We start from the raw sequence: 57671 nt of genomic DNA on the forward strand, positions 1-57671 counted from the left end.
GTTCAAGACGCGTGATACCGTTCCTACCCCAACTCCTGCTGCCTGTGCGATATCTTTAATGGTGGTCATCGGTTAGCCTGCGTTCATCTCCATGTGGAAACGTTTCCCTATGAAGAAAGTATACCGACAAACCAGGGCGAAAGTCAAGGGCGCAATTAGTTGTCATCGAATGGCGGGGCTTCGTAGCCTGCGCCATAGGGAGCATCCGGCCTGCTGAACTCGCCCATCAGAGCGCGACGCAGGGGTGTTGTGCGTTGTAAAAACTCCTGGGAATTTTGCAGTCGATCGGAGGGTTCCAACCAGGGCGGACTATAGATCAGGTGCATAGTGTACCGGTCGTAGTCACCATCATGGGCATAGGTGCGATGCCAGACCGCATTATGGAAGACCAGCACGGAGCCAGCAGGCGCGCAGATCACGTGCCCGATAGACACATCGCCCTTCTCTTTGCGAATATCGGCGGGTAATGGAACTGGCGTGCGGTGGCTGCCAGGGATCATCTCCATATTGCCCATGCGTGGCTGACTCTGATCGGTCAGTAAGTAGGAGGCGCGCAGTTGTAGCAACGGGATGGGATAGCCCAGCTTTTTGAAGTCGAACGCGCCCGACCCGTCCTGATGCCATCCGCCCATGCCGCCATGTGCGGGCTGCATCGTATTCCAGCCAGACTGCAAAATAAAACGATCTCCATAGAGTCCGCGAATTTTGGGTAAGACAGCGGGATGATCAATCAGCCTTTCCAGATCTGGCTCGCTTTCATACGAACGACCAACCTGTCCCCACCCTTTTGTGCCTGCCGCCTCGTGAATGCGCTGTGACGCCGCGAGACAGGCCGCTACTTCGTCTTGCGAGAGCACATTGGGGATCACGAAGTACCCCCACGATTCAAAAATGAAGCAATCGAGATCTGTCAGGGGTCCGGGCGCTACAACGGGATTGAGCATTGGTGGTGGCTCCTTTTCCAACACGGCCTGCGTGTCTGAACGCTCCTCGTTCTGTTAAGGAAAAACGGGGATATATTGTAGAGAAAGCCTATATACAGAAATATCACTATTCGTGTATATAAGTTTTATAGTAGTCGGTGATTGCAGCCCTGTCAATGCGAAATTGCGGCTTTATCTGTACAAGATCGCGACATATCCGAGTGCTAGAGTGAGTGTTATCTAAGGAACTAGTTGTGGACAGAAATTAAATTCAGGCCAGATTTGACCGCTTTCCGTGAGATACTCTCAATAGAACATTTGTCGTTGAGAAATCAGGAAAAGGAGACTTCCATGACTGCACAGCCTTTTAAAACCATCGTCCTCGACCTCTTGCAGCAGGGTCATCGCGATGAAGCCGTTTTTTGGCAAGGGCTAGATGAGACCGAGCGTACAGCGATTGGAACGCCGGAACTCTGGTCGGCCAAAGATCACATCGCGCATCGGACATTCTGGTATCAGAAGCTTATCTTGAAACTGACCGCCGCTTTACACCATAAGGAAGTATCATCGGACGAAGAAAGCGATGAGCAGCTCAACTCTAAGAATTTCGAGCAGCACAAACTTCGTTCCTGGCCGGCTATTCACTCTGAATATGAACAGATCTATGCCGAACTTGTCAAGCTGGCTGAACAATTTAGTGAAGAAGATCTGACGGTTCCTGGCCGCTTCGCCTGGATTTCCGGGGAGTGGCCACTGTATGCTGCCTTCCTGGGTAACTGCTACGAACATGATCAGGAGCATCTCGCACAGTACTATTCCGACCGGAACGACCTCACGCGGGCGATTGAGATTCGCGAACGGTGCGTCAACAGGATTATGCAGGCCGAAGTGCCAGGATGGGCGAAAGGGAGTTTCCTCTATAATCTGGCCTGCTTTTACGCGCAACAAAACCAGCCAGGGAAAGCTGTCCAACTCTTGCAGGAAGCAGTGACACTCTCGCCTCATTTCGAAGAACAGCTAAAGCGTGATCCAGATCTGGCTGCCTTGCGCGATCAATCAATTTGAACAAACGTGCAAAATTCAGCCCTCAGATACTTGACAGATCCCCCCACCATCCGTTATAGTTAAGCATATGCTTAACTATAACATCTCGCTTGATCTCATCTTCCATGCGCTGGCAGACCCGGCCCGGCGGACCATCGTAGAGCGGTTGAGCCAGGGGCCAGCATCGGTCAGCGAACTCGCCCGGCCACTTGCAATGTCGCTGCCAGCCGTCGTGCAGCACCTTCAAGTGTTGGAGGCGAGCGGCCTCGTCCAGTCTGAGAAGGTCGGGCGGGTGCGCACCTGCCGGATTGAGCCAGTTGTGTTGAAAACGGCTGAGCAATGGATCACCGAGCGACGCGCGAGTTGGGAACACCACTTCGACCTGCTTGGCGACTATCTCGCCGAACATCCAGAGGAACCAGACGAAAGGAGTTCATAGTGAACGAACGATCCATACAGCACTCTACTTTTGTTATCGAACGCACCTATAGCGCCTCGCCTGCACGGGTCTTCACCGCCTGGGCGAACCCTGAAGCCAAAGCCCGGTGGTTTCCGAAAGCCGACGAGTTTGACTTCCGGGTTGGAGGACGGGAGTTTAATAGCAGCGAGCATGCGGGGGCAATCTTCACGTACGATGCCCGTTATCAGGATATCGTGCCGGGCCAGCGCATCGCCTTCACCTACACGATGGACCGCAACGAGATGCGGATCTCGATCTCTGTAGCGACGGTTGAGTTTAGGAAAATCGACACAGGTACTCAACTGATCTACACGGAGCAGGGGGCCTATCTCGACGGGCTGGACAACCCGGAATTGCGTGAGCATGGAACCAGGCAACTGCTAGATGCCCTGGACGAAGCCCTCCAGAGTGGTGCTATCCCTGCCGAGACACACTCATAGCCGCCCCAGTAGATAATCAGTCTGTGCGATTATCCTATTCATTTACACTTTGACCTGACAGATTGACGAGATCATGTCTGGATGTATAGTTGTGCTCTTGATAGGGCGAATAGAGCTGCATACGTATTCTCATATCGTAATTGCACGATGATGAGATGTAAATAAACAAACCGTCCGTAGTCGAGCGATTTATCGCGGGGAATCTTGTTGTGTAATCCTCCCCGCGATAAATCGCTCGACTACGACATATAGGAATAATATTCTATATGAGAAGGAGAAAATTGTGATAGAACAGAACGAGGCTGGAGAGGCTAATCAGATCAAATCGCCGGAGAAAGCGACTGTGAAGGAGTGGCTCGGGCTTGTGGTCGTCGGGATCATTTCGCTGGTGGTGGCGATGGATGGATTTGTCCTGCTGCTGGCGCTTCCCAGAATAGGCCAGGACTTTCACGCGAGCGGGACGCAGATTCTCTGGGTCACTGATATGTATGGCTTTTTGCTGGCGGGCTTTCTGATCACGATGGGAACTCTGGGCGATCATATTGGTCGGCGGAAAGTATTGCTAATAGGGAGCGCGGCCTTTGGGGCGATATCACTGCTGGTCGCCTTTGCGCAAAGTATCGAGATGTTGATCTTCACGCGGGCACTGTTGGGCGTGGCCGGCGCCATGATTGCTCCCGCAGCGTTATCACTCATTCGGCATATGTTTGCTGACCCGAAGGAGAATGCACGCGCGATTAGCATCTGGCTGAGTTGTTTGATCAGCGGATCGATTGTGGGGCCGCTTGTTGGTGGCGTGCTATTGGAGCATTTCTGGTGGGGATCGGTCTTTCTCGTGGGCGTGCCGCCAATGGCGATTGGACTGCTGCTTGGCAGAAAGCTCTTGCCAGAATATAAGAACCCGGATGCTGCCCAACTGCATTTTCCCAGTGTGTTCCTGTCGCTGACGGCGATTCTGCCGTTGATTTATGGCATGAAGGAGATCGCGGCTCATGGCTGGCAACTGTTCCCGATCGTCGCGCTGCTTGTCGGTATTATGATGAGCATTGTGTTTGTGCGTCAACAGCGCGGGTTGACCGATCCACTATTGGATGTGACTCTTTTTAAGAAGCCAGCGTTCACGATAATGCTGGTGGCGATGCTGACGAATACCATGTTTCCTGGCGGTGTGATGGTTCTTTCGACGCAGTATTTGCAGCTAGTGACGGGCCTCTCGCCATTGCAAGCGGGTCTCTGGATGGTTCCGATAATGCTGGTCTCTGTTGTTGGCTTTCTGGGATCGCCCTCTCTTGCGCGCGTGATGCGACCGGCCTATCTCATCGCATTGGGCCTTGTCTGTTCCATCGCGGGCTTATTGATACTGTGCCTGACGAGCGTGAATGGGAGCCTCGCCTTGCTGATTATTGGTTTTGCGCTCTTCAATCTTGGAGCTGGACCTCTCACGACGCTTGGAACTGGTATCGTGATCGGGTCTGTTGCACCAGAAAAGGCGGGTGCGGCGGCTGCCATTTCACAAACGGGGAATGAGTTCGGTTTTGCACTTGGCGTGGCAGTGGTCGGCAGTATCGGCGCGCTGGTCTATCGCCTGCAAACCTCCATACTCCCTCACGAACTGTCTGTCGATGCTATGCGCTCTGTGCGAGAGTCGTTAGCAACTGCGGTGGCAACGGCTGAGCATCTTCCCGGCAAATCTGGCAGCGACCTCCTCTTGATTGCCAGAAACGCGTTTGTGCAGGAATATCATGCGGTCGCCCTGTTGAGCGCAGGTGTGCTTGCTATCGTTGCAGTGGTGATCGTGGTGATGCTCAAAAATATGCCTGCAATGGCCGAGGAACAGAGCGTTTGATCGTGACAAAAATTCGCTGGTTGTGCTTCAATAAAGTATACTTTTCGGAAGAGAGAAGATTAACTATCACCAATAGGGCACCGGCTCATTCGGTGTGTCAACCTATGTCATAGAACTCTTTGTAAAGAAAGAAAGGCGATGATTACTGTTCCTGCCGATTTTGCCTCCGCGACTGTGATGAGAGAAGGGGATGTTGGCCGCGAGTGGATTCAGGCACTTCCAGCCCTGGTTGAGAAGCTTTGCCAGCATTGGAATTTGACGATTGATGGCCCTGTCATGCATGGATATCTCGGCCTTGTCATCCCTGTTCGCCTCTTTGAGGAGCCTTGCGTCCTGAAAGTATCCTGGGCCGATGAATCCACCATTCACGAGGCGCTGGCTCTCTCTGCCTGGAATGGACAGGGTGCGGCGCGCTTGCTCGACCACCTGCCAGAGTGGGGAGCAATGTTGTTGGAGCGGCTGGATCATCGACGCTCGCTCTGCGATGTTGGGATTGCGGAGGCGGTCGAGGTCGCGGGCCGTTTGCTTCGCCGCCTTGCTATCCCGGCCCCCTCTGGCTTTCGTTCGCTCAGGAGCGTTGCGCAGAACATTTGCAGCACGCTATCCGAGCGTTGGGAGCAGGCTGGCCGCCCGATACCGAAGCGGTGGATGGAACAGGCATGCGAACTCGCCGCGCAGTTGGGAACAGAGGGCGCAAACCTGCTGGTCAACTACGACCTGCACTATGCAGATGTGCTCAAGGGGAGCGGGAGTCCTGGCTTGTTGTGGATCCAAAGGTGGTCACTGGCGATCTGGAATTTGGGATTGCGCAACTGCTGTGGACGCGTCTGGAAGACATTGAAGCGGAAGGTGGCCTGGACCGCTATTTCCCCCTGTTGGTCGAGGCCGCTGCATGTGATCCGACTCTGGCTCGCTCCTGGACACTTGTTCGCTGCGTGGACTACTGGTTATGGGCACTCTCGATTGGCCTGACCTATGATCCTGTCAGATGCGAAGCTATCGTGAACTGGCTGATGATATAGAGTAGCAAGGGTGAGGGTTCGTTGCTAAGTTCATGAAATTTAACAACTGGAGGGGATTACCGGGTTCTCTGGTTAAAATTCATAAGTGGTGGTGCATCCGGCAATTGAAAGGGGAATAGCTCTGGGCAGAGAGGCTGTGGGGGCCTTGCGCTTGTCGCCCTCGCCACATCGTTTGTCTGTTTCCCGGTTCCCGCGTGTGACCTCAACAGCAACAAGCGCAAGGCCCCCACAGCCTCTCCCCACCTCTCCTTGTCGCTACGGATGGGGAGAACCTTCTCTCTCCCCGGAACATTTACCGGATGCACCACTATACGCCCGCCCCAGTTCGCGCAAGAAAAAGAGCAGAAAGATCCAGAGCGTCATCGCCCTTTTTATGCGAAATGAAGTGAGCTGGCGCAGGAAGTCGAGGAAATGCAGCGAAATGGTCCCAGTCGCCATCGTCTGTCCTGGTTCTTCTGTTATGTTGCCCTCCTCTATGTTGCCCTCCTCGCTTTGGTGCAGGGAGACGAACAGCGTAGTGGTTGCCCGCCAGACGTTCAGCCCCATCTTGCCGGGCATCTCTTTGAAACCGATCAGAGAACGTTTGCTGCCAGAGGCGTCAGAAAAAAAGAGGTGATACCACATGCGGGTATTGCGAGAGCTTTCCTCGTCACGGAAATAATAGAGCATACCTTTGTCTATCTTGCGCCTTCCTCCAAGCGCCGGACACTCCAGATACCCCTCAATGTTCGCATGATGAGAGGGTGTGTGGCGGAAACGCTCAATGTCATGGATGTAGACGGTGAGATGGAGCAGAAGCGTAACGTTCAGCTCTCCATCCTGTTCGTTAAAGGTGACGACCCCTTTCATTGTCTCCGTAAATGAGAGCGAGGAAAGGGTTGTGATAGACTCATTTATCATGGGCGACCTTTCTGTTGCTCGACAATACCTTCCGCGATGCGTTCGGCCAGCGCGGTAATCGTCAAGCTGGGATTGGGGCCAACGGAGCCTGGGAGAATAGAGCCATCGGCAACGTAGAGACCCGGGTAGCCAAAGACTTCTCCCCGATCATTGACCACGCCTTCCCCGGCATAGCGTCCCATCGGACAGCCTCCTAATGGATGGACCGTAATTGTCCTGCCGAAATACCAGATGAGGTTTTCCATATACCTTGCTCCCAGCTCGTCGGAGATTGCTAGCATCTTCTCTCTCATCTTTTTGTAGAAGGGATTGGAGGGTTGTTTCTGCCAGTCTAATTCCAGGTTGCCATCGCGGAGCAGTAGGCGTCCATGAGCCTTTTCTCGCCCCATACCCAGCAGGGGTAATATGCTAGAGGAGAACTCGCTCTCTCCAAACAGATTGGCCAGATCATGGCTGAAGTTGACCCGTGTATGTCTGGGAAGGAAGCTGCTCAAGAAGTATTTCGTCAGATAGCCAGCTGAATGCAATTCAGCAGGAATATCAAGGAGTTGGATCAGCCAGTTGAGAAACTCGGGGTAGCCTGCATCTTCGATATAGAAGCCGCGCCCCTCGCCGCCGTCTAGCTCGTCCGCAATGCGGATCAGGCTGGTAATCACTGGTCCGCGACTGGCCTCGATGAGGCGTGGCTGGAGGTGCCCATCCCGTTCCTCTTTGCACTCAAGCGCGACGGCGATATGATCCCCATTGCCGCAAAAACGTGTGCCCAACTGGGGACTCAGACCCGGAAACGCCTGCTGGTTCTGTAACAACAGCGAGGTCGAGCCAAATGTCCCAGCCGACAGAATGAGCCTGGTTGCTGTTATCGTTTTCAGGCGCGGCTCCTCGCTATCTGGATGATATTGTCTATACTGGATCGTATAGCCATTCTCCCCAGGCGCGAACGCATACACCTCGCATAACGTCCGAATTTCAGCGGAAGAGCGCTGTGCCGCCGAGAGGTAGGTGTAATCCAGACTGTTTTTACTACCATAGTTACACCCGATATCGCATTCTCCGCAGAGACGACAGGTTGAGCGCGTGCGGTGGTGCAAATTAGGTGTGTCTTCACGGATCGGCTCGCCAGGAACAGGTGGCTCGCCCTCGTTGTGAAAGGTGACGGCGAGATTGGGCAGTTGCCATTCTAGATCCAACTGGTTCGCCACCATTTGCATCGTACGTGTTTTCGCCGTTTGATTGTAGGGAGGCTGCTCAAACGGATAGCGCTGCACCTTGAGCATTTGCTCTGCTCGATCATAGTATGGGTCAAGATCGGCACGCGTCACCGGCCAGTATTCATATCCCTCCTGCCCCTCGTTTTCTCGAACAAACCAGCGCTCGTCTTTACGCACCATAACGTTGGCATAGATGAGAGAACCACCTCCCAGCCCACTTGAAATGAGCGAGATGACGTTGGGAAAGGAAAATACCTGATAGAGGCCATATAAACGCTCTTCGGGGTCCCAGAAGTTCTTCTTCATGCGTGTGGGGCTGCGTGGAAACGTTCCTGGCGAGTACGCTTTCCCGCGTTCAAGCAGGCAGACCCGTAAACCAGCCTCCGCTAGCCGACACGCAACTACTGAGCCGCCAAAGCCCGATCCGACAATGACGGCATCGAAATGAGTTTCCTCCATAAATTAGTTCCACTCTTTCCTGTTATGGTCATATGCAGAAATAGTTTCTTTTCCTTTACGCATATCAGAGCGAGCGCTGAGACTTGTCCTGGTCAAAGAATAGCATCTTTGCTATACTATTTACGAGTCCTTCCTCGTAAATATAGAAATAGTATACGATGAAGCTCTTGTATTTTCAAGTGGAGAGATGGTTATGAGTATTAATCGTGAGCGACGACAGGCGCGCCGCCAGACGCGAGGGTTGCGTCGTGTCGAGGATATCCTGCATGCGGCGGGAGAGATATTTATGGAATATGGTTATGATCGTGCAACTGCCAATATGATCGCACAACGAGCCGACGTTTCAGCAGGCTCACTCTATCAATTTTTCCCCAACAAGGAGGCGATAGCTCAGGCTTTTGCTGCCCAGGCGGTTGAGCGGCTGCAACATCTGTACGAGTACACCATTCTTGCACCGGAAGTAGTGGCGTTACCGTTTCCGCGCTTTCTCGACACCTTCATTGACAACATCATCGACTTCAACTGCGCCAATCCAGGGTATTTCGCGCTGTTGCATGCGTCAACGCTCTCTCCTGAACTGAACCAGATCTTGCAAGAGCAGCGTCATGGCATAACGGCTGCGTTGGACCGCGTGATACAGATACTCGCTCCGGGAAGTACCCCGGAGCAGCGGGAGGTGCAGACCCTCGTTGCCTACCGCGTCTTTCTCGCCTTGCTGCCGCTCATTTTGCGCGCCGACGAGCTGCGGCGGACCGCCATCATCGGCGAGGCGAAGGCGCTCATGCTTCGCTATTTTGCGCCACAACACGAGCCGTAAATAAGATGCAAAATAGAAAAGAAGTGCTGCCAACTGCATGGAAATATTGTTTCGCGTGGCTTTGCAAATTTCATGGCAGAACAGCTTCTATCATCAATTCCATTGACAGGTGTATGAGGTTCCTGTTATGCTGCCGACAAGAATATTTCTGGCTGACGTGGCAACATATGGCTGAAGCAGAAAGGATATCTCCTCATGAGCAGTTCCTCGGCGAATTCTTCTCAAAGTGAGAATACCTATTTTATTGATCACGAAAGTGGGGCAGAAATGGCTCGTCTGCTCGATCAGGATCGGCTCTATACTGAGGCAATGGGCGGCTTTTTCTCCGAGCGCTCCGACCTCTCCACGATCCATCGCATGCTGGATATCGGCTGTGGTCCTGGCGGATGGGTCCAGGAAGTGGCATATGCCTATCCTGATAAAGAAGTGGTAGGTATCGACATCAGCACGGCTATGATCTCCTATGCGCAGGCACAGGCCGGTGTGCAGCACTTAGAGAATGCTCGCTTCCTGGTGATGGATGCGACTGAGCCGCTCACCTTTGAAGACCAGTCCTTCGATCTGGTCAACGCCCGCTTAATTGCCTTTCTCACTCCTCAACAATGGCCCAGCCTCATTCAGGAATGCTTGCGTATTTTGCGGCCCGGGGGAATCCTTCGCCTGACCGAGTGTCAGGGACCAGGGATTACCAATAGCGCGGCCTTTGAGCAGCAAGTCAGCTTTTTTGCTCAGGCTCTGTATCGAGCCGGGCAGAGCTATTCTCCTGATGGGCGACAGCTTGGCATTGTGCCGATGCTCAGCGGTTTTTTGCGGCGAGCAGGCTGTCAGCACATTGGACACCGGGCGCATATGATCGATTTTTCGGCTGGGGAAGCGGCCCAGGCGCTCTGGAGCCGGGATATGAAGACCTTCTTCAAGTTACTCCAGCCCTTTTTTCTCGCAACCGGAGTCACGACTCAGGAAGAAGCAGATAAGTTGTATACCCAGATGGAGATAGATATGCTAAGCGACGACTTCAGCGGCGTACATCTATTTACCACCGTCTGGGGCGAGAAATCATAAGCAATAAAAAGAATATTGCCATGCTATCAGGTCATCCCTGCTCAAGCGCTTCGATAATTTGCAGGTGAATCATGTGCATGGCATAGATGCGAAAAGAAATCTATTTCTTGAGACCAAATGTGGCGACTGCATGGGAGAGGCCGAAATTGCCTGCAATGATGATTGCTCGCTTGTCTCTCCCATCTGTGAAGTAGTTCCTTGCTGCCGTGAGGACGAGATGCTGGCTCAGCTTGACCAGTCGGAAATAGGCGCTCTGACCTTCCGAAACCAGGAGAGCATCGGGCTGTTCCTTGAGCATCTCTGCTCGCCTTTGTTCTGCTCTGCCACGCGCTACCAGATGCGCCTGTCGTCGCTCTTCCTCTTGTTCTCCCATAGCTTCTTGCTGCTCTCTCCTTATCGTAGCCTTTCACCAATAATAACACTCGTGCGTTACAGCCTCTTCATGCGATTATGTATGCTGTTGCCAACAGCGCAAGATCAGAGAAGTTTTTTTCGTGGGAGGCGGGTATGCTGCCGGTGAAGAAACAGTTCTTTATTGAAAGGCAGGTATAATGGGAAAGGTGATTATTGGCGCAACGATGTCGCTGGATGGGTTTATGAATGATCGTAATGGCGACATCAGCCGTCTGTATCCAGATTTTGAAGCGTTGCGCAGAAGTGAAATGTTGCAGGAAGAAATTCGGACGACCGGGGCAGTCGTGATGGGCCGGCGCTCCTATAATATGGGCGAAGGGGATCTGACAGGCTACGAGTATCAGGTGCCGATCTTTGTGCTAACCCATACAGCGCCCGAAAAGGAAGCTATCGGCGTGAACGATCAATTGACCCTTACCTTTGTGAATGCGGGGATCGAAAGCGCTATTGAGCAGGCAAAAGCTGCGGCCGGAGACAAGCACGTTACGGTGGTCGGTGGCGCGGATACCGCCCAACAATGCTTGCGAGCCGGGCTGGTTGACGAGATCCATATCGGAGTTGTCCCGATCCTTTTAGGTGCAGGTCTGCGCTTTTTCGAGCCGCTAGAGCAGTGGCCGTTGGAACTGGAGAGAATCAGAGTTTTTGAGTCGCCGGGGAGAACCGACCTGTGGTTCCGCGTCGTCAAGTAAAGCCCGGTCTCTTCCAAAAATCTCTCTATTGTTCGCTACTCTGGGTGGCATGCTCATTAGAGGCCGAATAGGGCAGGGGCGATGGCTTGCCCTGGTTCATGACACGCAAAATGGGCAAGAGGGGCGAGGACAAGCCATCGCCCCTGCCCTATTCGGGTGATTCTCACCGCTTTATTTGCCAGACACACCGATTGTATTGTGTGCCACAACCCGAAATGGCGATATTTTTGCTCACTCCTGGGTAATTGCCAGCGCTTGTGGATGCTGGTACACGAGTTGCTCATTCCAGGGGAGATCGAGCTGTTCCCAATGGAGACCAGCATCAGGAGAGCGATAACATCCTTTGTTGCTGAGCAGATAGAAGACTCCTGGTTCAGATGGAGTGGTGCCAAACGCTGCGACCATAGAGCCTGTCGCCTCTGGTAATCCATTTGTGACCATCTGCCAGGGCTGTCCTTTCGTTTTACGATAGACGAAAGATTCAGCGCCGCGTGGATTGTGAGCGGCCTGCGGGCTGCTTGCTGCCGATATCAGGACCGTATCAGGGTCGGCGGGATCGACCGTCGTACCATAGAGATAGTGATGTTGTAGCCCTTCATCGGGATATTGCCAGGTTTTCCCACCATCCAGGCTCTCCTGGTAGCCCTTGCCAGCGGTCATAAAGCCATCGCCTGCTGCCGAATAGAGGCGACCAGGGGCGGCTGGATGGATCAACAGCGTGTGCGTATCAAACGGACCATTGGGTACGCGATCAATCCAGGATTGCCCACCATCTGGCGTCTGCACCAGCGCGCCAGCTTCGACCGCAACATAGACGCGACCAGCAACATGCGGATCGGGCGTGATCCAGCGAGCATGGTGCGTTTCGGGTTTGGGAGGAAACCTCCAGGTCGAGGAGGAGGGCAATTCGCGAATGCCAGTAAGCTCTCGCCAGCTCTCTCCTCCATCGTCAGAGCGGTACATATGGCTCATCTCTGTGCCTGCGTACACCACACCATAGCCATTGGACCGCTCAATAGGACTGACGGCAATAGATGAGATATCCTCCTGTGCAATGCCACGATCCGCTAATGATGTGGACGGAGTATATGCATCACCAATGGGGAGCCAGGTCTGGCCTGCATCCTCGCTGCGCCATAATCCCCGCCTGTATGTGCCACAGTAGACGCGCTCGGGATGCGTAGGATCGACGGCCAGGCACGTCACCTGCAATCCGGCAAGCTGCGGTTCTACCTGCCATTTCTGGTTGTGTTGTCTGGCAACAAGCAGTTCACGATCCAGAGCAAGATAGAGGGTCATATTTCTTTCTCCTTTTCCTTTTTACTGGAACTTTCTTTATGCCATAGTGCTACTTTCCCTATTTATCTTACCACTCGAAACTTGCTCAGGAGCTAGCTAAAAGGACAGGAAACACCTGTGCGAAAGGACAGGAGCAAATGCTCATGGATGAGATTAGAAAAACAGCACAGTGTGCGATTGCTCTATCTACATGAAAACCTTGACCTTCCAAAGCCTCAAATCAGCCAGGAGCCAATAAGGCTCCCTATGAGACCCCCAAGAAAGGCCAGAATGATCAGAGGGGGCAGGGGAATCAGCGTCAGTAGGCAGGTGTGTGTGAACGCATCAAGGAAAACCAGAAGAGGAGAAAACAGTCGATCTCCTTTGAAGTAATTGGGAATATAGATGATTAAGGAGAAGTAGATGAATGTCAAGACAGAAGCGAGAGCGATCATCAAGGTACTCCACAACCCTATTGCGAAGGAAGCTGTCTGATGGGCAATCAAGAAGGCCCATCCCACATAGATGAGCAAAATGAGCATACAGGAGCCTCTCAGGATTACAGACCACTCAAGATCAGGCCAGAGGAGAGGAGCGATGCGTTCACGGTCCCGACCAGTTCTCAGAGCGACAAACCACCCTTTGAGGAACTGAGAGAGCCTGGAAAGAGTCACGCCAGGAAACGCTATAGCTGGCAGGAAGCTAGAAAACAGAAATGTCCCCCACCATTTCACCATGACACAAATGATAATGCCCAGAACAAGGCCAAATATGCCACCCAGATGCAGCGTCAACTGCACAGCAGGCTGGGGAGCTTGCAGAGAGTAGATCCCAATGACGACATATCCAAGGAGTGCGAGAATGCTCAGCCTGACAGGGATGAATTCTCTGGAGCGAAGATAGTCGTTTCCAGGTTCGGCCTTCTCTACCCAGATGTATGCTACGAGGAAAGGGACAGGAAGCGCTGCTGCAATGATGAGAAAAAAGCTAAAGAGGGGACTGTTTCCAGACAAAGTATGAAGCGCGCTTTGCATGTCATTCTCCTATGACAGAGAGGGAGGATCTTTCCTTCCCGACCTTGCTCACAATATAGAGTAAGAGCATGGGGGAATGTGAGTGTCATTTGACCTATTTCTCCATTTCTTTCCAAAGCTTCCCTCATTCAGACACGGGTGGCTAGCAAGCGCTCGATTTTCTCGGCGGTCCTGGAATTGCTGCGCGGCGTGAACATCATCAGTCGCAGATCGCTGGAATCGCCCGTTTGGAGTGCGAGAAGATCAAAGCTCAGGTCGCCAGCACTCGGATGATGCATCGATTTGTGTCCTTCCGACGAGTTGTATACATCGTGACATGCCCATAATTCGCGAAACTCAGGACTGATCCGGGAGAGATCAGCAATCTGTGTGGCCCACCAGGGATCGTTGATGAAACGACCATAGCTGGCGCGAAATTGCGCCAGAGCCATGCGTGCCAGCTCCTCCCACTCATGATGGTTGCCTTGACGGAACAAGGGGATGGTGAAGACTCTCCAGATCATGTTGCGCTCTCGCTCAGAGAGGGTGGCAAAGTCACCAAAAATGACGCAAAAGGCGGCATTCCACGCCACGATATTCAAACGAGGATCGACGAAACACGCCGGGATGGTTCCGAGTTGCTGGAGCGACTGGTGGAGGGTCGGGCTGATTGTCGGTGGGGAAAACGTCTCGATTGGAGGCGGCTGTTTGAGGGCGAGCAAAAATAAATGGGTGCGCTCGTTCGCATCCAGTTGTAAGGCGCTCGCCAGACGTTCCAACACGGGTACTGAGACATGAATATCGCGCCCCTGCTCAATCCTGGTATACCACTCCGGGCTGACCTCGGCCAGCAGCGCTACTTCTGTCCGTCGTAAGCCTGGAGTACGCCGCCGCTGGCCCCTCGATAATCCCACCTGTTCTGGCGAGACACGAGCGCGGCGACTCCGCAAGAACGCTGTTAATTCGCGATGACGATTCACCTCTAATTGTTTCATAGACACGCGACCCTCTCTGCTCAATGATGTGATCGGAAGCTGGCAGCGCCAGAATAAGCTGTTTTCTCGTTACAACCTGCTCTTCATTATACACCAGCACCGGATGAGGTAAAGTAAATCGCTCCACTACGACAGGTGGGGAGCATTTAAGGGTGCCACCAGTTCCAGCGTCCTAAGAGCCTCATCGTCACCGGGACCAGCATGCAGCGGATCAACGTTGCATCGATGAAGACCGAAGCCGTCACCCCCAGACCGATCTCTTTGGTAATCACGAGCGAGGTGCAAACAAAGGCCGACGAGACAATCGCGAGCAGCAATGCCGCACTGGTAATCACACCCCCGGTTTTTCCCAATCCATAGGCTACTGCCGCCCTGTTGTCTCTCGTGCGCAACCACTCTTCACGAATGCGCGAAAGCAGAAAGACCTCGTAATCCATTGATATGCCGAAGAGGAGGCAGAACAAGAAAATCGGCACAAAACGATCGATGCTTCCCAGTGCTGTAAAGCCGAGCAGATCGGCAAAATGGCCTTGCTGAAAGACAAAGACAAGGATGCCGAACGCAACGGTGAGAGAGAGCAGGTTCATCAATACTGCTTTAAGTGCAAGTACTGGCGAGCGAAACATGAGCATGAGTGCAATAAATGTGGTGGCCAGCAAGAAGAGAAACGGAGGCAGGGATTGCGCATAGAGAATTGCAGTGAAATCGGCGCTCTCCGCACGTGTTCCTCCGATGAGGATGTGCCAGCCTCCCCTGATCGTTGGCGGCATTGTCCTCAGCCGTTGGAGAAGCACCTGCTCACCATCACTGCCATCTGGCTCATCGGTATTGATTGCCAGCAAGGTGCTATCGCCAGAGGTGGTCTGCACAACCAGTTTCTTAATAGCAGGTAAGCGGAGAAAGCTGTCGAATGTGGCGAGGTGAGAGATGGGTGGAAGCGTGCGCAGCACTTCTTCGGGCGGACTGGTGAGACCCGTGACCCCGGTTACATGTGGTGTCTCAGCAATCCAATCAGTGATGCTCTGAAGCTGTTGGAGGCGAGCGCTGGTCAAGACATTTGAGCCATCAGGCGTTTGCGCCACGACCAGCAATGAATCGTCGGAGAAGGCGGGAAAATGAGCTTGCAGCACCTCGAGTCCCCGGCGCGCCTGCGAAGTGGTGGGCAGCATTGAGGTGCCGACACTACCCAGTTTGAGGGACAGCGCGGGCAAACCTAGCGACACGAGGATTGCCAGAACGAGCAGAAGAATTGGCAAAGGATGGGCCAGCGTCATCTGAAGCCAGCGTTGCCAGGCCAGAGACAACCGGCCTGTTCTGGCAGCGGTTTTTGCAAACGAGTGAGCGTGAACACGTCCGCCCAATATGCTTAAAAGAGTTGGCAACAGGGTTAACGAGGCGAGCAGCGCCAGAGCAGTTGCACAGATTCCTCCCAGGCCAAAGGAGCGCAACAACGGGAGATCGATGAAAAGGAGTGCCGTGAAGCCGAGCAGCACTATCAGACCACTGTGGAGTATCGCAGCGCCGGTGGTTGCCTGCGTGATCTCCAGGGCATGCTCAAGGCGAGAACCATTCGCCAGTTCTTCGCGAAAACGATAGATGAACAGCAGGCTATAATCTATGGAGAGGCCCAGGCAGACGAGCGAAAGCACATTGAGCGCGAAAACACAGACTTCTGTGTGCAGGGCAACGGCGTAAATGATCGCCTGAGCAACGATCATTGCGACCCCGGCCAGCAGGAGAGGGATCAGGCCCGCGATAACATTGCGAAAGACGATGAGGAGTACACACAACAACAGTGGTAGTGCAATAAGTTCTCCTTGCCTGTTAGATTCCTCGCTAAAATATTGCCAATCGTTGGTGAGCGCGGCGCTGCCGGTCAGCGACATTTGCGCAGGGCCGGCAGGCAGGAGCCTCAACTGGTCGCGCCAGGACGGAATGTAGCTCGCCAGTGCGTTATCCGTCTGATTAAAGCCTATATTGATCACAGCAGAGCGTGCGTTATTCCCCATGCTAGTTGCGACAGTACTGACCCGAGGCAGCGTTCTTGCCCAGACCTGCACCGCTTGAATCTGGCGCTGATAGTCTGGCGTGTTGACCGATTCATGAGCTGACTCCAGAACGACAAAAAGCCTGGAGGCAGGCTGATGAAAGCGCGCAACGAGCGCCTGTTCAACCTGGCTGGCCTCGCTCCCGCTTTTCACATATGTTCCGCTGGTCAGCGCTCCCGCGACCTGCCCAGCAAATGGCACGCAACATAGCACCGCAGCGACCCAGAAGGCAAGGATGAGCCAGCGCAGCCGATAGATGTTCTGTCCATAGCTTCTGTGTTTGAGTTGCTCGTCGCGTTTTTGCGATGTTGACGCCTCAACCCGAGCCAATTTTGTGAGATGGGAAGGAAATTTCATAGGAGTTTATTCTCCTCAAGGGAGGATGTAATTGCTTGTAAAAGCGGTTGCGCATTCAGATAAAAAAAGAAATGGTTACCAGCATACATCTCAAGCTTGAAGGCATTTCTGGTGTATGCGTGCCAGCCCGCTAGAAGTTGAGCGTCCACAAACGGATCATCCGCGCCTCCGTAGATGGTTAAGGGACAGGGAAAAGGCGAGGCCGGTTGATAGCGATACGTATTCCAGAGCTTGAGATCGTACTGCATCAGCGTGACGTAGCGTTGGTATTCGGCTCCTGGTTGCATCCCAAGTTCAGAACGCAAAAACGCAAGAAATTGCGCCAGTAGCTCTTCATTATGATTGTCGTTCTGCATCTGGTCAAAAAGATGAGGCGGTGGACAACTCGCCAGCAAAAGTTGGTGAGGACACAAATCCCGTTGGCAGAGAGTGCGAGCAACCTCAAAGGCAAGCAGGGCACCCATGCTATGACCAAAAAATGCCAGAGGTAGTTCCCGGTTTTGCGAGATTGTTTCTGCTAACGCCTCTATCACTGCTGTAGATCCGATTTCCGGTCCAAAATTGAGTTCGGCTGTTCTGCCAGGAAGTTGAATGGCTGCTACCTCAATCGTTTCAGGAAGCCACTGTGCCCAGGAGAAAAAGAACGAGGCGCTTGTACCGCTAGCCGGGAAACAACAGAGGCGTATTGCGGCATTTTTTCTGGGCCGGGGGAAATACATCCACCCATCAGATGAAATCAACATCGTATACGGACACTTTCTCTTCACCGGGTAGGATGACGGTTGACCTGTAGCAAAAGAGCATGGCACATGGTCGTGTTCTTTTGTTACAGGTCAAAGGGTCGTTACCCGGTCTTGTCATTAAATTCAGGCAGGCATCAGGGCGAGTTCGCTCTGCTTTATATGTTGTTCGACCTGTTGTGTTTCCACAATATGGCGGTTGATCCACTCCACCAGATCAGCCAGATTGCGCATCTTGAGCAACTGTATCGGTGGGATATCGATATCAAGATTCCGCCGCAAGCTATTACGGAACTCCATTGCCATCAGCGAATCGATGCCCAGTTCTTTGAGGGAACAGTGGGGGTCGAAAGAGACAGCCCCTCCTATGATCTGCTTCAAGAGCTGCTGGAGGGTGGTAAGAATGGCGCTTTGCCGCTCTTCCTCGCTCATCATCCTCAGAGATGTACGTGCATCGTGCTGTTCTCCCTGTACGTGAGTACCCGGCTCCTGACTCTGTGAACACAGGTGGCTCCAGCGCATACTGAATGCCGGATTAGGTGCGTAACTTGTGAGCGTATCCCAGTTTATGCGTGCCACCGTTGCTTGCGGGCGCTGCTCTTGCAGCACCTTTTCTAGCAAAGCCAGTGCCTCTTGAGGCTCTACATAGTGGAACCCCATATGCTGTAAATAGTTGGCAGTGACGTGCATGCGCGCCACGCAACCAACCTGTGCCAGAGACGTCCAGCTAATGGCGAGGGCAGGTAGACCATGCGCCCGACGATAACGAGTTAGCGCCTCAAGGAATGCATTGCCTGCGACATAATTTCCTTGTACACTGTTGCCGATTATGACGCTTGATGAGGAGTAGAGGACAAAGAAATCCAATGGCAGGTGCAGACTATGGTGATGCAGATACCAGGCTCCCAGCATTTTTGGCGTGAGTGCCCGTTCCCAGGATTGTTCATCCATATCTACGACGGGCTGATCTGAGAGGACCATCGCCGAATGGATAATACCGCGTAGAGGCGGCATGCTGTGTTCGATACGTGAGAGCAGTTCCTCAACCTCTTGCTCGTTCGTCACATCCAGGCGTTCAGTCTGTACGTGGACGCCTGCTTGCCGGAAGCTCTCAATAATTGGCGCATCCTCTGGATCGGTTTGGCCGCGTCGCGAGGCCAGGATCAGGTGACGAGCGCCACGCTGCACGAGAAAATCAGCCGTTGCCAGGCCAAAGCCGCCCAGACCGCCGGTGATCAAGTAACTTGCATCTTCGCGCAAACGCATTTCAGGAAACTGCGGATAGTGGATGACTGGCACCGCCTGCCCTTGCATCTGGATAACGATCTTGCCTATGTGACGCGATTGTTGCATGAAGCGGAACGCATCAACAATCTGATCGGGCTGGTAGAGCTGATAGGGCAGAGAGGTATAGTGTCCCAGGGCGAAGTGCTCCATAAGTTCGTGCATGAGCCTCGCCGTGAGATCTGGAGCCTCATGGAGCATACGGAGCAAATCAATACTGAAATAGGCAAGACAGCGCTCGAATGGGCGCAGTCCCAGCAGGGTATTTTCCTCGAAATCGCGTTTGCCGATTTCCAGAAAGCGCCCGAAGCTGCGTAAGATCTTCAAGCTCTGTGCCGCAGCCTCGCCCGCAACCGAGTTCAGCACAATGTCGACCCCTTCTCCCTGAGTTATCTGCATAATCTCATCAGCGAAGGAGAGCGAGCGAGAGTCAAAGACGTGTTGTACTCCCAGCGTACGCAGGTAGGCGCTCTTTTCTGGAGAGCCTGCCGTCGCGAACACTTCGCCGCCAGCCTGCTGGACGATCTGGATAGCCGCCAGACCAACGCCGCCAGCGGCCCCGTGCAGCAAGACTCGCTCTCCGGGGCGGATATGAGCCAGTTCGTGCAGGCCATAGTAGGCGGTAAGAAAGACGCAGAGAAGTCCGGCAGCCTCTTGCATCGAGAACTGAGCAGGCTTTCGCGCCACCCAGCGCGCATCGACCACCACCCAGGGGGAGTAACAACTGCCACCCAGTGCGATCACTTCCTCGCCAACCTGAAAATCCGTGACCCCGCTACCCAGCGCGGCAATTCGTCCGGCGCATTCAAGCCCCAGGGCTATCTCTCCCGAAGCTTCGGCATGTGTGCCGGGGTTGATCAGCCCCAGGGCGAGCGCCACATCCTTGAAATTTAAGCCGGTCGCCTCGACTGCAATTGCGACTTCACCAGGACCGGGTTGTCGTTTGGGCATGGTGCGCCAGGAGAGGTTGCTCAACAGGCCGGGAGCATCGAGCGTGAGGCGAAATGTGAGATCTGGCTGATCGGATAAACTCTCAGAAAGGAGGTGCTGCGTCAACGGCGCACGTGTAATACGATTGAGAAAGCGCCTGTTGCCGCGCAAACAAACTTCGCTCACATCCGCCTGAACGAGTAACTCATCAGCACACGCGTCCAGCTCTTCGGCTGGATAAGCCTGTGAGACCGGTGAACTGAGGTCGATGATCGTTGGGGACAGCTCAGGGTGTTCGTTGACGATGACACGAGCCAGCCCATAGAGTGGAGCCAGCGCGATTTGGCACGCGTTGTCTTGCGCCTCGCGCGGCTGGCCTTCGATGGGAACGCCATATTGCACCCCGCTCGTCATGATCCAGAGTCGGGCCTTCCACTCGCCTGCTGCCAGCGTTTGTACCAGCCTCAGTAAGCTCAAGCAACTGTGATTGACGCAGGCGTGCAGCGTCTCTGTGTCCAGTTGATCCAGTCCCCAGAGGTAGGCGATCTGTGTTGGTGTGCTTCCTTCCTGTCGTAGGGTCATGAGCACCGTTTGTATGTCGGCGGCATGCTGTGAACGCGCAATGAAATGTGTCGCATCTACGCGTTGATACGCTGTTCCGCATTTGAGCCAGATTAACTTCTGGTCGTGAAGGCGCTCGCCAAGTTGTTTCGCAACCCCTCCATCGTCGGCCAGCAGCAACCAGGTTTGTGGGTGCGTTGCTTCGCTTGCCATGTGGATGCTTTCAGGCTGCATCTGTAGATGCTCTGGATACCAGCGCTCCTCATAGAGTAGTCCATCAGCCTCCTCCCGCGCTGTATGTGCTGATTGCAAAGATGCCAGGAGACGCATGCCGCGAATTTCTGCGAGCAGCGTTCCAGCCTCATCACAAATACAATAATCGGCACCCATCTGTCGCAGATCACAGTTAGTCAGCCGCACATAGCAGTACACACTGGACGATGTGATTGGTTCTTCATAAAAGCGTAACTGCTCGAATCCGACAGGTACATAGGTGTTCTGTGCCATCATGCCACCCGTCTCCCGCAGGCTCAGCCCAATGATGGTCTGAAGGCAGCCATCGAGAAGTGCAGGGTGGAGAGCATATGCCTTACTCAACTCATCGGTAATCTCTGGAAGGCGCACCAGTCCCAGCGCCTCTTGTTCACCAATCCAGACCTGCTGAACCAGTTGGAAGGCCGGTCCATACTGAAAGCCTCTGCGCTGACAAGCATCATAGAAGTCTGCTGTCGTGACCGTCTGTGGGCAACGCTCACGCAGACCTGACATGCTAAGGGTATATGTAGGGCTTGTGGGTTGAGGCACGATATGTGCGGATGCGCATCGGGTCCATCCCTCCTGTGCGTCAGTAAGGGCCTGGATGATCACATCCCCATTCTGGATGCTTGTTTGGAGGCGTGGGGGCTGGTACTGGCGTATGAATAATGGAGCCTCTATCTGCATCTGCTCAATTGTGACGTTCCGCGTGCCGAAGAACTGTCCGGCTGCCGCCAGTGCTAGCTCGGTATATCCTGTTGCCGGGAAGAGTGCCGTCCCTTCCACCTGATGGTCGAAAAGGTAGGCGAGGTCGGGTGTATCAAGCTGCTGCTCCCAGATCGGCAAAGCTGTTGGCAGGGCAAATCCCAGCAGAGGATGGACCGCGCATCCTCTGGGCCTCCGACCAATCATCAGTACTTCGTCATACCAGTAGTGCTCGCGCTGCCAGGGGTAGTTGGGGAGTTGGACCTGGTTCCCCTGCGGGATGATGCGTTCCCACTGAACATCATATCCATGTGTGTAGAGATCTCCCAGGCTACTCAACAGTCGGCGCAGATCATTGTCTCCACGTCGCAAAGAAGCAAAGACACCGCCATCACGCTCACCCAGGCACTCCTGCGCATATAGAGAAAGCACCGGGTGTGGACCAATTTCGAGGAACGTTGTGATCCCTGCCTCAACTATGCGTTCGATCCCGGCTGCGAATTGCACCGGCTGGCGCACGTTATGCCACCAGTAAGAGGCATCACATGCTGTCCCACTGAGTTTCTCGCCTGTGACGGTAGAGAAGAAGTCTATCCGTCCCTCGCGCGGGTTCAGATGGCGCAATGCATGCAGCAATTCGTCGCGCAAGGGGTCCATTTGAGCGCTATGAAATGCGTAGCGCAGCTTGAGAAAACGGCAAAACGTGTCCTGTTGTGCAAGAGGCTCGATGAATTGGTGTAGCAGTGTCTCATCACCAGCAAGCGTTACAGATTGAGGGGCATTGATGGCGGCCAACGCAACTTCTGGGGCAAAAGGCGCTATAAGCTCCTCAGCCTGTTGGGGGGAAATGCCAACCGCGACCATTGTGCCATTGCCCTTCGTGCGTTCTTGCAGACGGCTACGATGGTAGACAACATCAAGGGCATCCTCGAAGGAGAGAATCCCGGCAACATAAGCAGCGGCAATCTCTCCCACGCTATGCCCGATTACGGCCCGAGGCGTGATCCCCCAATCTTTCCACAGTTCAACCAGCGCGATCTGTAGGGCAAAGAGCAATGGTTGGGCAATTTCGGTCTGTGCTATGCGTGATGTCTGCTCATCTCTGAGCAATTCCTCCAGCAACGACCAGCCAGCTAATGCTTGCCAGTGCTGGTCGCAGCGCTCGATGACCGAGCGATAGAGGGCGTGATGCTGCAATAACGCGCGTCCCATCCCCCACCACTGGGAGCCGTTGCCGGAAAACACAAAGGCAATGGCATTATTTCCAGGCTTTTCGTGCTGTTGAGCAGATGGTCTGGCATCACCGGGGAGCAGCAGGTAGGCGGTGAGCTGCTCACGTGCTTCAGCGGATGATGCCGCCACGAGCGCCAGACGTTCCTGATGATGGCTGCGATGACAACTGGCGGTAAAACAGATATCCCTGAAGGGAGGTGCCTGCTCCTCTGCCAGAAACGCGTGATATGTCTGAGCCAGATCGTACAACGCCTGTGGCGTTCTGGCAGAGAGTGGCAACATGTAAGCAGGTTGGTCTGAAGAGGTCATTGCTACGACAGCAGGAGCATACGCCTGTATGACGGTATGGGCATTTGTTCCTCCAAAACCGAAGCCACTCACGCCTGCAATCACCGGCTCTCCCTCATTTACAAGCGTCTCGTTCTCAGTCTGTACCTGAAGATGCAGTGCTTGAAAGGGAATATGAGGATTGGGCCGCTGAAAGTGCAAATTGGCGGGGATCTGCTGATGCTGTACAATGAGCACTGTTTTGATGAGGCTCGCGATGCCGGATGCCACCTCCAAATGTCCAATGTTGGTTTTGACTGATCCAATGCGCAACGGGTGCTCTGGTGAATGGCTCTCGGCGAAGACTGCTCCCAACGCCTGGCACTCAACCTGATCGCCAACAATCGTCCCGGTGCCGTGTGCCTCGATATAACTCACACGCGCCAGGTCAACGTTTGCTTTGCGGTAGATTTCGCGCAACAAAGTCTCTTGTGCTTCCTGTGATGGATAATGCAGGCTGGATGTATGCCCGTCTTGATTCACGGCTGTTGATCGAATCACTGCATAGATTGAATCGCCGTCTGCCTGTGCCTGCGAAAGTCGCTTGAGCAGGACCACACCCGCGCCTTCGCTGCGTACATAGCCATCGGCCTCTGCATCAAAGGTATGGCAGCGCCCACTGGGAGAAAGCATCTGCGCTTTGCTAAAGCCAATACTGGTAATAGGATCGATCAGCAGGTGGACAGCCCCGGCGAGCGCCTGGACGCATTCACCCTGCAAGAGACTCTGGCAGGCAAGATGAAGCGCGACGAGTGCAGAGGAACAGGCCGTATCTACGCCCAGGTTTGGTCCATGCCAATCAAAATAATAGGAAAGGCGATTCGCAGTGATGCTGGGCGCGATACCCGCGTTGTTGTACGCATTGATCTGCATGTAATCGGATTGCCCATGATTGTACTCTGGAGCGGTGATGCCAATAAAGACGCCAGTAGACGAGCCTCGCATGCGTTCTTGAGGGATACCAGCATCCTCGCATGCTTCATAACTGACTTCGAGCAGAAGTCGTTGCTGAGGGTCCATCCTGCTTGCCTCTGTTGCAGAAAGGCCGAAGAAAGCAGCGTCAAACTGATCAATATGTTGCAGGAAAGCTCCATGATGTTGATAGGTCTTTCCTGGCTGGTCAGGATCGGGATGATAGTACTGGCGCAAATCCCAGCGCTCTGCCGGTATGTCGGCAACGGCATCGCGGCGGGAAAGCAGCAATTGCCAGAAGTCGTGCGGATTATTCACTCCTCCTGGGAACCGACACCCCATCCCTACAATAGCAATAGGTTCCTGGGTACAATTATCAATCATCTTGTTGAACTCCCTTTTTCTACCGAATAATCAGCTACTATAGTATAGTCGGGAGTTACGTATACTAAGAGTAAACATATCTATCTTAGGTACATAATAGAGGGAGCTGCTTCCATCGTAGTGAGGTGAGGCGTGGTGCGACGGGCGGCAATTATGCACGTTAATTTGTAAATATGCATCATTGGTGCATCCGGCAATTGAGGGGGAATGGTGAGGGGTCAGAGGATGTTGGGTCCACCCGTAGCGACAAGGGGTGGCGTGGTGGGGCTGTGGGGGCCTTGCGCTTGTCGCTCTCGAATGTTCCTCTCCCTCTGGCGGCGTGGCAAGCAGCGATAAATCGGCTTGACGAGGGCGACAAGCGCAAGGCCCCCACAGGACCGCCCAGCCACCCCTTGTCGCTACGGGTGGGGAGAACCTCTCTCTCCCCGGAACATTTGCCGGATGCACCAATGATTGGTACATCCATGAACTCCTCCGGGGTCTGATCGGATATGGCAGGGGCTCTCACCTCCCCATTTGCCGGATACGCCAATCATCGCTTGACTACAAGGAGGGGTGGAGAGGGAGTTGTGAAGGAAAGCCAAAGGCCGGAACGAGCGCTGAGCCGTGAAAGATGGTCACTGCGGCGATCTGCCCAGGATGCCTCACATCGGCGAGGGTCAGGACTTGGATGCCGAAAGCGTGATAGGCGCTCTTCGACGGATCGGCCTGATAGAGAATAAGAGCTGGCTGTCCATTGGCACGTGTCGGGTAGACGCGCCAGCGGTTTCGCATCTCCGGGCTGAATGGTACGGCAAGGAAAATTGCTTGAATAGCATCCCGCCCTCGGTACCATGCAGGAACAGGGGGCATACTCAAAATCGCGTCTTCTTTTAGCAGCGAGACCAGCCCGGCAACATCGTCTGTCTCCCACGCATGTAGATAGCGGGAGAGTAGGGTGTTCGTTGCATCGTCGGTACGCTGGAGCCGGGGCTTCGTTTCTTGCTCTGATTGGTAGTTGTGGGCAAGCGTGACACGGGCACGGTGTAGCGCGCTCGTCACGGCTGATACGGTTAGCTCAAGGAGGTGCGCAATCTCATGCGCGCGCCAGTCCAGCACATCGCTGAGAATCAGAATTGCCCGCTGGCGAGGTGGGAGCAATTGGAGGGCAGTCAGGAAAGCGAGCGAGACGCTCTCATATCTGCTATAGCGCGCTTCTGGATTCTCCGTCGCCTCTGCCAGCCATGAGTCAGGAAACGGTTCCAGCCAGAGCGTCTCGGTGGTAGGGCTGGGAATGGGCGTGTGTGGGTTTGCCTCAGAAGAGATGGCTGTCGGTAACATCCGTGATGGACGCTTCTTGAGCACATCGAGGCACGCATTGGTGGCAATTGTATAGAGCCAGGTGCGCAGCGACGCTCGACCCTTGAAGGTGTCAAAGTGCCGCCATGCACGCAACATGCTTTCCTGCACCATATCCTCGGCATCGTGCAGCGAACCCAGCAGGCGATAACAATGGAGCAGTAGCTCTCCGCGATATGGCTCAATGAGCGCGCTGATATCAACTTGTTTGTGAGTCATGCTCACCCCCGAATCCTCACGATGTGTTTTGCTATGCATATGATCAGAATCTTGCATCTGGAATCTCTTATCGGTTTTCCTCTGTATAGATACCATATTGCTTTCCGCTTCCTTATATATAGTAATTGTTACTTCTGGTAAATGAGATGGGGAGGACCAGCCATCGCCCCTGCCATAGACGATCTGCCCCGGAAAATTTGCCGGATACACCAACAATGAATTTGAACAATATATGACGGTGATCTCCTCTCGCGATAAATCGCTCGACTACGACTGGTCACGCAGACATAGCCTGTACTTATGAGACTCCATTACCAGGCAAAACTATGCGGTCATACGCGACAGATCTGAGATGAGGAAAAGTGGGGCAACTCTCACGTAGCGAGCGCATAGTTTTGCCTGGTAATGGAGTCTCATAAGTGTCTATTACAACGGCAAATTACCTGTCACCAGAAAGGAAGAGGTCAGAAATGATATCCATCACGCATGCAACCTATACCGTGCAGGCTGCCTACGCGGAACAGAACAAATCGCGTATTGCCCGAGTCATCGAGGAGCTACGGGCCTTACAGCGAACAGATCTTCAGTATAGCGTCTTTGTACAGGACGATGGCAAGACGTTTATTCACATGCTGCTCTGCACGACTGAAGATGCTCATAAAGCCTTTGGATCGTTGGAAGCCTTCGCCGCCTTTCAAAGGGGACTGGAGGCAAGCCAACCAGAAGTATTGCCCTCTGTGAACCGGGTAACTCTTGTTGGTTCAACTACTAACGTCCTCTCATAATGACGTACTAACGGAAATAATATACAAGGAGAACAATAGTATGGAAGTGACCACCATTCCAACGCGAGCAGAGCTTGTTCACTGTGCCTCAGAGATCATACCCATCCTGCAAGCAAATGCGCAATGGCACGAGCAACATCGACGCCTGCATGATGAGACCATCGAGGCATTGACACGGATCGGCCTGTTCAGATTGCGAACGCCGAAACGCTATGGTGGCTACGAGAGTAACACGCGCACACTTGTTGAGGTGCTGGCGGAAATTGGACAGGGAGACGGCTCGACCGCGTGGGTGAGCTGGGTGCTGGCTGGCAACACCTGGCTGATCGGCAAATTCCCCGAAGCCGTCCAGGATGAGGTCTTCGCAACCCCTGATGTACGAGTGAGCGGCACCTTGAGTCCCAAAGGCAAGGTAGAAAAGAGGGGCGATGGCTTTGTCCTGAATGGGAACTGGCACTTCCATTCAGGCTCCTTGCATAGCCACTGGAGCCTCATGGCGGCATTGATGACCTCCTCAGAAGGGCGTCCAGCGCCAATGGTTGCCCTTGTTCCGACCGCGCAATTGGAGGTCATTGACGACTGGGATACAGCGGGACTGAGAGGAACTGGCAGCGTGAGCACGGCGGCCCGGGAACTCTTTGTTCCTGCCGAGCGCGTTCTCTCAGTGATACCTCTTATCCAGGGGCAGCCCGCCTCGCCGCTGAATTTCGAGGCTTCGATCTACCGCAGTCCAATGATCCCAACGATTGCCGCGGCTGCGAGCGGGACTCTGTTAGGATTGGCGAAGGCTGCGATGAAGAACTTTTTCCAGCGGCTCCCGGAGCGAGGCATTGCTTATACAGGTTATAGCAAGCAGGCCGAGGCTCCCATTACGCACTTGCAGGTGGCAGAGGTGGCGATGAAGATTGATGAAGCCGAATTTCACGCCTACCGGGGCGCGGATCTCGTCGATGCGAAGGTGGCAAGCGGGAAGGATTGGACGATAGAAGAGCGCGTCAGTGTGCGTTTGGACACAGCGATGGCCGCTCGCCTCGCGAAAGAGGCCATCGATATCCTCAACACGGCCAGTGGTGGATCGTCCATCTATAGCAACGTACCGATGCAGCGGATCGAGCGCGATATCCAGGCGGCGAATCTGCAAGGCATGATGCATCCAAACACGAACCTTGAGCTGTATGGGCGCATCCTTTGCGGTCTAGAACCCGACACTGTGAACATCTAATTCGTAAAAATGCCGCCTGTGCATCCACAGTTCGCATTAGTGGCAGTTGTGGATGCACAGACTTGCATAGCCAGGAGAGAAAATGGAAACCTCTTGTGAGCAAAGCACAGCAAATCCTGCCCGTCGTATAGATCATGATACGTTTAGGCGCGTGATGGGTCGTTTCGCCAGCGGTGTGACGATAATCACCACGCGGCACGCAGGGATAGATTACGGCCTGACTGCAACTGCTGTCTCGCCGCTCTCGCTTGATCCGCCGATGCTCCTGATCTGTGTGAACAGGGCCGCGAACACGCGACAGGCCATTGCCGCAGCACAATGGTTTGCGGTGAATATCTTGCAAGATCATCAAGGCGAGCTGGCTCGTCAGTTTGCCCGGTCTGACCCGGACAAGTTTCAAGGCATACACATATTGCGTGGGGAACATGGGCTGCCTCTCTTTCCCGACACACTCGCAAGCATCGAGTGCCAGGTGACGGAGGAGATATCAGCCGGCACGCATTCTATGTTTCTTGCCCGGGTCGAGGGGCCAGGATCACAGATGGCTGGCCGCTCACCTACTTTCGTGGCAGAATGGGCCGCTTCTCCTATGTGTAAGTAGTATAGCGCAGCAGAGGAGCAGTGCCTTACTGTTGCTTGCCGCAACGTAGCCGTGTTCAGAGGAGAACTGGCGCGGTTATAACGAAGAGAAAGGATGTAGACGACGTGACCAGTACCGATTACCAGCATTATTCGTTCGTCGATACAGCTGTAGGAAACCGTCTACTTCTGGGTTTCATCGCGGATGCTTCAGCCATCCAGCGGCGTTTACCTGAACCCTGGCGGATCGCATCTCTGCCAGCTTTCGAGGCCATCGGGTTGCCAGCGGAGCAGCAGCCCAATCTGTTGCTCGCCTTCCATCATCTGCTGATAGATCAGGATGCACAGGGGCAGACGCTTACCGAAGCCGGCTCTCGCTTCCTGGTATTCGATATTCCCGCCCGCAATTCGGGCACGGGTGAACGGGGTCTGGTCCATTTTCTGATGTTTACTGGTGGGGCTATTCCTGGTCGTTACCGCGACGCTCTGCCTGCACAGGTGAGGCATGACTATCATGTTGTAGAGGATTATGCATCTACGACCATTCGAGAAGCTTACCGGATACAACCGGAGGCTGGAGGACTGCTCGAAGTGCAGTTGACCGCTCAGAGAGGTGTTCTGCGACGCCAGACAGCAGCTTTGCCGAACTTCCCTTTGTGGTCGGCAGTCGATTCCACCATTCAGCGTGTGTATCAGGAGGATAGTGTGGTGGAACTCCTGCGCAATAACGTTACAGGCTTCAACTGCATCCAGGAATTGACCTTTCATGCAGAGATACCAGCTCTGGCCGATCTCTTCGATGGCAACGAGCGTCTCGTCACCGTTATTGCTAACCCGTACTATATGCGCAGGGTGTTTTCACCTCGCAGCGAGCTGGCTGCTGACGAATGAACTTAGATAGCAGGCCATGAGCAGATATCCTTATCAAGAGGATATCTGCGTTTGCTCGTTTAGGGAGAAGGTGGTGTTGGTGGTGCAAGATACGAGGACTGATAGGCTCCAATATCGCCGAACTGGATATCGATCGGGCGCAGATAGCCGCGCTGATCGCTAAGAGGGCAGAACTGGGCGGAAACGGCTCCGATGGCCGGGCTGCCTGTTTGCAGAGCGATGGTATGCGTGGAGCCTCCGTTGTGCTGTAGCCCCGCCGAATCGAGAGCAGGATCGAGGTTGTGTCGATCAGTGCTGATAAAATCACCATCGATGCCACTTTCCAGGTTGAAGCCCTGGCTTGCTATTTTATCACTTGCATTGTGCGTATGGCTCAACTTTGCCGTATTGTTTGCTACAATGGTTGCGCTGATACGCGCAGGAGGGTAGCCTGCAACTAGTCCCCCAGCGATGGTTGCCGTATTGTTAACGATGGTCGAGAAGGAGATGGACACCTCGCCGCCAAGATTGTTGTAGAGGCCACCTCCCCAGGCGGAGGCCGTATTGCCCGTAATCGTGCAGTTGGTCATGGTCACTTTGCCGCCATTGTTCATGAGGCCACCACCATGCTTTGCTGTATTGCCCGAAATAGTCGAGTTGGCTATGGTTAGCTCGCCGCTTTTGCTGATGAACAGACCTCCGCCGCTTTCTTGGTCAGTTTTCCCGCCGGTAATGGTCAGCCCATTGAGGGTCAGATGGATGCCATCAATCAGCAGCACCCTTACGTTGTTGCCTCCATCCAGAATGATAGATTTCCCATTCGCATCTAAAGTGAGCTTTCCTGTTCCCTTGAAGATGAGCGTGTTGGTGAGCATAATCGTTCCAGAGCACGCAAACGTGATCTTATCCCCATCGGTCGCCTGTTTAACGAAGCCTTGCAATTGGTTCTCATTGCCGCAATCGGTGACGGTAAAAATGGTCACGGGCCGCACTCTCCTTTCGATATTTGGATACCCAGGTTTCTCTGCTATTGACAGAAAATATGAGCATTTTCCGTTTGACGCATATAGTACATTGTTTCCGTTTACTGTACAAGCAAACAAGAGAAGCTTTTGCTCACAGGAGAGATACGTTCAAGATGCTTCCCCTCTTAATATGCATCGCAGCAAGGAGAATGCCCACACTGGAGCGACTTTTCCAATCGGAGAATGACAGCGATAACTACCCCTTTGGGACAGTCGTAGGCGTATAGGTGAAATAGTCAAAGTTTCCAGTCGTATTTGGATCGTTAGACAGATCGTTGACGGTCACACCTCCTTCAGAGATGGTGAATGCTGGAATATCCACTCCAAAGGCTTCGGCCCAGGTCTTCCCATCGTTGCTATATGCTACCCCGTAGTTGGCTCCTGTCTTTTTGACCTGTATGTACTGTGGGCCTATCGTTATCTTCTGGTAGCTTCCGCATTGTGCTCCTGTTCCGTTGATGACTTTCCAACAACTGAGGGTCTGGGAAAAGATCTCAAAGCGTACGAAGTTCTTCGCATCCTGCCAGAGGAGGAGACCGTAAGAGGCTCTTCCAGATGGAAGGCTGTCTCCATCGATTTTGGTTTCGTATGTCCCATCGTTGTTTCCCAGGAGTCGTGTCATTCTGATACAGTTTGCGGTATTTTCCCAACAGTCATGCCCTGTTCCGGTGAGCGCATTTATTTGGAGATATCCTGGTTTGTTCGAGAGAGAATAGTTTCCGTTTCCTGCTGTATTGGAAAATGTCCACCCATCTTGCAAGGTCGAGCTGCTAAATTGGTCGCTGAAGCTTGTTGGAGAATCTGCGGGAGTGGGAGAAGTAGTGGGAGTATTTGTGGTAGTGGGAGAAACAGTAGCGGTAGGAGCAGCTATAGCAGTAGAAGAAGTGGTAGAGGTATTTGTGATAATAGGAGTAGCTGAAGCAGTGGGGGAAACAGTAGCGGTGGGCGAAGCCCCTGGATTCCCTGAGAATGCTTGTGGCCCTACTGCAATCTGTGGTTTTCCCGGCCAGGCCGATCGCGGGTGAGTACTGCCGTCCACATCCTGCCCTTTGCTCTGCCAGGTCTTAAAGTCCATCGGTGTCATCCAATGCCATGCTTGTTGTTGATCTGTATAGTAGATATTCCCTTTGAACCAGTTATCCGCTGTTGTCACATCCGGGCCAGGATCTTGTTGTGATAGACCTGTATATCCAGTTTTACTTGCGATATGATTGTTGTAGACGTGATTGTGAGCGGTCTTCCAGTCTGACCCCCGTTTTGCCTCGGTTTCGATGATCCCCATTGCATTGTCTTCGAGCCAGTTGTCATGGACATCCGCGTTTTGGCTTGTGGAGAGCAGGATACCATCTCCATAGAGCCAACTCACGTTACCCACGCTATTGCGAGCGATGTAGTTATTGGCGATCTCTACATCGTACGATATTTCGTGAAAGATTCCGGTAGAGATGTTGTCGGTGATGACGTTGTTAAGATATTTGATATTTCTGTTGGCGATATCTGACCAGAGGCCAGGGCCATAATTCTCATGCACGTAGTTGTGCTGAACGATAGTATTTGTAGTCAGGGCAAATTTTGATCCCCCCGCTTCAAATCCATAGTCGTTATGTGCTGTATTGTTCCAGCCAATATCGTTATATTCCCAGACACTTCCCTCCCCACTTCCTCCTATTCCCATCATGCCGTTATAGGTAATGAGGTTTCCTCGCACCAGGGAATGTGGGCCGACCCGCACCCCCGTCGAAGTTCCGCCATTATGATGAACGTTGTTGAAGAGGATCTTCCACCCTTCTGATCTGTCTGTTGTCTGGTCCGCTTGAGGGTGATCCGAGTCGATCACGCCCCATTGTTTCTCGCTGAGATATCCAGTGATTTCAAGCCCCTGGATAGTGACGTTATCGGCCCCGTTTCGTGAGCGAAATGCAAATGTTTTCCCCTGCCCATCCAGTTTCGCCTGCCCATCTGTAGCAAGAAAGGAATCGCCAGTTTTCGGATACACTTGTTGCCCGGTATATACCCCATTTGAAAAGCAAAACGTCGTGCCTTCCGGGTGGCTATCGACGACAGTTTGGATGTTGTCTCCAGGCTGTACCGCGATCCCTGTGCAACTTGCCAATGCAACGCGACTCTGCCCATGAGCACTTTGCTGGGAGAAAGAGAGCACGAGAGGGAGTGTGAAGATAAATAAAAGGCAAAAACTGAGAACCTTGCTGATTTTCAATGACATGTTCTCCTTATCGACGCAGGTATTTTCTGCACAAGCATGTGGCAAGCAGAGATCCAAGAAGAAGCGTAACATACTGTTGAGTAAAGAAACAGTCGGAGATGGGGACAATATGGGTAGAATTGTATCATAGCAGAATTGACCCAGGTATACAGCACTTCCTCAAAGTCTATAAATGGTGCCTCCACGAAATAGGCGAGCATGCACCTCTAGAAAAGGTAAATTACCTGAATTGTACGGACTTGATTATGTACGTTAACTTTTAAACCTGGTATAAAACGAGCCATATTTATCAGATTGAAAAGTGAATGAGCATTATTGGAGCATCTGCCAAATGTTCTGGGGAGAGAGAAGATTCTCCCCATCCGTAGCGACAAGGGGAGGCGTGAGGGGTTGTGGGGGCCTTGCACTTGTCGCTGTTGGGGTCACTGGAACCGGGAAACAGACAAGCGAGGGCGACAAGCGCAAGGCCCCCATGTCCTCTTCCCGCCTCCCCTTGTCGCTACGGGTGACTCAACATTCTCTGCCTATATTCATTCCCCCACCACTTGCCGGATGCGCCAATTATTCAATATCATCTTTTGCTCTGGTCTAATGGAAAAGCTCTGGATGCTGCACTTTAAAAAGATTCATTCCAAAGGAGAACACAAATTGAGGCAACCATACACACCTGTTATTCCGATGATGGTGATTCGGGCAACTGCGGATGAAATGATCGCGTTGGGGTGGGTGATTACTCATTATTTGCAGTATCTTGAGCGAAGCGCGCAAAGAGCGCAGGAGCATCGCGAGTTGATCGGGCTGTTGCGCGGGTTTCAAGAGCGAGTGGTCAAGCCTGGGGTGACTCAGTGGGAAGGGCAACGATGAGCGAGCAACAACCAGCGCCCAACAAGCCAACCTATCGCGAGTTATGGTATGACGTGGGCGGAACGCTGCTCGATATCTGGGAGGATACAACCCAATTGGACGCCGAAAGCCTGTGTGGTCTCTGGAATCATTTGCCAGTGCCACGCTATATGGCCGAGCGAGCCATCAACGAATACAACCAGTTTTTCAAGACCAATTATACTCTCGATCAAGTCAATATCCCAACATTAGAGGCGCTTGGTTATGGGAGGCAGTTTCATGTACATGAGGGCGAGGGAACGCTGAGGGTCAGTTGGGTATGGGTGAAGCTCTGATGGGTATTTTCCCGTCGTAGTCGAGTGATTTATCTTGCAAGCCCGAAATGCGCGATAAATCGCTCGACTACGACAGAATGGGGAATCCCTATTGGATCTCGAAGGGGCCGATATCAATCCCTTTGCCCTTTGGTCGATCCTGTCCGTTATAATCGGTGCCCGGTGCCCCCAGATTCGTTCCTTGATCGACCGTGATGTCGGTCATCATAGCCTGGGGCTGGAAGACGAGCGTATTTTTGATGGTCTCTAGCGATGGCTGGTAACTCTTGGCGATCGTGTTTTTATCCTTGCTGCCGGCAGCCGAGGGCCACTCATAGTCTTCATCTCCGAAAGGGGCTTTGCCGTTGCCGGAGACGATATTGTTGACAAACTGATTATGTCCCAGCACCCCCTTGCGTTCGCGTACACCTAGGAGGGCATTATTGACGATGATATTATTGACGACGATGAAGTTATCGCCCTTCTTCCCGCCGGTGTTGCCAGTATCGGTGCCAATACTGATCCCATGCTCTTTGTTGTTAAAGGTCAGGTTGTTGGCAACGATGGTATCGGTAGCCGCGTGCCAGAGATTGATGCCAACACCTGCGTTATCGTAGGCGATATTGTTATAAATATGGCCTCGCGCATTGGAGTGGTAAATCGCGTGGACGTATTGGCACATCTTGGGATAGCTTGAGCCGATGTTGTGAACGACGTTGCCGATGATATCGTTATCGTGCGCTTTGTAATTTCCATCGGTCATGCCAGAGCCGCCAGTGGAGTCGCATTTGCCGGGGATATCGTGAATGTTGTTGCCAATCGTACGGATAAACGATCCCATATTCACGATTCCGTCGCGGCTCCCTGAGCTACTGATATCAAAACCAACAATATCGATATAGTCGGCGCGTGTGGTCCAGGGAACGTCGCTGTTGCTGGTGTGGATTTTGGCTCCCCACTGGGTGCTGGAGTAAAAAGAGATCCGCTGATCCTCGTCGCCACTTTTCTTGATCGTGATCGACTCATTGTAGGTGCCGGGCAGCACATAGACGACCGTGCCAGGACTCACCTTCTGAGCCGCATGTCCAATGGTGGCGAAGGGATGATCCTTTGTGCCATTATTGCTATCGCTTCCAGAAGGCGAGACGTAGAGCGATTTGCTATCGGCAGGGGGAGTGAAGACCGTAGAAATACCAGGTGTGAGCGCGACTGATGGCGTTCCTGAAGCAGTTGGTGTTGCTGTCGTATTGCTTTGTTGGGTCGAGGTGGCTGTTGGGGTCAAAGATTTTGGAGTTGACGTTGGCGTTTTGCGGGGAGCGTGGAAATCGATCCCCCGATGTCTGGTCGGTGTTGCGCGTCCTCGAAACCATCCTTCTACCGGTTGACTCTGCTCTAACAGCGTCAATGGTATGACCGCAACGACAATGAAAAGCAAGATGCCACCAATCAAATATTGTAGCTTTGGGCGATGCATGTTTCTCCTTCTCTTCCTTCTTCTCGTGTATCGGTGGTATGTATCTGTCTATCTATCTCAAGTTTCAGTGGTTTGCTATCTGGTGATCTACATCTTTTTGGTTTATAGGACCTCAATGTGTGTCATGGCTATGATAATCAACGGGTAGACTCAGCAGCAACGTTTCTGCGAAAGAATGAGGCATTAGTCCTACTTTTTGCCGGGTTTTGTAAAAATATTAACCTTGCTCGTACGAGCAGGGTGGGTAGCTGACGCCTTCTTATGTACATGCTAAGAAGGCGTCATGAATAGTTTTAGCTTTGTTGATGGACTTGCTGTTCACGAGGTGACGATAATCGTCGCCTTCATGTAAGGATGAACGGTACAGTGATACATAAAAGCTCCTGCCGTCGTAAAGGTAAACCGAAATGTCTGTTTTTCCGCGAGGGTGCCGTGTGTCTGAAAAGCACCCGTGTTACTGGTGACGGTATGAGAGGCATCAGACATATTAGTCCAGAGTACCTGCGACCCTTTTTTGATGGTGAGCGTTGTAGGGTCAAACATGTACTTGTCATTGACCTCAACGATCTTCACCGTACTGACGGTCTGGGCAGGAGCCGCTCCCGCTGGTGTCGTATGTGTGCCTCCTACACAAGCAGCAAGACTAAGCAGGACTGCTGTGGTCAAGGCAAGGACGCACCAGAGCCATCTCAGATGCCTAAAGGACAAGGATAGAACTGTGCTCATAAAGAAAGCCTCCCCACGTGTATGACGGTTTCGTTGACGACGACTTCCCTGTCTATCCTGAAGTCCTCTCAATTACTACGTAGGGAGGTTACATGTATTATTGATGAGTGCAGCTTTTATCAGTTTTTATGTGAATTGCCGATAAATATGAATCCCGCAAGTATCTCTAAAGATAGAAATAGAGTAGTCTATGCGAATAATCGTTAAATACCTTGATGAATACTTATTTCATGTCGAGAGCACAAGCGGCAAGCGAACGGTGAAACAGGTGCCTTGCCCCACCTGACTGTTCACGACAACTGATCCGCCGTGCGCATGGATGATCCATTCGACAATAGAGAGGCCCAGCCCGCTATTGCTGCCTCCGGTTTCTCGGCGCATGGGATCGGCCCGATAGAAACGCTCAAAGATATGGGGTAGATGCTCCGGGGCAATGCCGATGCCGGTATCACGAACGATCAGGCACGCTTCCGATGCGGTCTGCTTGACGGAGACACAGACCTGTCCTCCTGGATTCGTGTAGCGGATGGCGTTATCAAGCAGGTTCATTACCACCTGGATGAGTCGCGCCTCGTCTCCCAGCAGTGCGACCTCATGGGGAATCTGGACCTCTAACTGGATGTCGCGTTCTGCCGCGAGTTGATCGAGGGTTGCGGCTACCGTTTCCACGAGCTGGTCAAACTGCACCGTTTCCTGTTCAAAGCGTGTCTGTCCCTCATCGCCACGTGCCAGCGTTAACAGGTCGGTCAACAGCAGCGTCAACCGCTCGGTTTCTGTACGGATCTCGCTCAAGGCCACTACAGTTTCGTCAAGCTGGGGCGGTTCTAGCAGGGCAACCCCGGCAGTATTGCGGATCACGGCTACCGGTGTGCGCAATTCATGGGAGGCATCGGCAACAAAGCGGCGCTGCCGGGCGAAGGCTTGTTCCAGCGACTCCAGCATCTCATTGAGGGTCAGGGCCAGATATTGCACTTCATCGCGAATCGGCGGCACCGGAACCCGGCTTTTCAGATCTCCGGCTTTAATCTTGCGTGCTGTTTGCGCCAGCCGTTGGATTGGCGCAAACGAATACCCGGCCAGCCAGTAACTTACCGCCGCGCAGCAGGCCAGCACCAGTGTACCCACTACGAGCAGAGCTGCGACGAGTTGATGAAGTAAGGTGTGCAGATTCTCTAACGATTCCCCTACCTGAATGAGGGCAATCGTCTTGCCTGCAACTCGTAGCGCGCGGCTATCGATGCGTATCTCCTCGTGGTGCCGGGTTTTGATCGTTCCCTGCCAGGGCGTGCCTGCCTGTGGCTGGGTGATGCTCTCAGCTGGCACTGATAACGTCCGAAAGGCGGGCGTCTGAGCGATCAGGTGACCCTGTGCATCTAGCAGACGAACCAGCGCACCAGCATTGACATCGACCGATTGAATAGGGGAGGACGAAGGAGGCGTGCCAAAGCCCGGCAGATCGCCGGTCACATTGTGCAGACTCACAGTGCCATGACTGATTACGGCTCCGGCAGCGATCTGTTGCGCTCGCAGTTGCAGATCGGTATCAACGCCGGCTTCCAGCGAGTGCTCAAGATATTGATAGAACACCGCTCCAGTGAGCACAAGCAGCACGGTAAAGGCTGCGGTATACCAGACAACCATTTGCCAGCGCAGGCTTAATGATATCTTGCGGTACAGCATTGTGAAGATGGCAACAAGATGCTTCATAGGGCGGACTCCTTCAACTGATACCCCGAACCGCGAATGGTCTGGATTACATTGGGTTCGCCCGCTGCACAGAGTTTATTCCTCAGATAGCGCACATAAACCTCAATGACATTAGAAAGCTGCTCAGCATCATAATCCCAGACATGCTCGGCAATGGTGGTTCGGCTCAAGACCTGACGTGGATTGCGCATGAAGAAGTGCAGCAACGCGTATTCCTTGCTGGAGAGCACAATCGTCCGTTCCCCGCGTTGCACTTCATGAGTGCGGGTATCGAGCGTAATATTGGCAAAGTGCAACGTTGAGGTCTTGGGCGTCCCTTCCCTGCGCAAGAGGGCGCGCACCCGTGCCTCTAGCTCCCGGAAGTCAAACGGTTTTGTCAGATAATCATCCGCCCCCAGATCGAGCCCCTCGATACGATCCTCCACACTTCCCAGGGCTGTGAGAAACAAAATAGGGACAGTCTGGTGCATTTCGCGCAGTTTACGGCACACTTCGCGCCCGGAAAGCCCTGGCAGCAGGATATCTAAAATGATCAGATCGTAAGGAACGTCGCGTTCGTGTGCGAGTGCTTCCTCTCCGCTCTTCACCAGATCGACCAGATAATGACAGCGTTCGAGACCTTTTTTCAGTTGTGGACCCAGCTTGGGGTGATCTTCTACTACCAGGAGACGCATTCCATACCTCCTACTTTGCTTGAGTCTCTCCATTCAGCGTTGTTTTTCATGAACTTTAACGAACGAACCTGGTGAATCCTCCTTTCGTAGTCGCGCGATGTATCGCGCTGGTGGTCATCAACGCAGGTGGGAAGCGGGACGAGCGCGATACATCGCGCGACTACGAAAGGAGGATTCCCGATTTTGATTGTGAAAAATCATCTATCTGCTAGTGTACCTCACCAAAGATGAGTAGCAGATGAGAATCTGCCCTTACCGTTTATGAATGAGCAGATAAAATAGTGTCAAACTCATGCCAGTGTGCTTCATAGCCTGGGAGAAGCGAAGGCAGTTGTGCCACATACACTGGCGATACTTTTTGCGTCCCATATGAGAGATAATTTTGTTGCCTAACAAAGCAAGCTGTGTTCTCCTTGCTGAGTTATATGTGTTAGGCAACACGACGTGCCTTTTGCCTTTACCACACTCACCTGTGGCGAATCATGTGGGCAATCATCTGAATGGATGAAGCCCTCCTGCTTTGTGCGGACTATACTTCTGACAGGGAAAGTGAAACAAGTGAAAGAGGTAAAATAGCAATGAAAAGGCCGTTTGAAGTGGATTCAGTGGAGTACCCCTTCGAGGACCGCTGGCTTCCATATCGTGATGGATACATTCATTACATTGACGAAGGAGAAGGGCCGACGATTCTTCTCCTTCACGGGAATCCCACATGGTCGTATCTCTATCGGAATATTATCAAGGAGTTGCGCGATGAGTGTCGTCTTATCGCTTTGGATTACCCTGGATTTGGGATGTCAAAAGCGTCCTCTCCCTATGGTTTTACGCCACAGGAGCAAGCGGATGCGGTCGCGGATTTTATTGGACGCTTGAATCTCAAGCATGTTGTTTTAGTCGTCCAGGATTGGGGAGGGCCTATTGGCTTCCACTATGCAGTCCGGCACCGGGAAAACCTGCGCGGCATCGTCGTCATGAACACCTGGGCCTGGCCCGCGACCTTGCTGCCCGTGAAGCTATTTTCCCTGGCAATGGGGGGATGGCCCCTGGGGTACTGGCTTCAGACACAGCGCAACTTTTTCGCTAAAGTCATTGTCCCAACTGGGATCTATCATGCTGAAAAAGTGACGGAAAGCTTGAGAAAAGCTTATATTGATCCATTCCCGACTCCAAACTCACGGATACCGACCTGGGTTTTCCCCAGGCAGATTCGCAAAGCGCGGTCGTGGCTCGCGGACATTGAAGCAAAACTGCCGCTGCTCTCTGATGTACCCGCACACTTGCTCTGGGGGACGAAAGATAGCGCCGGCTTTCCACTTGAAGTGCTGGAAAAATGGCAGAGCTATCTTAAAATGAACGAAACGGAATTGCTGGATGATGCCTCTCACTACCTGCAAGAGGATCGGCCAGATCGAGTGGTAGCAGCTATCCAAAGAGTCCTTGAGAGAACGAGCATCGCAAACTCCGAATTGACACGCGAACAGGCAGAGTGAGAGAGAGGATCGAGCCGCAAACAATGAGCAAATTTACACCAGAAGAAATAGTCTATTTCCAGAGCCAGCACTTCGGCAGGTTGGCAACCGTCAGCCCAAAAGGTGAACTGCATATAGCGACTGTGACCTTTGATTACAATGCGCTTGAAGACAGTATCGATATTAGCGGATATAACATGACAGCAACAAAGAAGTATCGTGACGCGATCAGTCATGGACGCGTGGCCTTCCTGATAGACGACATTTTACCATCCGGGCAAGCACGTGTCGTTGAAATACGTGGAAGGGCTGAGGCTGTGCCAGGGAGTGGAAACGAGATCAAGACGATGTACACACGTGAGCTTTTGCGCATCAGGCCCATGCGTATCGTCACATTTGGTTTGGATGATACCAGTACTTTGCAGGATAGGATAAGAGGGATCTTTTCCAGTCGTAATGTGGAATAGAGCTGATCAGTTCCCGAAATACGCAAAGGGATTTGAACTGAGGATCTCCCTGATCTGCATATGATAAATGCCTCTCTTTGACCCTGCGTTCTCAATCACGAAAAATGCTCGGCGGAATATCTGGCAAATGACACTGTTCTCAGCATTTTCTCATCAGGAGCCTCTATCGTAAAGCCTGGGTCTGTTCACACGCTAGACAAACACGAGAGAGGAAATGAAAAGATAATGTCACTCACATGGATACAAACGCTGGTGCTGGCTCTCTTACAGGGAGTTACCGAGCTGTTTCCAATTAGTAGTCTGGGCCATACGGTCGTCATTCCGGGGCTGCTGGGCTGGACAGAGCTGGTGCAGAGTCCACAGTTTTTGCCGATTGTTGTTGCCTTCCATCTTGGAACAAGTATCGCGCTGGTTGTCTACTTCTGGCGCGATTGGTGGCGAGTGCTTCTGATGTTGGGAAGCAGCGTCAGGCAGGGGAAGGTCAGGCAGGGAGACGCGTCCTGGGTTGGCTGGCTGGTTATCATTGGCTGTATCCCTGGAGGGATTCTAGGCGTCTTGTTGAAAAAGCCGGTTGAGCATCTGTTTTCCTCACCACTGATCGCGGCGGTTTTTCTGATTGTGAATGGCTCTCTGCTCCTGCTAGGAGAGGCCCTGCGCAACCAGAGCTTCACCTTGATGCGTTCGCGCAAAGCCAGCATCTCAGAACCGTCTTTTTCTCAGCCTGGGTTGCCTCCAGCAAAACATGCCGCTTCGGGGCTGAACGCCCTTCGTGCGCTTTCCGATCTTTCCTGGAAGGAGGCGCTGATTATCGGGCTGGGCCAGTCTCTCGCCCTCATCCCAGGGATTTCACGCTCCGGGGCGACGATGGTAGCGGCTCTGGGCGTCGGTCTTTCCCATGAAGATGCCGCCCATTATACCTTCTTGTTGGGGACGCCCTTAATCGCTGGTGCCGCTCTGTTAGAACTCCCCGAACTCGCGGGTGCTTCTAGCGCGACCCTGGTGTTGGTGATTGTGGGGATGGTTCTTTCCGGTGTGGCGGCTTACCTGAGCACCAGATTTTTGATGCGTTACTTTGAAACCGGGCGCTTGCACCCCTTCGCCTATTATTGCTGGGGGATCGGAGGGATCTCGCTGATCCTGTTCTTGCTGGGAGTTGGAGCGCGGTAAGTACGCTCGTATATCTGCGTATGCCTGGACGACAAGTTTTCCCTCTTTTGACCAGCCAGTAGGAGAACTGCTCCTCCTACCGACCAGTCGAGCACCTCAATAGGCAGCATGCCTCTATTGCAAGAAACGGCCCATAAATGGTTGCCGTTCTAGCGAGAGCCGACATAAATGGTTTCGACTAGAATACCATACAGGTCATCGCGGACAAAAACATACTGTGGGCTGGCTGGATCGAGCAACTGTTTGAGGGTAGAGATGTCTTGGGTCGTCAGCGGGCTCTTCTGCCCTGGATTATTGGGATTGCTGTTTAACCAGCCGCTCAACCAGGCCGCTAAATAGTCCTTTTGATCCGCTTCAAGGGGGGAAGCAAACTCGTGCAAAAAGCTCCTGGGCATAACCGAGTGCAACCCTACTTCGCGCAACATGTGGCTCCAGCCATAAGGATAAGCAACCGCGTTTGGTAGAGAACCGCGCCAGTCGGCGAATCGTTGTACGTGTGCGGCCTCTAGCCGGGCTTCCAAACCCGGATCGCCCAGACCTACGTCAAAGGGGAGGAATTGTGGGGACAGTCCGCCTTCGCGCAGCACAACACGCCCACCCGGTCGTACTACTCGTGCGAGTTCGCGTACTCCAGCAACCTGATCGCGCAGACCGTGAATAACGCGGCTACACCAGACGAGATCAAACGTGTCATCCTCAAATGGCAGATGCAATACGTCAGCCTCCTGAAATTGTATCTGACCAGCCACGTTCGGGTCTTTTTCCTGGCTCCGGTTAAACTCGATCAATTGAGGATTGGCATCCAGTCCAATCACTTCTCCATCTGACCCGACTGCCTGAGCCAGTAGTCGGGTCACGCCGCCGCCACCACACCCGGCATCCAGCACCCGGCTGCCCGGCGTGATCTGGAGCCACGTGACAATGCGTTTATCGAGTGGTGCAAAAAAACGGTCGGAGAGCGTGAGGAACGTTGACGTTCCCGTGTGTTTGTGATTGTGCGGATCGTTTTGATTCGCTGTGTGTCGAGGTGTCTTCTCAGAACTCATATCTGATGTGTCCTTTCTTGCTTGACGATTATTCACCTGTATATGCCCGATGCTAAGTGGTAAGAACCAATGCACATCTTCCTTGAATTAGAGATATTATAGATTCCCATTATCTATAATAAACCTAAAAAAAATGAGCGAAAGGTATTTGTCTGGACTGAAGCTCCCTTTGGTCGAAGTCTTTCATCAGATCATCCAGTTTTTGCTCCTATTGGCATAGCTTATGAATGCTTCAAACATTCCCTTGCTATTATAGACTGGATATATCTATAATAGCGAAAGAAGAGCAGCCTGTCAAGCTTGCCATAAAACGTGAGTTTTGCAGCAGTGTCCATATTCAAAGCTGCCCACACTCTCTAGTACAATCATCGCAATGATGAAGGAAAGAACCAATGAGTATATCATCAGATCTGCGTCAGACGGTGCATCAATTGATGCCGACAGCTATCGAAAACCTGAAGCAATTGGTTAGTATCCCCTCGATAGCGACAGAGGGCTACCCGGATGAAAAGGTGCTCGAAGCTGCTCATACCACCGAAGAACTCCTGCGAGCGGCAGGCTTCCAGCACGTTCGTCTACTCTCACCAGATGGAGGACGGCCCGCTATTTATGGAGAAATTCCCGGCCCACCAGATACACCAACGGTCTTACTCTACGCTCACTACGACGTGCAACCGTCTGGTCCCATCGAGGAATGGAGCACGCCGCCGTTTGAGCCAGCAGAGCGCGATGGGCGGCTGTATGGTCGTGGCGCTGCTGACGATAAGTCTGGAATTGTTGCGCATCTCGCCACGATTCGGGCTTTTAAAGAGGGCACTGGGAAACTTCCGGTTGGAATCAAAATTGTGATAGAGGGGGATGAAGAATTTGACAGCAGCCTGGCCTCCTATATCCCACAGCATCCCGATCTCTTTAAAGCTGATGTCGTCGTCATCGCCGATCATGGCAGTATCACCGTTGGAGAGCCGACGCTGACGACTTCGTTGCGTGGTTCTGCTGCGCTGACAGTAGAGGTTAGAACTCTCCGAGCGAAACAACATAATGGCGTCTTTGGAGGGCCAGTCCCTGATGCTTTCATTGCCCTGTGCAAGATGATTGCCTCCCTGCATGATGAACATGGTCGTGTCCAGATTCCTGGCCTGGAGCCGAGCGAGTGGCAAGGGGCAGATGTCCCGGAAGAAGCCTTCCGTCGCGCTGCGAGTCTTCTTCCCACCGCCAATCTTCTTGGTGGCGAGAGATCGCTCAGCGCCCAGCTCTGGGCCGGATATTCTCTCAACGTCATTGCAGTCGATATGCCAGCGATAGAAGGCGCGGCCAATTCACTCATCGATGTCGCACGAGCGCGTATCAATCTACGCGTTCCATCAGATCAGGATGCAGAGCGAGCAGTAGCGATACTCAAAGAGCATCTCGTCAACATCACTCCCTGGAATGCTACTCTTGTCATCACGGATAGCCACACTTGTAGCGGCTTCGTGGCAAAAACGGATGGCCCTGGATACAGAGCTGCTCGTCAGGCTCTTCGAGAGGCGTACAACGTGGAACCACAGGACATTGGAGATGGTGCTTCAATTCCGCTTACCAATGTCCTGAGCCAGCAATTCCCAGAGGCGGAAATTCTCATCTGGGGAGCGGAAGATCTCGCCGCCGGGATTCATGGTCCAGATGAAAGCGTTGACCTGAAAGAATTAGAGCGAATCGTGCTGGCACAGGCGCTGTTTTTGCAGCAGTTAGCGCAAAGGTAAATAGCAGGGTTCGCTTGCATCACCTCCAGGACAAGTCCACTCAAGGACAGGCATGCTACTGTGAAGCACCCCTGTCCTTGAGAGTCCTGGTTGGTTGAGAGTGCTATGAGACCTCTTTTTGATGCGGCATGTGAGATGGATGACCCCTTTGCCTTGGTACAGCTTTGCCGTTCCATACAAGACATCCGCCTCTCCCCAGGGTATGATTCCTGCACAAAGAATCATGACAATGGTTTGTTCATGGGCGAAAGGAAGAAAAGAGATGAAAATGAAGCTTGAACTTGTGCAGATACCGGTTACTGATATTGATCGCGCCAAAGCGTTTTACGTGGAAAAGATGAGATTTGATGCAGATGTTGATGTTCAGCCGAACGAGACGATGAGAATTGTCCAACTCACCCCGCCCGGTTCGGCTTGCTCGATCGGCCTTTGGGCTGGTCTGCCCGCTACGGAGATGCAGCCGGGATCGGTCAAGGGGCTTCATCTGGTTGTCGGAGACATCAAAGCGGCACGCGAAGAACTCATGGGTCGCGGCGTTCTCGTCGGTCAGATCGATGAACTTGACCAGGGCGTGAAGTATGCAGCCTTCAGCGATCCCGATGGCAATAGTTGGACCTTACAGGAAATGCCCTGGAGGGCTTCTGACTTTTCTGATAAGGGAAACTGAGTATATGTCACATTTCCTGTGAAGGCTGCGATGAGAGATGAGAGGGCGTGCTAGGCGATAAACTCCTGTGCGAAACGCCGGAGCGTATCGAGGTTCAGGGGTTCGGGAAGCCGGAAGATGAGTTCGTGTACGCCAGCTTCCTCGTACCCTGTGATCCGCTTGCGGATAGTGGCAGGGCTGCCAATCAGTGCATTCTCTCTCACAAACTCTCTTATTGCTTCAGGAACCTGTGCCAGCGCTTGCTCGTCGGTGTCCGCAAGTATAAAGGCCAGTCCCACAGTGTTGTGAATGCTCTCGTAGTCGCGCCCAACGTCTTTGCAGTGGCGTTTGAGGACCTCCAACTTCCGTCGAATCGTGGCGGGATCACCGGACAGGTTACAGGCATCACCATACTGCGCCACCAGTTTGAGCGTGACCTGTTCGCCACCTCCAGCAATCAGCAGCGGGATATGGGGCAACTGCACCCCTTTGGGCTGATTGATTGCGCCGCTCACCTGATAATGTTTCCCTTCAAATGTGGCTTCTTCCTGCGTCCACATGGCATGAAGAATCTGAACTGATTCACGTAACCGCTCGAAGAGCACAGGGTTTGGAGGATAGTCCTCGCCATAATAGGCACGCAACTGAGGTGCAAACGTAGGCGTTCCTGATCCGATTCCTAACGTAAGGCGACCATGACTGATGACATCGATGGTCGAGGCCATTTTCGCCAGCAGAGCAGGATGGCGAAAGAGGTTGTTTGTGGCCATCTGACCGATGCGCACACGGCTGGTATCGCGAGCAAGCGCTGCCGTTGTCGTCCAGCACTCAAAGAGAAACTCTTGCTCTGGCTGGGAAGCCTCAGGAGCACTCCAGGGCCACTGGTCAGGCCAGAAGGCATCAGAAGTCCAGATGGAATTGAAGCCAACTTCCTCGGCAGTTCGGACAACGTTCGTCATAGTTTCGTAGGCTTCTACAGGATCTTTAATCCCTGTCAGCTCTCTAACAAGGCCATGAGGCGCAGCAATACCAAACTTCATAAGATAAATCTCTTTTCTTTCACTTCTGTATAGTACACATATGAACTATATGACAAAAAACGAGAGCGCGTTCCAGTTGTGAAACCTCATTATTGATGCATCTCCGAAATCTTCCGGGGAGAGAGAAGGTTCTCCCTCATCCGTAGCGACAAGGGGAGGTGTGGAGGGGCTATGGGGGCCTTGCGCTTGTCGCGGTTGGGGGCTGAAACCGGGAAATAGAGAAACGATGTGGCGAGGGCGACAAGCGCAAGGCCCCCGCCAAGACCCCCAGGGCTTTCCAGTTCTCCGCTCAAAGGGGTGCAGGGTCTCCCTGCCGGGGTCTGGGGTGTCCCCAGTTTCCTTCCCTCCTTCGCGCGCCGCCGCAGGCGGCGCGCAAAAGAGAAGAAAAAAGGTTTTTTTCGGGGACACCCCGCACCCCGGCAAAGGGCTGCCGCCCTCTGCACTCCCGCTAGATGGGAGAATTGGAAAGCCCTGCCAAGACCCCCAGCACCCCTTGTCGCTACGGGTACACCCAACATCCTCTCTGCCTCATTCAATTGCCGGATGCATCAATTATCGCGCAACCACGAAACGAGGGCGATCTCAGCCAATTAGACGGCTCTTTTTGTTCATATGTGAAGTATATGCTATGATGTCTCCCGTGTCAAGCCAGGGAAAGTTCAGCCTGACCGTGTTCTCGGTGCAAATAGAAAACGCGATCAGGCTGAATGAGAGAAGAATTTCGCTCTTTCAAGCGGGGCGAGTGTCAATGTTTGCGTTGCAGCAGAACAGCGGGAACCTTACGCGTCATCTTCGCGGCAAGCTCAGCGAGAGCAGGTATTTTCTGTAACTGGATGTTGCCGAGACGGTCTGCTTCCTCGCCTTCAATGATGATGGCTCTGGCCTCGAACTTTTCAGCGCCAACCTCGACAGTGACATCGGGGTTAGCGACCAGATTGTGATACCAGGCGGGATTGGTTGCGGCCCCTCTATTCCCGGCGAAAACGTAGATCTGACCGCCTTCGAGCAGGTATACCAGCGGGCGAGTACGTTGTTGACCACTTTTTGCTCCCGTCGTCGTCAGCAGAAGCAGAGGGGCACCAGCTAATTGACCACTCATGTTGCCTCCGTTCGCCCGGAACTCTTCAATGACCTGACGATCCCACTCATTTACGTCTGTGATTTCAGTCAAGGAATCCTCCTTCTTGAGTTATCATTTCCTCTAATCGTTATCTGATTTCTTTCGTTGCCATCTAATAAGTTGAGAGAGGCCCATGTGAAGGGTCCACTTCAACTTATCCACCACCAGTGTATAATGAGGGGCAGGTTTTAACGAGAGAAGCGTTTATCCTGGTATTGGCGCTGCCCCTTTCCGATCACATCAATTGCCACATGTCTATGCAGCGATTGGAGACGACCAATACCAGGATTGTTTTTGGGGGAAGCTGATCAGGCTGTCCAGCATTCACATTTTTCTACTGTTCGAGCTTTTTCTGCACAAAATCGCAAAACGTTCGGATATGGTGCTCTTTGGGCACATACACCCCGCCTGAACGGTAGGCTCTTGAGGTCATCCCCTGCTGCGTCAGTTCGCAGACCTCCCAGTCTTGCCGGTTAATGAGGTCAAAAATCTCCACCGCATCGGTTGGATCGAAATCCTCTGCTGCCATCGTGTCTGGATGGAAGAGCCAATCGCACTCGACGCGTGTGCGGTCCGGCGCTTCTGGATAGACGGTGTGAATAAGCACATGGTCGCCAAGCAGATTCAATAAGACATTTGGTTCCAATACGATGCCATAGTAGAGGCGCTGCTCGTCGGGGCGCAGTCCTGGCAGCGGAGGATGTGAGGCTTTTCCGCTCAGCGAGAAGGCTTCCACGCCATCAGCCAGCGTTGCTGCCGAGCTATCTATATACGCCATCCCGCCCTTGTAGCCGGGCAAGAGCTGGCAGAGTTCAGGATGCATCGGCCCACAATGATAGCATTCCATGAAGTTTTCTAGCACCAGTTTCCAGTTGCAGTGAATATCGTAGGAGATCCGTTTGCCCAACTGTAATTCCCCAATCCCATATCGGGCAAAATCGCTCAGATCGCTAAATCGTTCCTGCACTGGTCCGTTGATCTGGCTGGCAATAGGGGCCGGATCATCGGAGAGGTTCAGCCAGATCAGTCCTTCCCAGACCTCCAACGCTACCCGATACAGACCAAATTCAGCACGCTCAAACCGTTCATCGTCGAGCACATTTGGGGCACCAATCAGTTGCCCGTCTAACCCATAGGTCCAGGCGTGATAGCGGCATTGGATCGAGCCTTTGAGCTGCCCCTTTGCCTCTGTACACAGGCGCGCGCCACGATGCCGACAGACGTTAAGAAATGCTTGCAGAATATGTTCCCGATTGCGGATGACAATGATGTTCTCCTGCCCAACGTTGACAAGCTGATAGGAGCCGGGATGGGCAATGGCATCGGCGCGTCCGACGCAGACCCACATCGTGCTAAATATGCGCTCCTGTTCTAATGCATACAATGCTGGATCATAGTAATAGCGCCCGGGAAGTGTGGAAACGAAAGGGGATTCAGAGCGTGTGCTGATAGTCATGGCAACTCCTCTTCCTGGTGGATAAGGGGACAGCGAAGATGAGCGCCGTTCTGCCGCTCATCTTCAGACTTCTGATTAGAAGCATATCATTACCCGTTCGCCAGCGTCCAATTCCCGACGCCAGGCGTGGTAAAATACAGGAAAACGGGGAGAAGAACACGGACAATAATGGCATGAGCGAGATTCCGCACCTCTCAACAAGTACGACTGCTTCTGACTTGCCAAGTACAAACTTGCTGAGTACAAAGCTGGCACTTCCGCGCCCTCGCCATTCTCTGGTGCCACGTGAAGAGCTCTTCTCACATCTTGATAGCGGCATGGATCATACCATTACGCTGCTCTCCGCGCCTGCCGGCTTTGGCAAAACGACGGTCGTGCGGGCATGGATTGCCGCTCGCAATGCGAATCAGGAGCAGTTTAAGGCGGCCTGGTTATCGTTGGATGGAGAAGATAACGACCCGGTTCGCTTCTGGCGGTATGTCATCGCAGCCTGTCAGTGCTTTGATACAACCATCGGCCAGTCGGCACTGGAATGGCTCAGCTCCACGCAGCCATTTCATTTTGATTATTCCTCTCGGATCTCCTTCGAGAGCGTTGTAACGGGGCTGCTCAACGGTCTGAACAGGATGGAAGCGCCATGCGTCCTCGTTATAGAAGATTATCACGTGATTGCTCTCTCCCACATCCATGAGATGTTTGCCTATTTTCTCGATCATCTTCCCGCAACCATCCACGTAATCCTCCTTTCACGCAGCGATCTCCCATTGCCGCTCGCGCATCTGCGGGCACAGGGGAACATGTTTGAGATACGAACAGCCGACCTACGCTTTTCTCTGGAAGAGACGCGCGCATTCTTGCAACAGCGCCTCCCGTTTCCACTTTCTGAGGAGATGGTTGAGCGTGTCTATGAACGAACAGAAGGTTGGGGAGCGGGACTGAACCTGCTCGTGCTCGCATTGCGTCGATACACAGACCATCAGGAACTAGAACGTTTTGTCGCAACACTTACGGGTCGCTATCGACCGCTTTTGGAGTATCTGGTCAGTGACGTACTCAATACGCAGCCAGAGCCGCTTCAACTGTTTTTGTTGCAAACAAGTGGACTCGCTCGTCTGACTGGATCGCTTTGTGATGCCGTCACAGGCCGCACCGATAGCGATCTCCTCATTGAACAGATCGAGCGAGCGAATCTTTTCCTGGAGCCACTTGATGGAGCAGGTGAATGGTATCGCTATCACTCGCTCTTTGCCGAGGCCATGCAGCATGAAGCCCTGCATCGACTTGGAACTGAGGGGCTGGGTGCATGTTTGCAACGGGCGAGCAACTGGTATGAGCAGGAGAACCAGCTCACCGATGCCGTTGAAACCGCGCTCAAAGCCAGGGATTTTACACGAGCTGCGATCCTGATCGAACGGCTCAGCGGATCAACATTTGAGCAGACTGCAAAAGAGTTTTATACGTTGCGGCGCTGGTTTGCGCAAATTCCTCTGGCTGTGCTACAAGGATTCTCTACGCTCTATCTGGCCTATATATCCGTTTGTCTCTTTGATCCAAGTGGACGCATCGCGACTGATCCCGAGCGAGTTGGCAAGATCGAAACCTTGCTCGATACAGCGGAACAATCATGGCGTGATGGCGAAAACGCATCTCAACTTGGCCCAATCTATGCCTTACGCGCTCTGCTTATCAGTTGGCAGGGAGATTTTAAGCGAGCAGGTACTTTTGCGAAGCAGGCACTCACCTATCTGGAAGAGAAAGAAGCCGATTGGCGCAGCCCATGCCTGAGCATTATCGGGGCAGAAGAACGCCTCTTTGGTTCGCTCGATGTTGCCTTGCGGCTGGCTCAAGAATCACTGAAACTCAATCGGCTAACGGGAGGAAATCCCTATGGGGATCGCGCCGTCAGGCTGGAGCTTGGCGAACTCTTTATTCAACAGGGAGAGCTACGACAGGCCGCAGAAACCTACCAGCAGATATATGCTGAAGCCGGTGCTGATCTTTTTGATCGCGCGAAATCGCTGCTCGGCCTGGCTCAACTCTCTTACGAAGGGAGCAGGCTGGATGTGGCCTTAGAGGAGGCGGAGGCGGCGCGCGATTTCGGGCTGCGCCTCTCTGATGAGGAGATCCAGATACGGGCCGCGCTTGTACTCGTAAAAGTACAATACGCTCGTGGAGATGTTGAACAGGCACACCTGCATATCGCCGAACTGGTTGCTCGTGCGCGCGGGTATCCCTCACCTTTTCTCTATCGCGAGATTTTGTACTGGCGGGCAAGATTGCATCTCAGGAGTGGAGACCTTGCGGCTGTTGAGCGCTGGCTGAATGAACGCTCCAGCGACAACGATATGATACCGCTCCCTCTACTCATACGGGAAGATGTCCTCGTGGCTCGTCGATTGCTTGTGCGTGGCGATAGACAAGAAGCGCAACAGTTCCTTGAACAATGCTTGAGTACGGCATCGCAGCACGGCTATACAGATTGTGTACTGGAGATCCGGGCGCTTCTAGCCCTGGCACACTTCCAGCAGAACAATCTCAGCGAGGCATGGCGTATCTTACAAGAGGTGTTGCCCCAGGCTCGCGCCAAAGGCTATCAACGGCTATTCCTGGATGAAGGGGAAGCCATGATGACGCTTTTGAGCACCTTTGAAGGCAGCCAGCAGAAGCAGCCCCGTGCATTGTCAGCAGCCGTTATTGAGCCATTGAGTACCCAGGAGCAGCGTGTGCTCCGCCTCTTTGTGGCTGGTCTCTCCAAGCCGGAGATTGCCAGCGAACTTGTCATCTCCACAAACACGGTCAAAACACACCTTCAGCGCATTTATCGCAAGCTCAACATCACCAGCCGCGCCGAAGCCCGCGAAGTTGTACGCCGTCTCCACCTGCTTTAACCGCTCCAGGGAGATTCACCCCCGCAATCATCCGAAACGGGCGACACGCCATCACCCCTTTGTGCCCTACACTGAAAACATCAAGTTTTCACAAATGAACCCGGCGATTCCCCCGTTTCGTAGTCTCGCGATTTATCGCGTTGGTGGAACTGCCTGTGAAGCCGAACCAACGCGATAAATCGCGAGACTACGAAACGAGGGGGAGATTCCCGATTTTGATTGTTAACTTTTATAAAGGAGCTTTTAAAATGACAACACAACCTTTTCATGTGATTATTATCGGGGGTGGTATTGGTGGCCTGTGCCTTGCTCAGAAATTGCGCCAGGCTAGCGTCAGTGTCGCCGTCTATGAGCGGGATCAGTCGCGCACGTCGCGTTTGCAGGGCTATCGTATCCACATTAATCCGAATGGAAGCCGGGCGCTTCACGAGAGTTTACCACCTCGCCTCTACGACATCTTTGTCGCGACATGCGGGAAATCCGGGAAAAGTTTTCACTTTCTCGACTCGCAATTGCAGGAATTACTCTCCATTGAGCCTGCTGATATGGGTTTCACCTCTGAGGATGATCCCGTCGAGAGCCATAAATCGGTGAGCCGCTTCACGCTGCGACAGGTGTTGCTGGCTGGCCTGGACGATGTCGTCCACTTCAACAAACAATTCGAGCGCTATGAAGAGATGCCCGATGGCAAAATCACGGTTTTCTTCGAGGATGGCACATCCACCACCTGTGATGTGCTGGTTGGGGCCGATGGCGGTAATTCGCGTATACGCAAGCAATTGCTTCCGCACGCCCAACGGATCGACACAGGCATTTGTGCTATCCAGGGCAAGACGCTCTTGACCGATGAGATCAGACAACAGCTTCCCCAGCACTTGTTTGCCGGTCCAGCCTCGGTCATTGGATCAAAGGGATATGGCATGTTCGTTGCGGTCCAGGAGTTTCGACACGAACCCGGTAAGATTGAGGAGATCGGCGAGGCCATCAACGTCCACCCTAACCTGTTGCTCAGCGATACCAGCGATTTCATCGGCTGGGGATTTACCGCGTGCCAGGACAAATTCGCGGTACAAAAAGATCTGAAAACGATGTCCGGGGAGGAACTGAAACAGGTCGCGCTGAAGATGATTGCTGATTGGCATCCACGACTCCAGCAACTCATGCGCGCTGCTGACCCATCAACAGTCATCTTCACGCCGATACAAACCTCGCTGCCGATTGACCATTGGCAAACACAACAGGTTACGTTGCTCGGCGATGCCATCCATAGCATGACCCCGGCTCGTGGTATTGGGGCGAATACGGCTCTGCGCGACTCTGCCCTGCTCGGTCGCAACTTGATCGCGGCCCAGCGTGGCAAAATGCCGCTCCAACAGGCGATTCACAACTATGAAGTCGAGATGCTCAGGTATGGCTTTGCAGCAGTGCTCAGCTCAAAAAAAGCTCTTGAACAATCAGCATCGTTAGAGAAACCATTGTCCCTGGCAATGAACAAGGCCGTGTTTCGCGTGCTGAATGCAGTGCCGCCTTTGAAGCGTCGCGTCTTCAGCGGATTCGGCGATAAGTGAAAGACTTGACATGTGCTAATAACTTGTGTATATTGTTGGTAAGTACAATGATTGTACTTACCAACAATATATGGAGGTTTTTCATATGCTTTCTTCCGATCAGCGCCCCTGCTTGAAGAGAGCAGGATCATGATGAGGGCAAAAAGAAACGCATCAAAGGCTCATGCACATCCAGCCTCTTCACAGGAGCAAGAGCCGTTAAACACGGGCATTGCTCGTGTCTTGCCAGAGCGCCTGCTCACCGATCAAGCCTACCTGTTGGGCCGTCTGGGACGAGAGGCGCGCCGCCAGTTTACGCAAGTGCTGAGCGCCTGGGAACTGCATCCCTCTCACTATGGGATTCTGCTGCTGCTCGAAGCTATTGGTCAGGCATCCCAACAACACCTCGCGCGAACCCTCACGATTGATCGCGCCAACATGGTAACACTCCTCGATACGCTTGAAGAGCGAGGGTTCATCGAACGGCAGGCAGACCCTCGCGACCGACGACGGCATGTTGTGAAACTTACAGCTAGTGGGCAAGAAGAATTGCAGCAGATTCGTCAGGCACGAGCGAAGACGGATGAAGCCTTCTTTGCCGGGCTTGACAATGAAGAACAGGGAACGCTGCATCGCTTGCTCGTTAAACTCTTCAACTCGTTGACTGAGGATCATGAAATGTAATGTAAATCGCGAAACTACGATTTACGTGGTACGCAGAAAGAAGAATACCTATGACAGAAACCATTCGTTTTGATGGTATCAGCTTGCCCGTGAGCGATGTCGAACGCTCCGTCGCATTCTATCAACAGTTTGGCTTTGAACTTCAGGTCCAGAATGCGAACTTTGCCTTGCTGCGCCTGGGAGAAGGAACCATCGGCTTGCTCAAGATGGACGTGTCGAAATGGCCGAGTGCGCTGCGTGGAGCCGTCCATATTGAATTGAGTACAGACAACCTCGATCTGCTCTTTGGAGAGTTGAAAGCGCAGGGCGTGCATTTCGCCAGTCCTCCTATCGACCGTGCCTGGGAGCGACAAATGTTCACGTATGATCCCGACGGGTATAGATTGGAAATCGCTCAGGGACGACGAGGATAGCAAGCGAGTCGGCTGGCCAGGGTTTCGCGTAGGAAGATTGCTCCTATCAGCCCTGAGAGCAGCGTCAAGAAGCCCACGACTCCGATGGCCCAGGGAATTCCTAACAGGTCTGCCAGAATACCTGCTAGCAGGCCGCCCACAGCATAGCCGCTATCGCGCCAGAGACGATACACGCCAACTGCTGAGGCGCGGTAGCTGGGATGGACGACATCGCTGACGGCAGCTAGCAGCGTTGGATAGACGAAGGCGGTGCCCACGCCGAGGAGTACCGCACCTGCGAGCCAGGGCCAGAATGTGCGAACCAGTACGATCAGAAACAATCCAAGCGCCTGAATGAGCATTCCCGCAACGATGAACCATTTCCGGCCCCATTGATCGGAAAGCGCACCAGTTACCAGTTGTCCGATGCCCCAGACCGCTGGATAGACAGCGACCAGAAGGCCAATCTGCGAGGGAGAGAGGCCGACAGCCGCAAAATAGAGGGGAAACAATCCCCATGAGAGGCCATCGTTGAGATTGTTGACCAGCCCTGCCTGACAGACGGCAAACAGCGTATGGTTTTTCCAGGAGGTTTGCGCGACGATCTCGCTGAAGGAAGGGATGGACGCTTTCGTTTCCGTTGCCGTGCCTTCCGGGGCGGGTTGCATCTGGAGCGCCTCCAGGGTGGCATAGTCCCGCGACTCGCGCACACCCAACCAGGAAAGCATCAGCCCCGCAATTGCGAAGACAATCCCCAGGAAGAAAGGCTGTGGGCGTAGCGCATAGGCCGAGGCGAGATAGCCCGATGCCAATGCTGCTGCTGAGACTGCCAGGTAGCCCGCCGCCTCGTTGAAGCCCATTGCCAGACCCCGCTGTTTCGGTCCCACCAGATCAATTTTCATAATGACGGTGGTGGACCAGCACCAGCCTTGATTGATCCCTAAGAGGACATTCGCGAAGACCACCCATCCCCAGGAGGGAGCGAAGATAATCAGCAACGGAACCGGCAAGCCGATCAACCAGCCCAGCACCAGAATGCGTTTACGGCCTACGCGATCTGTCATCCGCCCGGCAAAGAGATTGGCCCCGGCTTTCACCAGACCAAAACTGACGAGAAACGAGAGAATTGCGGTCTTAGAGGCGATCCCGAAGTCCTGTTCAGCGAGCAAGGGCAGGATGGTGCGCTCCAGGCCCACCATGCCGCCAACAAAGGCATTAATGAGGACCAGCAGGCTGAATTGTCGCCAGTTCGCGCGTAGGCCGAGTTGGAGGGACCGCGTGCGTATGTGAGTGTTAGAAAATGGCACAGCGATTGGCTCCCGCTTCGATGGTGTTCTGCTGTTCAATGAAAATGATATTCCTATGTTCAATAGCATAATCGAATGTGAGCGGGTGTCAAGGAGGAATCAGGAACCATTTACATAGAAAATTTATATAAATCTGTGATATACTAAAGTCTATGACAGACCATCTTTCTGATCCTGACTTGAACGTTGGGGACTTGACGACAATTATTGAAGAGTTCACCACGATCTTCATTCGCTTGCCTTCGGTGGAGCGGTTGAGCTTCACCACGCTGTCGGTATTGCATACGCTCTCGCGCAAGGGTCCGATGCGGCTGACCGAGTTGACGGCAACCGAGCAGATGACGCAACCGGCGATCACGCAAATGGTGAAGCGGCTCGAAAGCGATGGATTGCTCGAACGCCGTGCTGATCCGCGCGATGCCCGTGCAGTGCTGATTCAGTTGACGTCACGAGGAGCGCAGATCATCGAAGCTCGCCGCGCCGCTCGTGTGCAGCAACTCGCCAGCCTGCTCGACCGTTTGCCCCCGGAAGAACGTAGGGCCATTGCCTCCGCCGTGCCAGCGCTGGCACATGCCATCGAGTTGGGCAGAACAGCCGAGCTACCATTGTATCCACGTCCTTCCGAAGTGTATACACACCACCCACAAGAAAAGGAATAACTTATGCCTGCAAGCCAGAAAGGAGCCGGAAGACGCGGCTCCTCGTTCCCACTGTTGCCCACGCCGATCCATGTTTCGGACGAACAGCTCTCGGACCTGCGCACGCGGCTCAAGCTTACCCGCTGGCCTCTGGACGCTGGCAATGACGACTGGTATTACGGCGTGAAGCGAACCTATCTTGAAGAACTTGTTGACTACTGGCTCCATGTCTACGACTGGCGTAACGCAGAGGCCGCCATCAACCGCTACGAACAGTATCAGGTGAACGTTGATGGCGTGCCTGTGCATTTCATGCGTAAAGCGGGAGTTGGTCCGAACCCCGTTCCGCTTATTTTGACGCATGGCTGGCCCTGGACTTTCTGGCATTGGTCCAAAGTTATTGATCCGCTTGCCGATCCCGCTGCATTTGGCGGTGATCCGGCAGATGCGTTTGATGTCATCGTCCCCTCGCTGCCCGGTTTTGGCTTCTCAACACCCCTACCCAACAACCCGGACATGAATTTCTGGAAGGTGGCCGATTTGTGGCATACCCTGATGACCAGGATTCTAGGCTATGAAAAGTATGCTGCTGGTGGCTGCGACATCGGAGCGCTGGTGGCGGGCCAGCTTGGGCATAAATATGCTGATGAACTATACGCGATCCATATTGGTTCGGCCCAGAAGTTGAGCATGTTCAATGGAGATCGGGGCTGGGATCTCAGCGGCGGATATCCCATTCCAGAAGGGATTCCAGAGGATATTCGGGCTAGGATCATCACACTTGATCGTCGTTTCGCGGCCCATCTCGCCGCCCATGTCCTCGGACCCTCTACCCTCGCTTACGGACTCAGCGATTCACCAGCAGGTATGCTTGCCTGGATGTTTGAACGATGGGTAAAGTGGAGCGATAACGGCGGCGATATTGAGCGCGTCTTCTCGAAAGATGATCTGCTCACGCACGCAATGATCTTCTGGGTCAACAATGCTATCGAAACCTCCATGCGTTTCTATGCTAATGCCAACCGCTATCCCTGGACGCCTGCCCATGATCGCTGGCCCGTCGTCGAGGCTCCTACCGGGATCACGTTAGTTGGGTATGAGAACCCGCCGGGAGTCTCGACCGAGAACCGTGTGCAGCACTTCCTGAGCAGCGATCGGGCAGCCTGGTACAACCACGTCAACGTTACCGTTCACGAGCGTGGCGGCCACTTCATCCCCTGGGAAATCCCCGACAACTGGGTGGACGATCTGCGCCGCACCTTCCGCTCCTATCGCTAGTCCGAAAGATGGGCGCCCACCTTCCCTCCAGGAAGGTGGGCACTGTTTTGCCAACAATTACCTTTCTTCTTTCTCCTAAACAATCAGAAGTAGAACTTTTGTTTGTATAGTGTAACGTGTAATTTTAACGTATACTGGTGACGTGCGCTGTTTTCATCCATCTCTCACTCTGTATAGCTTCAACAGGAAAATGAAGTGCTAGAACAGAATGATCTTTCGGACAGCTCAAACAGCTTCTCTGATACAAATAGGAGAAACCCCCTGTTCACTGAAATAGAGGCATTTCTCCACACGCTAACGGCCTCCAGCGCGAATACAAAACCTCTTGCCACGATAACCATCCAACAACCACAAACCCAGCAATCTTCATTGCCACAGAACGCGCATGCCCTGAAAGTATTTATTGCTTTTGCTGAGAGTGATCGATACTGGTTTTCAGAGAAGATAAAGGTAATGTTAACGGCACTAGAGA

Annotated in this window: 49 protein-coding genes and 2 pseudogenes (2 of these 51 cut by a window edge); 26 read left to right on the forward strand and 25 right to left on the reverse strand. The window is 53.2% G+C overall.

Going from position 1 to position 57671, the window contains the following annotated elements; translation table 11 throughout:
• Together K3T83_RS46540 and K3T83_RS46545 are read right to left on the reverse strand one after the other, a co-directional pair.
• A protein-coding gene (locus K3T83_RS46540) for a LacI family DNA-binding transcriptional regulator (RefSeq protein WP_220209970.1) crosses the window boundary here: on the reverse strand, nt 1-69 show its start. Its footprint begins 936 nt before the window's first position; the window shows 69 of its 1005 coding nt (coding positions 1-69); its start codon is at nt 67-69; its stop codon lies off the left edge, out of view.
• Between the two features lie 86 nt (nt 70-155).
• Nucleotides 156-944 carry a phytanoyl-CoA dioxygenase family protein gene (locus tag K3T83_RS46545; protein ID WP_220209971.1) on the reverse strand — a complete coding sequence of 263 codons (789 nt, stop codon included), beginning with the start codon at nt 942-944 and terminating at the stop codon, nt 156-158.
• A 330-nt stretch (nt 945-1274) separates the two neighbouring features.
• On the opposite strand from K3T83_RS46545, the gene K3T83_RS46550 reads away from it, so the two are divergent.
• The 5 genes and pseudogenes from K3T83_RS46550 to K3T83_RS46570 all read left to right on the forward strand — a co-directional run bounded on the left by K3T83_RS46550 (nt 1275) and on the right by K3T83_RS46570 (nt 5735).
• Nucleotides 1275-1988, forward strand: a complete 714-nt coding sequence (locus K3T83_RS46550; protein WP_220209972.1) for a TPR end-of-group domain-containing protein — start codon at nt 1275-1277, stop codon at nt 1986-1988.
• A 67-nt stretch (nt 1989-2055) separates the two neighbouring features.
• Nucleotides 2056-2406 (forward strand): ArsR/SmtB family transcription factor, encoded by a 351-nt coding sequence (locus K3T83_RS46555; RefSeq protein WP_220209973.1) that lies wholly within the window; start codon nt 2056-2058, stop codon nt 2404-2406.
• On the forward strand, nt 2406-2867 hold the full coding sequence (locus K3T83_RS46560; RefSeq protein ID WP_220209974.1) for an SRPBCC family protein: 462 nt from the start codon (nt 2406-2408) through the stop codon (nt 2865-2867). Before K3T83_RS46555 ends, K3T83_RS46560 begins: the two co-directional genes overlap by 1 nt.
• A gap of 283 nt (nt 2868-3150) precedes the next feature.
• The gene (locus K3T83_RS46565) at nt 3151-4713 is read left to right on the forward strand and encodes an MFS transporter (RefSeq protein ID WP_220209975.1); all 1563 of its coding nucleotides are present in this window, start codon (nt 3151-3153) and stop codon (nt 4711-4713) included.
• Nucleotides 4714-4989: 276 nt separating this feature from the next.
• Nucleotides 4990-5735: pseudogene (locus tag K3T83_RS46570) on the forward strand (aminoglycoside phosphotransferase family protein).
• 255 nt (nt 5736-5990) lie between these two features.
• Here the strand turns inward: K3T83_RS46570 and K3T83_RS46575 are convergent.
• Together K3T83_RS46575 and K3T83_RS46580 are read right to left on the reverse strand one after the other, a co-directional pair.
• Nucleotides 5991-6635: a hypothetical protein gene (locus tag K3T83_RS46575; protein WP_220209977.1), complete on the reverse strand. Its 645-nt coding sequence runs from the start codon at nt 6633-6635 to the stop codon at nt 5991-5993.
• On the reverse strand, nt 6632-8305 hold the full coding sequence (locus K3T83_RS46580) for a GMC oxidoreductase (RefSeq protein ID WP_220209978.1): 1674 nt from the start codon (nt 8303-8305) through the stop codon (nt 6632-6634). Before K3T83_RS46580 ends, K3T83_RS46575 begins: the two co-directional genes overlap by 4 nt.
• Nucleotides 8306-8498: 193 nt before the next feature.
• Here K3T83_RS46580 and K3T83_RS46585 point away from each other — a divergent pair, with 193 nt between their 5' ends.
• Together K3T83_RS46585 and K3T83_RS46590 are read left to right on the forward strand one after the other, a co-directional pair.
• A complete protein-coding gene (locus tag K3T83_RS46585; RefSeq protein WP_220209979.1) occupies nt 8499-9122 on the forward strand; it encodes a TetR/AcrR family transcriptional regulator in 624 nt (207 codons plus the stop codon).
• A 195-nt stretch (nt 9123-9317) separates the two neighbouring features.
• Nucleotides 9318-10184 (forward strand): class I SAM-dependent methyltransferase, encoded by an 867-nt coding sequence (locus K3T83_RS46590; protein ID WP_220209980.1) that lies wholly within the window; start codon nt 9318-9320, stop codon nt 10182-10184.
• 100 nt (nt 10185-10284) lie between these two features.
• On the opposite strand, the gene K3T83_RS46595 is transcribed toward K3T83_RS46590, so the two are convergent.
• Nucleotides 10285-10557: a hypothetical protein gene (locus K3T83_RS46595; RefSeq protein ID WP_220209981.1), complete on the reverse strand. Its 273-nt coding sequence runs from the start codon at nt 10555-10557 to the stop codon at nt 10285-10287.
• Nucleotides 10558-10735: 178 nt separating this feature from the next.
• Between K3T83_RS46595 and K3T83_RS46600 the strand changes: the two genes are divergently transcribed.
• Nucleotides 10736-11287, forward strand: coding sequence for a dihydrofolate reductase family protein (locus tag K3T83_RS46600; RefSeq protein ID WP_220209982.1), 552 nt, complete (start codon nt 10736-10738; stop codon nt 11285-11287).
• Nucleotides 11288-11518: 231 nt separating this feature from the next.
• Here K3T83_RS46600 and K3T83_RS46605 read toward each other — a convergent pair whose 3' ends face one another.
• From K3T83_RS46605 to K3T83_RS46640, 8 genes are all read right to left on the reverse strand, one after another.
• Entirely contained in the window at nt 11519-12586 is a 1068-nt protein-coding gene (locus K3T83_RS46605) for a beta propeller repeat protein (RefSeq protein ID WP_220209983.1), read from the reverse strand.
• A gap of 215 nt (nt 12587-12801) precedes the next feature.
• Nucleotides 12802-13599 (reverse strand): hypothetical protein, encoded by a 798-nt coding sequence (locus K3T83_RS46610; protein ID WP_220209984.1) that lies wholly within the window; start codon nt 13597-13599, stop codon nt 12802-12804.
• A 128-nt stretch (nt 13600-13727) separates the two neighbouring features.
• Nucleotides 13728-14573, reverse strand: a complete 846-nt coding sequence (locus K3T83_RS46615) for a helix-turn-helix transcriptional regulator (protein ID WP_220209985.1) — start codon at nt 14571-14573, stop codon at nt 13728-13730.
• Between the two features lie 146 nt (nt 14574-14719).
• Nucleotides 14720-16978: an MMPL family transporter gene (locus K3T83_RS46620; protein ID WP_220209986.1), complete on the reverse strand. Its 2259-nt coding sequence runs from the start codon at nt 16976-16978 to the stop codon at nt 14720-14722.
• The gene (locus K3T83_RS46625) at nt 16975-17721 is read right to left on the reverse strand and encodes a thioesterase II family protein (RefSeq protein ID WP_220209987.1); all 747 of its coding nucleotides are present in this window, start codon (nt 17719-17721) and stop codon (nt 16975-16977) included. Before K3T83_RS46625 ends, K3T83_RS46620 begins: the two co-directional genes overlap by 4 nt.
• A gap of 123 nt (nt 17722-17844) precedes the next feature.
• The gene (locus tag K3T83_RS46630) at nt 17845-24309 is read right to left on the reverse strand and encodes a type I polyketide synthase (RefSeq protein ID WP_220209988.1); all 6465 of its coding nucleotides are present in this window, start codon (nt 24307-24309) and stop codon (nt 17845-17847) included.
• Nucleotides 24310-24487: 178 nt separating this feature from the next.
• The gene (locus K3T83_RS46635) at nt 24488-24775 is read right to left on the reverse strand and encodes a hypothetical protein (protein WP_220209989.1); all 288 of its coding nucleotides are present in this window, start codon (nt 24773-24775) and stop codon (nt 24488-24490) included.
• Nucleotides 24776-24852: 77 nt separating this feature from the next.
• Complete coding sequence (locus K3T83_RS46640) at nt 24853-25962, reverse strand: sigma-70 family RNA polymerase sigma factor (RefSeq protein WP_268963579.1); 1110 nt, start codon at nt 25960-25962, stop codon at nt 24853-24855.
• 374 nt (nt 25963-26336) lie between these two features.
• Between K3T83_RS46640 and K3T83_RS46645 the strand changes: the two genes are divergently transcribed.
• The 4 genes from K3T83_RS46645 to K3T83_RS46660 all read left to right on the forward strand — a co-directional run bounded on the left by K3T83_RS46645 (nt 26337) and on the right by K3T83_RS46660 (nt 29343).
• On the forward strand, nt 26337-26651 hold the full coding sequence (locus K3T83_RS46645) for a hypothetical protein (RefSeq protein ID WP_220209991.1): 315 nt from the start codon (nt 26337-26339) through the stop codon (nt 26649-26651).
• Nucleotides 26652-26691: 40 nt separating this feature from the next.
• Nucleotides 26692-27873, forward strand: a complete 1182-nt coding sequence (locus K3T83_RS46650) for an acyl-CoA dehydrogenase family protein (RefSeq protein ID WP_220209992.1) — start codon at nt 26692-26694, stop codon at nt 27871-27873.
• Between the two features lie 82 nt (nt 27874-27955).
• Complete coding sequence (locus K3T83_RS46655; RefSeq protein ID WP_220209993.1) at nt 27956-28474, forward strand: flavin reductase family protein; 519 nt, start codon at nt 27956-27958, stop codon at nt 28472-28474.
• Between the two features lie 104 nt (nt 28475-28578).
• Nucleotides 28579-29343, forward strand: coding sequence for a hypothetical protein (locus tag K3T83_RS46660; RefSeq protein ID WP_220209994.1), 765 nt, complete (start codon nt 28579-28581; stop codon nt 29341-29343).
• Here K3T83_RS46660 and cas5 read toward each other — a convergent pair.
• From cas5 to K3T83_RS46670, 3 genes and pseudogenes are all read right to left on the reverse strand, one after another.
• Complete coding sequence (gene cas5, locus K3T83_RS58285) at nt 29282-29569, reverse strand: CRISPR-associated protein Cas5 (RefSeq protein WP_373324751.1); 288 nt, start codon at nt 29567-29569, stop codon at nt 29282-29284. The two genes, K3T83_RS46660 and cas5, sit on opposite strands and share 62 nt — an antisense overlap.
• Nucleotides 29451-30197, reverse strand: a pseudogene (locus tag K3T83_RS46665) (choice-of-anchor Q domain-containing protein); the annotation flags it as partial. The pseudogene K3T83_RS46665 and the gene cas5, both read right to left, overlap by 119 nt.
• Nucleotides 30198-30543: 346 nt before the next feature.
• Nucleotides 30544-32571 (reverse strand): right-handed parallel beta-helix repeat-containing protein, encoded by a 2028-nt coding sequence (locus K3T83_RS46670; protein WP_220209996.1) that lies wholly within the window; start codon nt 32569-32571, stop codon nt 30544-30546.
• A gap of 648 nt (nt 32572-33219) precedes the next feature.
• Between K3T83_RS46670 and K3T83_RS46675 the strand changes: the two genes are divergently transcribed.
• Both K3T83_RS46675 and K3T83_RS46680 read left to right on the forward strand, forming a co-directional pair.
• Nucleotides 33220-33435, forward strand: coding sequence for a hypothetical protein (locus K3T83_RS46675; RefSeq protein ID WP_220209997.1), 216 nt, complete (start codon nt 33220-33222; stop codon nt 33433-33435).
• Nucleotides 33432-33749 carry a hypothetical protein gene (locus tag K3T83_RS46680; RefSeq protein WP_220209998.1) on the forward strand — a complete coding sequence of 106 codons (318 nt, stop codon included), beginning with the start codon at nt 33432-33434 and terminating at the stop codon, nt 33747-33749. The genes K3T83_RS46675 and K3T83_RS46680 overlap by 4 nt, the downstream gene beginning before the upstream one ends.
• Before the next feature lie 88 nt (nt 33750-33837).
• Here K3T83_RS46680 and K3T83_RS46685 read toward each other — a convergent pair whose 3' ends face one another.
• From K3T83_RS46685 to K3T83_RS46700, 4 genes are all read right to left on the reverse strand, one after another.
• On the reverse strand, nt 33838-35202 hold the full coding sequence (locus K3T83_RS46685; protein ID WP_220209999.1) for a right-handed parallel beta-helix repeat-containing protein: 1365 nt from the start codon (nt 35200-35202) through the stop codon (nt 33838-33840).
• Nucleotides 35203-35520: 318 nt separating this feature from the next.
• The gene (locus tag K3T83_RS46690; protein ID WP_220210000.1) at nt 35521-35928 is read right to left on the reverse strand and encodes a cupredoxin domain-containing protein; all 408 of its coding nucleotides are present in this window, start codon (nt 35926-35928) and stop codon (nt 35521-35523) included.
• Nucleotides 35929-36156: 228 nt separating this feature from the next.
• Nucleotides 36157-37635: a sensor histidine kinase gene (locus K3T83_RS46695; RefSeq protein ID WP_220210001.1), complete on the reverse strand. Its 1479-nt coding sequence runs from the start codon at nt 37633-37635 to the stop codon at nt 36157-36159.
• Nucleotides 37632-38309, reverse strand: a complete 678-nt coding sequence (locus K3T83_RS46700; protein WP_220210002.1) for a response regulator transcription factor — start codon at nt 38307-38309, stop codon at nt 37632-37634. Before K3T83_RS46700 ends, K3T83_RS46695 begins: the two co-directional genes overlap by 4 nt.
• A 578-nt stretch (nt 38310-38887) precedes the next feature.
• Here K3T83_RS46700 and K3T83_RS46705 point away from each other — a divergent pair.
• From K3T83_RS46705 to K3T83_RS46715, 3 genes are all read left to right on the forward strand, one after another.
• Nucleotides 38888-39799, forward strand: coding sequence for an alpha/beta fold hydrolase (locus tag K3T83_RS46705; RefSeq protein WP_220210003.1), 912 nt, complete (start codon nt 38888-38890; stop codon nt 39797-39799).
• A 23-nt stretch (nt 39800-39822) separates the two neighbouring features.
• Nucleotides 39823-40245: a PPOX class F420-dependent oxidoreductase gene (locus tag K3T83_RS46710; protein ID WP_220210004.1), complete on the forward strand. Its 423-nt coding sequence runs from the start codon at nt 39823-39825 to the stop codon at nt 40243-40245.
• Between the two features lie 225 nt (nt 40246-40470).
• A complete protein-coding gene (locus K3T83_RS46715; protein WP_220210005.1) occupies nt 40471-41412 on the forward strand; it encodes an undecaprenyl-diphosphate phosphatase in 942 nt (313 codons plus the stop codon).
• A 149-nt stretch (nt 41413-41561) separates the two neighbouring features.
• Here the strand turns inward: K3T83_RS46715 and K3T83_RS46720 are convergent, their stop codons facing one another.
• Entirely contained in the window at nt 41562-42458 is an 897-nt protein-coding gene (locus K3T83_RS46720; protein ID WP_220210006.1) for a class I SAM-dependent methyltransferase, read from the reverse strand.
• 392 nt (nt 42459-42850) lie between these two features.
• Here K3T83_RS46720 and K3T83_RS46725 point away from each other — a divergent pair, with 392 nt between their 5' ends.
• Both K3T83_RS46725 and K3T83_RS46730 read left to right on the forward strand, forming a co-directional pair.
• Nucleotides 42851-44203, forward strand: coding sequence for a M20/M25/M40 family metallo-hydrolase (locus K3T83_RS46725; RefSeq protein ID WP_220210007.1), 1353 nt, complete (start codon nt 42851-42853; stop codon nt 44201-44203).
• Nucleotides 44204-44465: 262 nt separating this feature from the next.
• On the forward strand, nt 44466-44870 hold the full coding sequence (locus tag K3T83_RS46730) for a VOC family protein (protein ID WP_220210008.1): 405 nt from the start codon (nt 44466-44468) through the stop codon (nt 44868-44870).
• 50 nt (nt 44871-44920) lie between these two features.
• Here K3T83_RS46730 and K3T83_RS46735 read toward each other — a convergent pair whose 3' ends face one another.
• The 3 genes from K3T83_RS46735 to K3T83_RS46745 all read right to left on the reverse strand — a co-directional run bounded on the left by K3T83_RS46735 (nt 44921) and on the right by K3T83_RS46745 (nt 48465).
• Nucleotides 44921-45889 (reverse strand): TIGR03560 family F420-dependent LLM class oxidoreductase, encoded by a 969-nt coding sequence (locus K3T83_RS46735; protein WP_220210009.1) that lies wholly within the window; start codon nt 45887-45889, stop codon nt 44921-44923.
• 745 nt (nt 45890-46634) lie between these two features.
• A complete protein-coding gene (locus K3T83_RS46740; protein ID WP_220210010.1) occupies nt 46635-47060 on the reverse strand; it encodes a nitroreductase/quinone reductase family protein in 426 nt (141 codons plus the stop codon).
• A gap of 283 nt (nt 47061-47343) precedes the next feature.
• Nucleotides 47344-48465, reverse strand: coding sequence for an aromatic ring-hydroxylating oxygenase subunit alpha (locus K3T83_RS46745; protein WP_220210011.1), 1122 nt, complete (start codon nt 48463-48465; stop codon nt 47344-47346).
• Nucleotides 48466-48503: 38 nt separating this feature from the next.
• Here K3T83_RS46745 and K3T83_RS46750 point away from each other — a divergent pair, with 38 nt between their 5' ends.
• The 4 genes from K3T83_RS46750 to K3T83_RS46765 all read left to right on the forward strand — a co-directional run bounded on the left by K3T83_RS46750 (nt 48504) and on the right by K3T83_RS46765 (nt 53997).
• A complete protein-coding gene (locus K3T83_RS46750) occupies nt 48504-51353 on the forward strand; it encodes a winged helix-turn-helix domain-containing protein (protein ID WP_220210012.1) in 2850 nt (949 codons plus the stop codon).
• A gap of 248 nt (nt 51354-51601) precedes the next feature.
• The gene (locus K3T83_RS46755) at nt 51602-52921 is read left to right on the forward strand and encodes an FAD-dependent oxidoreductase (protein ID WP_220210013.1); all 1320 of its coding nucleotides are present in this window, start codon (nt 51602-51604) and stop codon (nt 52919-52921) included.
• Nucleotides 52922-53050: 129 nt separating this feature from the next.
• On the forward strand, nt 53051-53584 hold the full coding sequence (locus K3T83_RS46760; RefSeq protein ID WP_220210014.1) for a MarR family winged helix-turn-helix transcriptional regulator: 534 nt from the start codon (nt 53051-53053) through the stop codon (nt 53582-53584).
• A 50-nt stretch (nt 53585-53634) separates the two neighbouring features.
• Nucleotides 53635-53997: a VOC family protein gene (locus K3T83_RS46765; RefSeq protein WP_220210015.1), complete on the forward strand. Its 363-nt coding sequence runs from the start codon at nt 53635-53637 to the stop codon at nt 53995-53997.
• Here K3T83_RS46765 and K3T83_RS46770 read toward each other — a convergent pair.
• Nucleotides 53979-55322 carry an MFS transporter gene (locus K3T83_RS46770; RefSeq protein WP_373324693.1) on the reverse strand — a complete coding sequence of 448 codons (1344 nt, stop codon included), beginning with the start codon at nt 55320-55322 and terminating at the stop codon, nt 53979-53981. The two genes, K3T83_RS46765 and K3T83_RS46770, sit on opposite strands and share 19 nt — an antisense overlap.
• 113 nt (nt 55323-55435) lie before the next feature.
• On the opposite strand from K3T83_RS46770, the gene K3T83_RS46775 reads away from it, so the two are divergent.
• The 3 genes from K3T83_RS46775 to K3T83_RS46785 all read left to right on the forward strand — a co-directional run.
• A complete protein-coding gene (locus K3T83_RS46775; RefSeq protein WP_220210017.1) occupies nt 55436-55942 on the forward strand; it encodes a MarR family winged helix-turn-helix transcriptional regulator in 507 nt (168 codons plus the stop codon).
• A gap of 3 nt (nt 55943-55945) precedes the next feature.
• A complete protein-coding gene (locus tag K3T83_RS46780) occupies nt 55946-57199 on the forward strand; it encodes an epoxide hydrolase family protein (RefSeq protein ID WP_220210018.1) in 1254 nt (417 codons plus the stop codon).
• Nucleotides 57200-57394: 195 nt separating this feature from the next.
• Nucleotides 57395-57671, forward strand: partial view of a toll/interleukin-1 receptor domain-containing protein gene (locus K3T83_RS46785; protein WP_220210019.1) — the 5' end (the start) only. 371 nt of this gene lie beyond the right edge of the window; only the first 277 of its 648 coding nucleotides appear in the window; it begins with the start codon at nt 57395-57397; the stop codon falls past the right edge of the window.

Source organism: Reticulibacter mediterranei (assembly GCF_016587455.1).

Excerpts from the sequence above, each read along its gene's own strand:
- K3T83_RS46545 (WP_220209971.1), bottom strand. The coding sequence starts at position 944 with ATGCTCAATCCCGTTGTAGCGCCCGGACCCCTGACAGATCTCGATTGC.
- K3T83_RS46550 (WP_220209972.1), top strand. The coding sequence starts at position 1,275 with ATGACTGCACAGCCTTTTAAAACCATCGTCCTCGACCTCTTGCAGCAG.
- K3T83_RS46555 (WP_220209973.1), top strand. The coding sequence starts at position 2,056 with ATGCTTAACTATAACATCTCGCTTGATCTCATCTTCCATGCGCTGGCA.
- K3T83_RS46575 (WP_220209977.1), bottom strand. The coding sequence starts at position 6,635 with ATGATAAATGAGTCTATCACAACCCTTTCCTCGCTCTCATTTACGGAG.
- K3T83_RS46580 (WP_220209978.1), bottom strand. The coding sequence starts at position 8,305 with ATGGAGGAAACTCATTTCGATGCCGTCATTGTCGGATCGGGCTTTGGC.
- K3T83_RS46585 (WP_220209979.1), top strand. The coding sequence starts at position 8,499 with ATGAGTATTAATCGTGAGCGACGACAGGCGCGCCGCCAGACGCGAGGG.
- K3T83_RS46590 (WP_220209980.1), top strand. The coding sequence starts at position 9,318 with ATGAGCAGTTCCTCGGCGAATTCTTCTCAAAGTGAGAATACCTATTTT.
- K3T83_RS46595 (WP_220209981.1), bottom strand. The coding sequence starts at position 10,557 with ATGGGAGAACAAGAGGAAGAGCGACGACAGGCGCATCTGGTAGCGCGT.
- K3T83_RS46600 (WP_220209982.1), top strand. The coding sequence starts at position 10,736 with ATGGGAAAGGTGATTATTGGCGCAACGATGTCGCTGGATGGGTTTATG.
- K3T83_RS46605 (WP_220209983.1), bottom strand. The coding sequence starts at position 12,586 with ATGACCCTCTATCTTGCTCTGGATCGTGAACTGCTTGTTGCCAGACAA.
- K3T83_RS46610 (WP_220209984.1), bottom strand. The coding sequence starts at position 13,599 with ATGCAAAGCGCGCTTCATACTTTGTCTGGAAACAGTCCCCTCTTTAGC.
- K3T83_RS46615 (WP_220209985.1), bottom strand. The coding sequence starts at position 14,573 with ATGAAACAATTAGAGGTGAATCGTCATCGCGAATTAACAGCGTTCTTG.
- K3T83_RS46620 (WP_220209986.1), bottom strand. The coding sequence starts at position 16,978 with ATGAAATTTCCTTCCCATCTCACAAAATTGGCTCGGGTTGAGGCGTCA.
- K3T83_RS46625 (WP_220209987.1), bottom strand. The coding sequence starts at position 17,721 with ATGTTGATTTCATCTGATGGGTGGATGTATTTCCCCCGGCCCAGAAAA.
- K3T83_RS46630 (WP_220209988.1), bottom strand. The coding sequence starts at position 24,309 with ATGATTGATAATTGTACCCAGGAACCTATTGCTATTGTAGGGATGGGG.
- K3T83_RS46635 (WP_220209989.1), bottom strand. The coding sequence starts at position 24,775 with ATGGATGTACCAATCATTGGTGCATCCGGCAAATGTTCCGGGGAGAGA.
- K3T83_RS46640 (WP_268963579.1), bottom strand. The coding sequence starts at position 25,962 with ATGGTATCTATACAGAGGAAAACCGATAAGAGATTCCAGATGCAAGAT.
- K3T83_RS46645 (WP_220209991.1), top strand. The coding sequence starts at position 26,337 with ATGATATCCATCACGCATGCAACCTATACCGTGCAGGCTGCCTACGCG.
- K3T83_RS46650 (WP_220209992.1), top strand. The coding sequence starts at position 26,692 with ATGGAAGTGACCACCATTCCAACGCGAGCAGAGCTTGTTCACTGTGCC.
- K3T83_RS46655 (WP_220209993.1), top strand. The coding sequence starts at position 27,956 with ATGGAAACCTCTTGTGAGCAAAGCACAGCAAATCCTGCCCGTCGTATA.
- K3T83_RS46670 (WP_220209996.1), bottom strand. The coding sequence starts at position 32,571 with ATGTCATTGAAAATCAGCAAGGTTCTCAGTTTTTGCCTTTTATTTATC.
- K3T83_RS46680 (WP_220209998.1), top strand. The coding sequence starts at position 33,432 with ATGAGCGAGCAACAACCAGCGCCCAACAAGCCAACCTATCGCGAGTTA.
- K3T83_RS46685 (WP_220209999.1), bottom strand. The coding sequence starts at position 35,202 with ATGCATCGCCCAAAGCTACAATATTTGATTGGTGGCATCTTGCTTTTC.
- K3T83_RS46690 (WP_220210000.1), bottom strand. The coding sequence starts at position 35,928 with ATGAGCACAGTTCTATCCTTGTCCTTTAGGCATCTGAGATGGCTCTGG.
- K3T83_RS46695 (WP_220210001.1), bottom strand. The coding sequence starts at position 37,635 with ATGAAGCATCTTGTTGCCATCTTCACAATGCTGTACCGCAAGATATCA.
- K3T83_RS46700 (WP_220210002.1), bottom strand. The coding sequence starts at position 38,309 with ATGCGTCTCCTGGTAGTAGAAGATCACCCCAAGCTGGGTCCACAACTG.
- K3T83_RS46705 (WP_220210003.1), top strand. The coding sequence starts at position 38,888 with ATGAAAAGGCCGTTTGAAGTGGATTCAGTGGAGTACCCCTTCGAGGAC.
- K3T83_RS46710 (WP_220210004.1), top strand. The coding sequence starts at position 39,823 with ATGAGCAAATTTACACCAGAAGAAATAGTCTATTTCCAGAGCCAGCAC.
- K3T83_RS46715 (WP_220210005.1), top strand. The coding sequence starts at position 40,471 with ATGTCACTCACATGGATACAAACGCTGGTGCTGGCTCTCTTACAGGGA.
- K3T83_RS46720 (WP_220210006.1), bottom strand. The coding sequence starts at position 42,458 with ATGAGTTCTGAGAAGACACCTCGACACACAGCGAATCAAAACGATCCG.
- K3T83_RS46725 (WP_220210007.1), top strand. The coding sequence starts at position 42,851 with ATGAGTATATCATCAGATCTGCGTCAGACGGTGCATCAATTGATGCCG.
- K3T83_RS46730 (WP_220210008.1), top strand. The coding sequence starts at position 44,466 with ATGAAAATGAAGCTTGAACTTGTGCAGATACCGGTTACTGATATTGAT.
- K3T83_RS46735 (WP_220210009.1), bottom strand. The coding sequence starts at position 45,889 with ATGAAGTTTGGTATTGCTGCGCCTCATGGCCTTGTTAGAGAGCTGACA.
- K3T83_RS46745 (WP_220210011.1), bottom strand. The coding sequence starts at position 48,465 with ATGACTATCAGCACACGCTCTGAATCCCCTTTCGTTTCCACACTTCCC.
- K3T83_RS46750 (WP_220210012.1), top strand. The coding sequence starts at position 48,504 with ATGAGCGCCGTTCTGCCGCTCATCTTCAGACTTCTGATTAGAAGCATA.
- K3T83_RS46755 (WP_220210013.1), top strand. The coding sequence starts at position 51,602 with ATGACAACACAACCTTTTCATGTGATTATTATCGGGGGTGGTATTGGT.
- K3T83_RS46760 (WP_220210014.1), top strand. The coding sequence starts at position 53,051 with ATGATGAGGGCAAAAAGAAACGCATCAAAGGCTCATGCACATCCAGCC.
- K3T83_RS46765 (WP_220210015.1), top strand. The coding sequence starts at position 53,635 with ATGACAGAAACCATTCGTTTTGATGGTATCAGCTTGCCCGTGAGCGAT.
- K3T83_RS46775 (WP_220210017.1), top strand. The coding sequence starts at position 55,436 with ATGACAGACCATCTTTCTGATCCTGACTTGAACGTTGGGGACTTGACG.
- K3T83_RS46780 (WP_220210018.1), top strand. The coding sequence starts at position 55,946 with ATGCCTGCAAGCCAGAAAGGAGCCGGAAGACGCGGCTCCTCGTTCCCA.